Consider the following 47,178-nt stretch of genomic DNA (forward strand, 5'->3'; position numbering starts at 1 on the left):
GCCCCGGGCCCCGACCTCAGGTGCGGCGGCGGGCCCGCAGCACCGAGTCGTGCAGGACGGCCCGGCGCCCGCCCCGGTCGACCTCGCGGCTGCGGGACTCGCTCACCAGCACCTCCCACTGCGCGGGGTCCAGCCCTTCGGCGACCTCGGCGGCGCCCACCCGTGAGTGCTCCAGCGAACCGTCGTGCCCGTGGGAGTGCCCGTGGCCGTGGCCCTCGGCGTGGTCGTGGCCGACGATGAACAGCGTGCCGCCCGGGGCCACCGCCCCGGCCAGCCGGTCGAAGAACGCCCGGTACCCGCCGGTGGGGTGCGCGTAGTGGCTGCACACCAGGTCGAACCCGGTGCCGGGGATCTCCTCGGTCAGGTCCGCGCGCACCCACGCGATGCGTTCGGCCGCCGCCGCATCCAGCGCGCCGGCGCGTTCGCGGGCGGCGTCCAGGGCGGCCTGGGAGATGTCCACGGCCGTCACCCGCCACCCCTGTCCGGCCAGCCACCGGGCCTCGGCCCCGGTGCCCGCCCCCGCGTCCAGCGCCCGGCCCGGGGCCAGGTCGGACACCTCGGCCACCAGCTGCGGGTTGGGCGGTGCGCCGTGCCCGTGCCCGTGGCCGCCCCGGTAGCGGTCCTCCCAGTAGGCCCGGTCGAACTCCTGCGCCATGGATCCCCCTTCGTCGTACGTGTGCGTCACAGGTCGGCCGCGGCTGCGGCGGCGGACGGCCGCTGCGCGCGCATCCGCTCGACCGCGCGGTCGGCCTCCTCCATGACCAGGTCGCCGTTGATCTGCGCGCCCGCCATGGTGCCCGCGGCGGCGGCGGCCCCGACCTGGGCCATCAGGTCGGTGACGTTGCCCGCCGCCCACACCCCCGGCACCGCGGTGCGGCCGCCGGCCTCGGTGGGCACGTGCTCGCCCACCCCCATCGGGTGCTCCCGCACCGGCAGGCCCAGCTCGGCCAGGAAGGCGGCGCGCGCCACCATGCGGGTGGCGATCGCCAGCGCGTCGCGCTCCACCACCCGGCCGTCGGCCAGCCGCACCCCGCTCAGCCGGTCGCCGTCGGTCCGCACCGCGGCGACCTCGCCCTCGACCACCTCGATGCCGCGCGCGGCCAGCCGCTCGCGGTCCTCTGCCTCCAGGGGCGGCGCGGTGTGGGCGAAGAACACCACGTCATCGCTCAGCTGCCGCATCAGCAGCACCTGGTGCACCGACATCGGACCGGCGGACAGCACACCGATGCGCTGTCCGCGCACCTCCCAGCCGTGGCAGTAGGGGCAGTGGACGACATCGCGCCCCCACCGCTCCGCCAGCCCCGCCACGCCGGGGAACTCATCGACCAGGCCGGTGGTCACCAGCAGGCGGCGCGAGCGCAGGATCGCGCCGTCGGCCAGCCGCACCGCGAACCCGTCGCCCTCGCGGGCCGCACCCACGACCCGGCCCTCGATCACCTCGCCGCCGTAGCCGCGCAGCTCCTCGCGGCCCCGGGCCACCAGCTCGCGGGGGGCGATGCCCTCCCGGCCCAGCAGCACGTGCACACCCTCGGCGGGGGCGTTGCGGGGCTCGCCCGCGTCCACCACCGCCACCGAGCGGCGCGACCGGGCCAGGGACACCGCCCCGCTCAGCCCGGCCGCACCGCCGCCGATCACCACCACGTCGTAGTCGTAGGCGCCGTTCTCCGTCACCTCGATCACCTCCGCGACCAGGATGCGACCCCACCCGCAAAAACCACAAAAATCTTTGCCACAACGGCAAAAACGCGGATGGTGGGGCCGATCACAGGTCCGGGACCAGCACGCTCAGGCAGGTCACGCACGCCTCCAGCTTCTCGAACTCGGAGATGTCCACCGGCAGCACCCGCCACCCCTGGCCCGCCAGCTCGTGCACCGTGCCGCGCGCCGCCGCGCTGATCAGCACGTCCCGCCCGCCCAGCGGCAGCACGTGCGCCCCGGGCTCCTCCGCCGGGCGGCGGATCGGCCCCAGTACGGAGGCGTCCACCAGCTCCTCCAGCCCGATCACGGTCCCGTCCGCCAGCGCCGTCACCGCCGACTTCAGGTGCAGGACATCGCCCAGCGGCACCCGCCGCACCTCCCGGCCCAGCGGCTTGAGCAGCCGCTCCAGCTGGGCCGCGCCCGCCTCGTCGGTGCGCCCGCCCAGACCCACGTACACGGTGGCGCCCACCTGGAGCACGTCGCCGCCGTCCATCGTCCCCGGGGCCTCGATCCGCGCCACCCGCAGCCCCAGCCGCCGCACCGCCGCCTCCACCCCGTCGACCTCACCGCGCCGCTCCGGCGCCCCCGACCGGGTCAGCACGGCCAGGTCGCCGCACACCACCACCGGGTCCTCCACGAACACCGAGTCCGGGTGCTCGGGCGCCGGGTCCACCTCGAACACCCGCCACCCCGCCGAGGCCAGCACCTCCTGGTAGATCGTGTACTGGCGGGCCGCCAGCACCGGGTCGACCTCCACCCGGTCGATGTGGGTGACGATGCCCTGCGCCAGGTTCGGGCCGGGACGGCGCATCAGGGCGACGCCGGGGGAGTACGCGTTCACGGGGTCCTACCTCCAGGGATGGGGTGCGCTCCTCAACTCAGAGCGCACAACTTATCGCCGCTCCCTACCCAGGGCCCGGATGCGGCACGCGGGTCTTTCGGCTTGTTCACACCGACCTCGCACGGCAGGGTGGGGTCCATGGACGTGATCGTGGTCGGCGGCGGCATCGTGGGCACCAGCGCGGCGTTCCACCTGGCCGGGAAGGGCGTGTCCACCGTGCTGGTGGACTCCTCCCACACCGGGCAGGCCACCGCCGCCGGACAGGGCGTCGTCTTCCCCTGGCCCCTCCCCTGGGAGGACCCCGGGGTGCGGGCCTTCAAACTGGGCGCCGCCGCCCACCTGCCCGGGCTCATCGCCGAACTCGCCGACGACGGCCAGGCCACCGGGTACGAGCGCGTCGGCGGCATGTCCGTGGACCTGGAGGGCGACGACGCCGGGTACGACCTGGTCTCCACCCTGGCCGCCATGCCCGGCTACGAGGGCATGGGCCGGGTGGAGCGCCTGACCCCGGGTGAGCCGAGCGAGCGCTTCCCCCTGCTGGACGCCGCCTACCGGGGCGTGTACGTCGAGGGCATGGCCCGCGTCCACGGCCGGGTGCTGCGCGACGCCCTGTTCAACGCCGCCGAGGAGCGCGGCCTGCACTACCGCAAGGGCGACGCCCACCTCGTGTGGAACGGCCACCGGGTCACCGGGGTGCGGGTGGGCGGGGAGGACCTGGAGGCGCCGACGGTGATCGTGGCGGCCGGGGCCTGGTCCGGGCGCCTGCTGGAGGTGGCCGGGGTGGAACTGCCGGTGTTCCCGGTGCGCGGCCAGATGACCCATTTCGCGCTGCCCGGAACCGACACCCGGCCCTGGCCGGTGGTGCGCTTCGGTGAACGCGAGAGTCACACCGTCGCGTTCGGCCCCGACCGCGTCGTCACCGGCGGCACCCGCGAACCCGAGGCCGGGTTCGACCGCCGCGTCACCGCCAGGGGCCTGGCCGAGAACCTCACCGCCGCCCTGGAGCTGATGCCCGGCCTGGCCGACGCCACCGTGGTGGAGACCCGGGTGGGGTTCCGCCCCGGCACCCGCGACGGGCTGCCGCTGCTGGGCACCCTGGAACGGCTGCCCGGGGTGGTCGTGGCCACCGGCCTGGGCGGGGAGGGCCTGTCCCTGGGCGCCTACCAGGGCGTGGTCGCCGCCCGCCTGGCGATGGGCCGCGAGGCGGAGGAGGACCTGGCGGCGCTGCGCCCGGACCGGCCCGTCGGCCCGGCCTGACCTCGCAGCTCACCGGCCGGGCGGAACTGAGTAGGGCTACTCAGGCGCACCCCCGCATCCCCCGGGGACCATGGGGTGTATGAACCCGTTCGCCCCCGCCCCCCGGTCCACCGCCCAGTTCTACCTCCAGTCCGTGATCTCCTTCGCCGCCGCCTCGGTCGGACTCGGCGTCGGGGTGGTCTTCCTGCCCGTCGACCTGTGGATCCGCGCCTTCCTGGGCATGGGCCTGCTCTACGTCATCACCGCGACCTTCACCCTGGCCAAGTGCGTGCGCGACCGCCAGGAGGACCAGGCCGCCGCCGCGGCCGCCCAGCACTACCAGGAGTGGAACGGCGCCGAGCAGGTACCCCAGGCGCGCTGACCGCACCGCCGTTCCCACCGCCGCGGGTGCCGGTCGCGGCGGCGGGAACGGCGCGGTCGCGTCGCGGGTCAGGCGTTGGGCGGAAGAGCGGTTCCGGCGCCCCGGCGGCGCGGCCGCAGCAGGTCGTGGCGCTCACCCGGCAGGGTGGGCTCACCGGCCCCCTGAACCTCGAACCCCGCGTCGGCGATCATCTCCAGGTCGGCCTTGCCGGCCTGCCCCTCGCTGGTGAGGTAGTCGCCCAGGAACAGCGAGTTGACGATGTGCAGCGCCAGCGGCTGCAACGAGCGCAGATGGATCTCCCGGCCGCCCGCCAGGCGCACCTCCACGTCCGGGAACACGAACCGGGCCGCCGCCAGGATGCGCAGGCACCGCTGCGGGGTCAGCTCCCAGGTGCCCTCCAGCGGGGTCCCCTCGAACGGCATGAGGAAGTTGACCGGTACCGAGTCCGGCCCCAACTCCCGCAGCGCGAACAGGGCGTCGATGAGGTCGTCGTCGCCCTCGCGCATCCCCGCGATCAGCCCCGAACACGGCGAGAGCCCCGCGTGCTTGGCCTTCTCCACCGTCTCCACCCGGTCCGCGAACTCGTGGGTGGTGCAGATGTCGGAGTAGCGTTCCTCGGAGGTGTTGAGGTTGTGGTTGTAGGCGTCCACCCCCGCCTCGCGCAGCCGCTCGGCCTGCCCCTGCGACAGCAGCCCCAGGCAGGCGCACACCTCCACCCCCGGGTGCTCCTGCTTGATGCCCTCGATGGTGGGGGCCAGCCGGTCCACGTCGCGGTCGGTGGGGCCGCGCCCCGACGCCACCAGGCACACCCGCGTGGCACCGGCCCGCACCCCCTGCTCGACGACCTCGCGGGTCTCGTCGGGCTTGAGCCAGGTGTACTTGACGATCTCGGCCTGCGAGCCGAGCCGCTGCGAGCAGTAGAAGCAGTCCTCCGGGCACAGGCCGCTCTTCATGTTGACGAGGTAGTTGAGCTTGACCCGGCGGCCGAAGTAGCGCAGCCGCACCCGGAAGGCGGCGGCCACCAGGGCCATCAGATCGTCGTCATCCGAGCCCAGGACGGCGCGCAGTTCGTCGCGGGAGGGCAGTTCACGGCGCAGGGCCTTGTCGGCCAGGTTCTCGTAGGTCGTCACAGAACACGATCCTGAAGGGGCGGCCCCGCGCGGCGCACCCCCCGAACACGCCAAAAACCCCGGCCGGATTCTTGTAAGGACATGACCGTTGCCCTCCGGTGTCCGATGGTGTGCGCACCGTCGCGCGCCGCCGCTCGCCGGGTCCCGCCCCGGGTCCCCGCTCCGTGCCGCCGTGGCCGCCCGCCCGGCCCGCGCCGACCACGGACGTCCCCCGAACAGCCCAAACATCGGCCATCGTTGTGTCTACAGCACGTATCGCCCACGTGACGTACCGTGGGGGCGGGGTCCACCCTGGAGAAGTCGGCCGTCAGGGAGGGGAACGCGTGGCAAGCGTCAACGGGGGAACGGGCGAGGACGCCAACATCGTCCACGTGACCATGATCGCCGCCGCGGCGGCGATGGGCGGGTTCCTGTTCGGCTACGACAGTGCCGTGATCAACGGCGCCGTCGACGCCATCCAGGCCAAGTTCGAGGTCAACTCGGCGGTCCTGGGCTTCACCATCGCCTCGGCACTGCTGGGCTGCGTGCTGGGCGCCACCACCGCGGGCACCATGGCCGACCGCTACGGGCGCATCCGGGTCATGCAGGTCGCCGGCGTGCTCTTCGCCATCAGCGCGATCGGGTCGGCACTGCCGTTCAACGTCTGGGACCTGACCGCCTGGCGCGTCCTGGGCGGCATCGCCATCGGCATGGCCTCGGTCATCGCCCCCACCTACATCGCCGAGGTCTCCCCGGCCGCCTACCGCGGCCGCCTGGGCTCCCTGCAACAGCTCGCCATCGTGCTGGGCATCGCCTGCTCCCAGCTGGTCAACTACGGCATCGCCCAGATCGCCGACGGCAGCGCCCACAACATGATCGGCCCCATCCAGGCCTGGCAGTGGATGCTGGGCGTGGAGGTCCTGCCCGCCCTGCTCTACCTGCTGCTCAGCCTGCTCATCCCCGAATCGCCCCGCTACCTGGTGCGGATCGGGAACGTGGACAAGGCCCGCACCATCCTGGCCGAGGTCGAGGGCGGCGGCACCGAGCGGGTCGAGCGCCGCATCGGGGAGATCCGCCAGGCGCTGGGCTCGGAGGTGCGGCCCAAGCTGAGCGACCTGCGCGGCCCCTACCTGCTGCTGCCCATCGTGTGGATCGGCATGGCCCTGTCGGCGTTCCAGCAGCTGGTCGGCATCAACGTCATCTTCTACTACTCCTCGTCGCTGTGGCAGTCGGTGGGCATCGCCGAGTCCGACTCGCTGCTGCTGAGCCTGTTCACCTCCGTCGTCAACATCGTCGGCACGGTCATCGCGATCTCGCTGGTGGACCGGATCGGCCGCAAACCCCTGCTGCTGGTGGGGTCGGTGGGGATGACGATCGCGCTGGCCACCGCCTCCTACGCGTTCGGGCACGCGGTGGTGGAGGGCGAGGAGGTGACGCTGCCGTTCGTGTGGGCGGCCGTGGCGCTGGCGGCGGCCAGCTCGTTCGTGCTGTTCTTCGCCCTGTCCTGGGGTGTGGTGGTGTGGGTGCTGCTGGGGGAGATGTTCCCGCTGCGGATCCGCGCCGCCGCGATGGGCGTGGCCACCGCCACCCAGTGGCTCACCAACTGGCTCATCACCGTCAGCTTCCCGACCCTGCGCGACTGGAACCTGAGCGGGTCCTACCTGATCTACGCCGGGTTCGCGCTGCTGTCGCTGCTGTTCGTGTGGCGGTTCGTCAAGGAGACCAAGGGCAAGACGCTGGAGGAGATGACCGGCTGAGCGGGCGGTCCGGCGCCCGGCCGGGCCGGCCGACCGTTCGATCGTCTGCCCGGCCGGTCGGTTGACCGGCCGGGCCGGTGTCGGCCCGCTCTGTTAGCGTCGAAGTCATGGTCGAAGGCACGATCGAGCCGGAGCGGGCCTGGGAGTTCGCCCCCGCCCCCGCACAGGCCGCCCCCGGGGTGCTGTCGATGCTCGGCTACCGGACACCGGCACTGCCCGAGGCGGTCCACCTGGGCCTGCCCTCGGCGACGGTCACCTTCATCGTCGGCCTGGACGAGGGGGTGCGCGCCGCACCCGACGCCGCCTCGCTGGCCGCCGCCCGCCCCGCCCCCGTCATCCTGGGCGGGCTGCACCTGGCGGCCTCCCACGTGCGCCAGCGGCCCGGCCAGGCCGGGGTGCAGCTGGCATTGCACCCGCTGGCCGTGCGCTCCCTGTTCGGTATCCCCTGCGCCGAACTGGGCGTGGACGACTACGACGGGCTGGCCCTGGTCGGCCCGCGCGGGCGGGAGCTGCACGAGCGCCTGGCCGACACCGCCGCCCCGTGGCCGGAGGCGTTCGCGCTCATCGGCGCCCACCTGCGCGAACGCCACCGTGACCCGCGGCTGCGCTCCGAACTCGTCCGCGCCTGGCACCTGCTGGCGGCCTCCCGCGGCCGGGCCCGGGTGGAGCAGGTGGCCCACCGGGTGGGTCTGAGCCCCCGCCACCTGGGCACCCTGTTCCGCCGCGAGGTGGGCCGCTCGCCCAAGACCGTGGCCTGCCTGATGCGGTTCGACCACGCCCGCGCCCGCATCGCCGCGGCGGTGCGCCGCAGCGGGCGCGCCGACCTGGCCGGGGTGGCCGCCGCGGCCGGGTACACCGACCAGGCGCACCTGAGCCGGGAGTTCCGCCGCTTCGCCGGGGTGCCGCCCGCCGCCTGGGCCGCCCGGGAGTTCCGGAACGTACAAGACACCCCGCCGGTGGGCGGGGGAGCCTGGGGGCATGAGCACACAGAACAGCACGAACCAGAACAGCACCGCCGCCGCCGTCCGGCCGCGCCTGTGGGCGACCCTGCAAGCGCGTGAGGCCGCAGCACTCATCGACCACTACACCCGGGTGTTCGGGTTCACCGTCACCGCCCGCACCGACGGCCCCGACGGGCGGGTGGCCCACGCCGAACTCCTGTGGCCCGAGGGCGCCGGCGGGATCATGCTCGGCGACCACACCCCGGGCCGGGCGTGGTCGCGCGAGCCCGGCACGGCCGGGGTCTACGTGGTGGCCGCCGACCCCGACGCCCTGTACGCGCACGTCACCGGCCAGGGCGCCGACATCGTGCGGCCGTTGCAGACCACCGACTACGGGGCGCGGGAGTTCACCGTCCGCGACCCCGAGGGCAACCTGTGGTCCTTCGGCGACTACCCCGGCGAATGAGCGCGGGCCTCCCGCCGGGTGTGCCCCGCCGCGGATACCGCGGCGGGGCACACGGGCTCACTCCAGGGACTCGCCCGCCAGCAGGGCGCGCACCCCCTCGGCGGTGGTCTCCACCAGCTCCTCGCCCACGAACAGCCACCGGGTGATCCCGACCGACTCCAGGAACGGCAGATCGTGGCTGGCCACCACCAGCGCCCCCTCGTAGGCCTCCAGCGCCCCCGTCAGCTGCCGGACGCTGGACACGTCCAGGTTGTTGGTGGGCTCGTCCAGCAGCAGCAGCTGCGGTGCCGGCGAGGCCAGCAGCAGGGCCGCCAGCGCCGCCCGGAACCGCTCACCGCCCGACAGCGTCCCCGCGAGCTGGGCCGAGCGCGCACCCCGGAACAGGAACCGGGCCAGCTGGGCGCGGACGCGCTGGTCCTCCACGTCCGGCGCCAGCCGCTCCACGTTCTCGGCCACCGTCAGGGCGTCGTCCAGCACGTCCAGCCGCTGGGGCAGGAACCGGGCCGGGACGAACACCCGCGCCGCCCCCTCCCGGGGAGGGAGTTCCCCGAGGAGGGTGCGCAGCAGGGTGGTCTTGCCCGCCCCGTTGCGGCCCACCAGGGCGATCCGCTCGGGGCCGCGCACCCACAGGTCCGCGTTGGACAGCGCCCCGTGCACCGGGGTCAGCCCCTCGGCCCTGAGCACCTCGCGTCCGGAGGGCACCGCGGTCTCGGGCAGCTCCACCTTGATCTCGGCGTCGCCGCGCACCGCCTCGGCGGCCTCCTCCCGGCGCTCGCGCGCCTCCTGCATCCGGTCCTCGTGGACGCCCTTGAGCTTGGCCGAGGACTCCTGGGACCAGCGCTTGAGGTTGCCGGCGGCGATCTTGGGGATGCCGCCCTGGGCCTGCACCCTGCGGTTCTGCTTCAGGCGGCGGGCCAGTTTGACCTGGGTCTCCTCCAGTTCCCGCTTTTGGCGTTTCATGTCGGCGTCGGCGGCGCGCAGGGTGCGCTCGGCGGCCTCCTGCTGCACCGCCAGCGCCTCCTGGTAGTCCGACCAGCCGCCCCCGTACCAGGTGACCGACCCCGAGCGCAGCTCGGCGATGCGGTCGACCCGCTCCAGCAGGTCGGTGTCGTGGCTGACCACGATCAGGGTCCCGGTGCGCCAGGAGTCCACGGCGTCGTAGAGCCGCTTGCGGGCGAACAGGTCGAGGTTGTTGGTGGGCTCGTCCAGCAGCAGGACGTCGGGGCGCTCCAGCAGCAGGGCGGCCAGGCGCAGCAGGATGGCCTCGCCGCCGGAGATCTCCCCGACGGTGCGGTCCAGGTCGATGCCGTCCAGGCCGAGTTCGCCCAGGGTGGCCAGGGCGCGCTCCTCGACGTCCCAGTCGTCGCCGACCGCCTCGAAGTGCTCCTCGGACACCTCGCCCGTCTCGATGGCGGCCAGCGCCGCACGGGTGTCGGCGATGCCCAGCGCCTGGTCGACGCGCAGGCCGGTGTCCAGGGTGATGTTCTGCGGCAGGTAGGCCAGGCGCCCGTGAACGGTGACCGACCCGGACGCGGGACGCAGGGCCCCTGCCAAAAGGCGCAGCAGGGTGGACTTGCCCGAGCCGTTGGTGCCGACCAGACCGGTGCGGCCGCGGCCCACGGTCAGGGACAGGTCATCGAAGACGGGCGTGCCGTCGGCCCAGGCGAAGCCCAGGGCGGAAACGGCCACGGAGGCACCGGCGACAGTGGGTTGGGACATGGTTCTCTCGCAATACGGAAGCGAAGTGACAAGGGGCTTCGTATGCGAGCACCACGCGGCCGGGGCCGACAGGAGAAGGTGAGAGGTCCCGTTGAGGAGACGGCTCGTGCACCGAGGTTCCATCCACGCGGTTCCACCGACGGCCCGGGGCCGTGGCGGGCGGCCGACAAAGGGCCGTGCCGCGTGATGATCGCGAACCTCAGATGCGCAACGTCCACCTCATTCGTAGACAACAGGACGGCCGTCACTGTACACGCTCCGCCGCCCGCTGCCAACGGTGAAACCCACACCGCCTCCGGGAATCACCCGCCCGGGGCGGGGCGCGGGCGCTCATTCGAGGTCGATCTTGCGCTGGAGGTACTCCTCGCGCCCGATCTCCCCGCGCGCGTATCTCAGCCGCAGCTCCTCCTGGGCCCGGTCGACCACGGGGTGGGGCCGGTCGGGGGTGATCCTCTTGGTGTCGGCCACGGCCGAGACCGTGACCACCAGGTAGACGCCCAGCGCCACCAGGACCATGACCACGACCGTGAAAAGGAAAGCGGTCACCGCGAACTCCCTTCCGTGCGGGGAAGCCGGTGAGGGCAAAAGCCCTCACCTCCTGTCTACCCGGGCCGCCCCGCCCGCACCAGGGGCCGCCGCCACCTGTGGAGAACCCCGGACCCGGGCGGGCGCCGTATCCTGGAATGTCGCCATCCACATCACGAAGGGGCGGGATGCGCGTTCTGCTCGTGGACAACCACGACTCCTACACCGAGAAGCGTTTTCGGCCTCTCGCAGGTCCGCGGCAGTCTCTCGGGGGCTTCTGAAACCGCTGGTAGTGACCGCTTCTAGGCCACCATACCCCGACGGGATGTCAAGCGTCGAGAGCCTGGATCTGGAGTGGATCTGGAGTGGGCGTCCAAAAGGGCGTTGACCAGCGGCACCGGCGACTCGAAATTCATGGCGGCACGCTGCGCCAGCGCCTTCTCCCACCGCTCCTGGAGGCCGTCCACGAGGTCACGGCGCATCGACGGCGTCACATGCGAGTACCGGGCCGACGTCGACTGGTCCACATGCCCCATCCGGTCGTCCATCAACACCTTCGGGGTGCCCAGCTCCTCCAGGACGACCTTGTGCGAGTGCCGCAGCCCGTGCGGCTTCATGCCCTCACGGACCGGCTCCCACTTCCCGGCCGGATCGGTGGGCTGGCGGACGCCCTTGCCGGTGGGCACGATCGACCACGGGTCGTCGGCATCGGAGTAGTAGACGGGGAACTCCTGCGACTGGCCGGCGTAGTACAGGCCCTGTGCGGCGGGGCCGAACAGGTAGGAGCGGAACGGGTTCGCGCGCTGGTGGACCTCGTCCACGCCCGTGAACAGGTGGATGCCGGTCTCGTGCCGGTACTCCTGGGGCAGGCCCTCTCCGCACGGGCACAGCCGCCCTGTGGCCTCCTGACGGGCGCCGTCGCGGGCCTGCCGGTCCAGGAGGTCGACCAGGAACGGCGGAACGTCCAGCATCCGCTCGGACCCGGCTTTGGGCTCCTTCCAGTAGAACCGCTTGCGGGTGTGCTCGTAGAGCTGCTTGCGCAGGTGGAAGCTGGTGTTTACCGATTCAGCGGTGAGTCCGATCGTCTCCCCCCAGCGCAGCCCCAGCCAGTACTTCGCGGTGAGGAGGATGAACTCGTCGGGCCGCCCGGACAGGAACGCGGCCCGCTCCGCGACGAGGAGCGCCCCGACGGGGTCGGTGATCTCCTCGTAGCGGGTTTCGCGTTGGCGTTTCCGCTTGGGTGCGATCTTGCCGCGGCGTCGCTTCGCGAGGGCGGGGTTGCGGTGGATGATGCCCTGGTCGACGGCGTCTCCGAGGATGGTGACGAGCTTGCCCATGATGCCGTTGACGGTGCCGTCGGCGTAGGAGCCGAGGAGTTCGTTCTTCCAGGTGGCGATGGCGGCGTCGGCGTGAGCCAGGTCGGCCATCTTCCAGTCGCCCCACTGGCGGAGGAGGTGGTTGGTCAGGACCGACCGGTAGTTGCGCATGGTGGCGGGTTCGAGGTGGATGCCGGAGAACCACTCTTCGGCCCAGGCGCGGAAGTTGATTTGGTGGGCGTCGCCGCGGGTTCCGCGCTGGCGGGCGAGGACTTCCTGTTCGGCGGCGTAGTCTTCAGCGGCCTTCTTGGTGGGGAACCCGGATTCCTTGACGGCGTTTTTGCGGCCGGGCACGTACCAGCAGGCACGCCAGGACTTCACCAGCTTCTCTGCGTAGGCCATCGGTCTCCTCGGGGGTGGATGCCTCCATCATGCACTGCTGGTGGGACGTGGGGGAGGGGGAATGCGAGAGCCCCGGTTGCGGGTGGCCGGGGCTGTTCTCGTAGTGGGGGTTGCCCCGGTGGATGGGTCCGGGTAGCGGGGGTGAGCGGTGGTGTCGGCCCCGGGGGAAGGCGGGGCCGGGGTCACCGGATTCGGATGGGTCCGCTGCTCGGGTCGGTGAGCAGTTCGGACAGGCGGTCCCTCAGGCACGCGGGCGTGTGGGGGATGCGCCGGGTGATCTCCTGTGCGGCCCGGTCCGGGTCGGTACCGGGGTGGATGGTGGCCACCGTCCACATGTCACAGCCTGTGATCAGTACGGGGTCGGCGTCGGGGTAGGGGATTTCTCCCTTTCTGAGGACTATGGGACCTGTGGCCTGATTGGTTTGTAGCGTGGTCAAAACGGACTTTCCCCCCTCCTGCCTCAGGAATCCCCCTCCGTTGCGGGCTTCCCGGGCGGACTCCTGACTTTAGGTACGGGGTTTCGTCATGCCTAGGCCCGTGGATGCCCGCAAATAGTAAAATCGCCCTAGGTAGTTACCTAGGGCGATAATCGTAGCCGCATTGGTTACCCTCCGTCATTCAGGGGGGCGCATGCTCTGGGCCAGCACCTGCGTCGCCTTCGCCATGCTCTGCATCAGCTCCCAGCGCAACTCCGGGACCACACGCTCCCACGGGGCATCGGCCGGCACGCGCTTCTCGGCCCACACCCCGCGCACGGAGAACTCGACTTTCCGCAGCCCGTCACCCGCGTGCCGCCAGCGCAGTTCCTCGCCCTCCCGCAGGGGCGGGTGGGGGCCGCGTAGCTCCTCGTCCCAGGCGGGCTCCGGGGAGGCTGTCGCCGCGGGGGGTTCGCCGAGGGGGATGGGGTCGGCGCCGTCGATGATGAGCTGTATCGACCCGGTCTCCCACCGGTAGGCGGCTTCGACTTTGGTCAGCCAGCTCAGCTTGTAGTTGTCGCGGCGGCCTGTCTCCAGGTCGGACAGCGACCGGTAGCTCAGCCCGTTGTCGCGGGCGAACACTGTCCTGTCTGCCCATTCGGGCCGGAGTCCGGCCCTGCGTTTGGCGAGCTCGCGGGCGAGTCGCTGCCATGCCTGGGTGTCCATGTCTCCTCTTCCGAACCACGTCTATAGGCAACGTTAGGCAAGTTTAGGGCTGCCTCACAGGGTTGCCTAGTAGCAAGATCGGAAAAAGTTGCCCACAGTGGCACTATGCCACTCTATGTGCACGTGCATAGGCGTTGAGCCTGCGACAATGAAGTTACTCGCCAGTTCGTGTTGACATGGATCGGCAACGATAGGCAAACTGGCGACATGCCACCGACCGAAACCCTCCCGGCCAACGGGCCCCGCATCAGGGAACTCCGCCGGCTGCGGGCGTGGACGCTGGACCACCTCGCGAAACGCGCCGAGATCACCACCCCTTACCTGTCCCGCATCGAGCGCGGGCGGAGGCCGAAAGCCTCCGAGCGGGTGCTCATCCGAATCGCTCGCGAGCTGGGTGTGGCCACAGACGAAATCGTCGCTCACAACACCAGTGAGGAGGGCGCCGCATGACGCACCGGGTGCTCACTCTCGATCAGGTCGCCGAGCAGCTTCAGATCAAGCCGTCGTGGCTGCGGGCCCGTTGCGAGGGCCGCGAGGTGCCGTTCACGATGCTCGGCGGCTCGTACCGGTTCACCGACGAGCACGTCACCGAGATCATCCGCAAGTTCGAGGAGGTCCCGGCGGTGAAGCGCCGGAGCCCTCGTGTGGTGGCGCCGCGCAATGTGACCCCTCTGGAACCGAAGATCCCGGCTCGCCTGCGCAAGAAGCAGCAGGCCTGACACGAAAGCGCCCCCGCCCGGCTGTGACCCGGACGAGGGCATTGGCACCGACCTCAACGAAAGGAAGAAGTGCCGTGACCAATCGTATCCCGACCGAGCAGAGGGTGGTCCTCCCGCTCTCCGCTGACGTGGACATGCGTGTCCGCGATGGTCTCCCCGCCCTGGTGGTGACCGCCCCCGACGGCGGAACCATCACCCTCGCGTTCCCTCCCGGTCACCCCGGTGACGTGGCCGCGACCCTGTCGGCCATGGCCGGCGCGGTCCGTGACGCGGAGCAGGAGTACATGACCCGGGAGCTCCAGTACCTGTGGGAGCAGGAGCAGGAGGTTGTCCGATGACCGCCGCCGGTCTGCACCACCTGCCCGATGACGGTGGCGCGCGCGTCCGCGCCCTGATCGACACCCTGCGGGGCCTCGGCGTGACCGTGTCCGACTCCCAGATTGCGAAGCTCAACGCCGCTGACGGGTTCGGGCTGCTGTTCCCCGAGCGCGGCGACGGGCTGGCCCGGCTGATGGTCGACGCGTCGCCCGCGGCCCGTGCGAATGCCGCCCGCCAGCAGACCCGCCGCTACCGGGATGCCGCTGACGCTGAGCGCCGCTATCACGCGTCGCAGCCCCACCCCAACGAGGACCGCCTGTGGGTGCCGGACGCCGACGGGCTCGGGTTCACCTGCCGGCGTGGCCACCACGAGGGGCCGTTCATCGACTCGCGGCAGACCACTGAGGCCGCCGTCGCCCACCACAAGCAGTGCCAGGGAGGTGACCGCAGTGCTGAGCGATGAGGCCCGCCCGATGGGGTTCCCCGAGTACATGCAGATACTCCGCCGCGCCGTCGATGACGCCGAGTTGGCGTACCAGTCGGTCGTGGAAGGCGCTGACGCCCGTGAGGACATGCTGGCGGCGTTCGGTGACGCCGGCATCGCGGTCGCGTTGGCGTCCTCGAAGGGCCTGGCCGACGCCTTGACCCTGGAGCGTGCCGCCCGCGGCGAGTTCGACACGGACCGGCTGTCGGACGCGGATCTGATGGCGGCGATCGCCGCTGACGTGGACGCGGGCCTGTCGGACATGGGCGCTGACCCGGTGGCTGAGCCGGACCGGGACGCGCACTGCATGCGGGATGTGGCCGCTGCTTACGGCGATCTGTTGATGTCGCCTCCGGAGGCCGACTCGGTGTGGCCCGAGGCGCACGACCTGCTGCTGCCCAACCGCGACGACTACCAGCCGAAGTTCCCCATCGACCCCGACGAGGAGGTGGGCTGGTGAACCCCACGAAGGTCCACGCCCTGTGCCCCTACTGCGGGTCCACCATCCAGGTCCGCGCCGACGACACGATCCGCTACCACCGTGGCCCGAACCCCGCGTGCCCGCAGGCGACCTACTGCCGCAAGGGCGTCGGCACGGACACCACCGAGTGGCCCGAGCACACCGACGAGCAGGGGCGGGTCGTCCGCACCCACCCGGGCGAGTTCAAACCGGGCCGTCTGGTGACCTCAGCTGAGCTGTGGGAGCTGATCTACAGCCCGGAGTGGATCACCGCCAACCCGCACGAGCAGCGCAAGCGTCTGGACCGGTTCGAGGTCCGCGTGAAGGGAGCCGACCAGTGACCGCCATCAACACCCCGACCGGGCGCCTGTTGGGTTCGTGGGAGCCCGGCTCCCCGGAATGGCACGCCGCCCGCGCCTCCCGCCTCGGCGGGTCCGACATGGCCGCTGTGCTCGGACGGTCCCCGTGGACGTCCCCGTACCGGCTCTGGCACCTCAAGGCCGGGCTCGTGTCCGACGGAGAGACCACGGACGCGCAGGCCCGGGGCCACTACCTGGAGGACGGCATCCGCCGCTGGTGGGCCGACCAGAACCCCGAGTACACGGTGGTCACAGGTGGCACCTACACGCACCGGGAGCGCGACTACCAGCTCGCGAACCCCGACGGGCTCCTCCTCCAGGACGGCAAGCCGGTCGGGATCCTGGAGATCAAGACCGACGGCCAGGACGACTCCGACACCTGGGGTCACTCCGGCACCGACGAAATCCCCCTGTACTACCGGACGCAGATCCAGTGGTACATGGACACTTTGGGTCTCCCGGTCGCGCACGTCGCCGTGCTGACCGCCCGCCTGGAGTTCCGGTCCTACGTGGTCCACCACGACCCCGAAGCCGCCGCGATCCTGCGCTTCAAAGCGGAGGAGTTCATCGACTCGCTGATGTTCAACGCCCCGCCGACCTTTGACGGTGCGGAGTCCACGTACCAGACGGTGCGGCAGTTGCACCCGCAGATCCAGCCCGTGGACGTGGAGCTCAGCTATGAGGAGGCCGCCGCGTACTGCTCGGCGAAGAACGCGCTGAAGGCGGCAGAGGAGCGCGAGCTCTACGAGCGGTCCGTGCTCGCGGACCGGATGGGTGACGCCAAGCGCGCCCGCTACCTCGGGATGACGATCGCGAACCGGCAGTCCATCCGAGGCGGCACCCCGTTCGTGAAGGCCGGGACGAAGCTCCCGGACATGCCCGCCCCCGCCCGCACCGACCAGGAAGAAGAGGCCGCGTGATGACCGCTACGACCGAGATCGCCGTCACCAACACCGGTGTGCTGGCGTTGGACCCGCACCAGACCGAGTGGACCCAGCCGCAGAAGGCCGCGCTCGCGCAGATCGGTATCGCCGATGCCCCGCAGGGCGACCAGCTGGTGTTCCTGCACTACGCCCAGAGGACTGGCCTCGACCCGTTCGCTCGTCAGATCTACATGATCGGCCGTAAGGAGTGGAACCCGCGCACCCGCGAGGAGAGCTGGAAGTACACGATCCAGGCAGGGATCGATGGGCTGCGGGTCATCGCGGAGCGCACCGGCCGGTACGAGGGCCGCACCCCCATCTCCTGGTGCGGTGAGGACGGTGTCTGGCGTGACGTGTGGCTGGACAAGAAGCGCCCCCCGGTCGCCGCCCGCTGTGGCGTGTACAAGCAGGGGTTCCGTGAGCCGACCGTCGCGGTGGCGGTGTTCGAGGAGTACGCCGCTCGCAAGAAGGGCGGCGATCTGATGGCGCTGTGGGCGTCCAAGCCCTCCCACATGATCGGGAAGGTCGCCGAGGCCCTGGCGTTGAAGGCGGCGTTCTCGCAGGACCTGGCCGGGATCTACACCCCGGAGGAGATGGAGAAGCACACCCCGACCGAGGAGCCGACGGTGGGGCAGGCGGGGGAGACGATCCAGACCGCAGCCGCCGCGCAGGTCGGCATGTACACCCCGACGTCGGAGCCGATGATCCGCAAGGACCAGACCGACGAGATGTTCGGCCGGTTCCGGGACCTGGGTCTCGGCAAGGACGCCGCTTTGGCGGTGTGCTCGGAGGTCGCGGGCCGGGAGATCCCGGTGACGCGGCTGTTGACGGCCGCTGAGGCGGACGCGGTCATCGACCGGCTCGCGGACATGGCGCGAACGGACGAGCCCATCGCGAAGCCGGGGGAGGCTCCGGCGGAGGTCGATGAGTCGGGCTTGGTGGATGCCGAGATCGTCGAGGACGACCCGTGGGGTGTGGAGCAGCCGCACGGTGTGACCCCGGACGAGCAGCAGGCCACGTTCGACGAGTACGCCGAGGAGGTGGCGTCGTGACCCTGCTCGATGTCCTCCAGATGGATGTGGCCGCCCGGCTAGTGGTGGCTGTGGTCCTGGTGGCGTGGTGGCTGAACAGGGCTGTGGGCCGTGACGCTGACGAGCTGATCGCCAAGAAGCTCCGCCAGGACCGGTGGGACCGGGAGGTGCCCCGGTGAGCCCCCTGTCCTGGTTCCCCCGGTCTCGCCGTGTGGCAGGGCCGGTGGGCCCCACCCCCGAGGAGCGGGCCGCTGAGATCGACCGTCGCACTGTGCAGGTCGTCCCAGATGACCCGCCGCCTCCCGTCCCGACCCCTCTGCCGACCGCGCCGTGTGGTGCCTGCGACGTGCCCCGTGAGGGCCACGGGGTCCGGTACGCGCACGAGGTCGGTCACCACGAGTGGATCCGCACTGAGAAGGTCCGCATCCCGAAGCCGATGGGAGACCCCCGATGAGTGAGACCACCCACACCCCGTACCCCCGCCGTGACCTCCAGGTGTCCACCGACTCGGACGGGCACATCCTCGTCTCTGCCGCCACACCCGACGGGCCCCACGGAATCACCACCCCCGCTGACGCGTGGGAGGTGTCCGCTGAGGACGCCGCGACGGCTGGCCGTGACCTGGTGGCCGCTGCCGCCCGCGCGGGCGGGAAGGTCGCCCGTCTGGCCGGGCGGCGGATCCGCGCGTACCCGCTCCGCTCCGGGTTCGTCGAGATCAGCGTGGACCCCGTGGACGGCGACGGGCTGACGACTCCGCCGGATGTCGCGTGGGAGGTGCCCACGGAGGAGATCGCGGCGGTGATCCGGGTGCTGTCCGGGGTGATCGACCAGGACGCTCTCGACGTGGCGACGACGATCGCCGAGCTGAAGCACGAGGTCCACGTCGCGACGTGGAAGCTCCGCGAGACCGAGAAGGCGCGCGAGGCCGACGTCGCCGCCGCGTACCAGCGAGGCATCGAGGACATGCGCAGCGCCACCCTGCGCCTCGTCGAGTCCATCAGCTACGCGGGCCGGACCACGAATGAGAAGGCCGCGTTCGAGGCCCCGTCCGACTGACCAACCCCCAGGGCGGCCCCTGTTGCGGGGGCACGGGGGCCGCCCCCCACACGCAGGAGAAACACATGGACCGCAAGCCCCGAGTCATCGGCCTAGACCTCAGTCTCACCTCACCCGCGATCGCCCTGCCCAACGGCGACACCCACACCCTCAAGCCCACCTCCAAGGGCGACCTGCGACTCACCGAGATCCGCGACAGCATCTCCGACCTGATCGTCCAGGCCGCAGAGGTCAACCCGTTCATCCTCAGCGACGAGGTCAACCTCGCCGTCATCGAGGACCTGCCCACCCACGCCAAGTCCGCAGGGATCACCGGCATGGTCCACGGGATCGTGCGCGGCCTGCTCATCGACCACGCCATCCCGTTCGCGCTGATCGCTCCCGCCACGTTGAAGGCGTTCGCGACCGGCAAGGGCAGCGGCGACAAGACCCCCATGGCGATCGCAGCGCTCAAACGGGCAGGCCGCGAGTTCGAGGACGACAAGGGCGGCGACCAGTGCGACGCCTGGTGGCTGCGCGCCGCCGGACTCCAGTGGCTCGGACACCCCATCGTGGACCTGCCCGCCGCGCAGGTGGCCCGCCTGGACAAGGCCAAGTGGCCGGAACTGGCGGTGCCCCGGTGATCCGTACCGCCCCGGTTCTCCCCGCCGACCACGGCCGCACGGGCCGGACCGACCACCACGCGCTCGCCGCCGCCATGCGCGACACCGACGAGTGGGTGCGCGTCGCCGCCTACGCCACCCGCAAGGCCGCCCACAACATCGCCTACCAGATCCGCAGCGGCGTCTACCCGGCCTACGCGTCCCGCCGCTACGACGCACAGGCCATCACGACCGCCGATGGTGTCCACGAGGTGTGGGGCCGCTACGCCGGAGAGAGGACCCCCCGATGAGGTTCTACCGGGCCGCTGGCGCCCGCGACCAGCGCACCACCGCGCCCGCTACGGACTGGCGTGACCGGGCGGCATGCCGCGACCAGGACACCGACCTGTTCTTCGACGACACCGGAGTCGGGACCGAGCGGGCCAAGCGCACTTGTGCCGGCTGCCCCGCCCTCGTGCCCTGTCGCGAATGGGCGCTCGCCGCCCCGGAGCGGTACGGGGTGTGGGGCGGCATGGACGCCGAGGAACGCAAGGCCGAACGCCGCAACCGGCAACGCCGGGTCGCACCCACCCCTGGTCCCGCCGAGAAGAAGCCCGCCGTACCCCGTGTGCCCGCCGCCGGAACCCGGCGACGCCTCCAAGCGCTCGCCCTCGCCGGACACGGCACCACCCGGGTGTGCACCGCCATCGGCATGGGCCGGGCCGGTCACCTGCACATGATCCGCGAGGGGGACGCGAAGACCGTGCCCGCCGATCTGGCGGACGCGGTGCGGCGCATCCTGCCGGTCCTGCTGGGCACGCCGCCGTCGGTGAAGGCGGCCCGGGGTGACACGCGGGCTGCTGCTGTCGCTGCCGGGTGGTTGCCCGCTGAGGCGTGGGACGGGGTGGATATCGACGACCCGGACGCCCGACCCCGACAGACCACCGCCGCCTAAGACCCCCGCCGTGGCTGCTGGCCTGAGCCCGGCCACGGCGGGCACCACACACCCCCAGGAGGGGACATGCAGCCCTACTACTCCGATTCGATGACCGCCCTCTACCTCGGCGATTCCCGCGAGATCCTGCCCGCCCTGAGACTCACTGCGGACTGCGTGATCACCGATCCGCCCTACGGCGCCGAAACCTCCCTCGCCTGGGACATCTGGCCCGACGGATGGCTCGAAGTCGCCGCCACCATCGCGCCCGCCCTGTGGTGCTTCGGGTCCTGGCGGGTCTTCGGACCCCGCTGGGGAGAGTTCACCGGAGCGGGCTGGAAATTCGGGCAGGACGTGGTGTGGCAGAAGCCCCGCGGGTCCGGGTTCGCTGCCGACCGGTTCCGCCGCGTCCACGAAACCATCACCCACTGGTACCAGGGGGCGTGGGGCGACGTGCACCACGACACCCCACGCATCCCCCGGGTCGGCCCACCGATGCGTCACGGCCACCACGGTCGCAAAAAGCCCGGCCAGAGCCACACGGGTGAGGTCGGCAGTCGCCCCTGGGTTGAGGACGGCACCCGTCTCCAGTGGTCCGTTATCCAGGCACCGCAGGTCCGCGGCGGGCACCCCACCCAGAAGCCGGTGGAGATCCTGAAGCCGCTCATCCACTACAGCGTGCCGCCGGGCGGTCTGGTGGTGGACCCGTTCGCGGGGTCCGGGTCCACGCTCGTGGCCGCCCGGGAGATGGGACGCCGGGCGGTCGGCGTGGAAGCGTCGGAGGAGTACTGCGAGGTGGCGGCGAAGCGCCTGTCCGCGATCGACGCCCAGCCCCACCTGCCGTTCGAGGTGGGGGCGTGATGCACGACTACGACGCGGTGTTCGTCCCGCCCGCCGCCACCGCACAGCACGACCCCGAGCAGGTCCACGACCAGCAGGTCCGCGCAGCGTTTGCCCGCGAGCTCGCGGTCATGTTGGACGAGCACGGCCAGGACTACGCCGCGCACCTTGTCAGGGCGATGCCCACCGATGGGGAGTGGCCGTGACGCACGCCGAAAAGCCCGCACGAGGGCGGGCTGATCAGAGGGGCGGCGCGTCAGGCCTTGCGAGCCTTGACCTGGAGCCGGCGCACGTATTCGCGGGTTTTGCCGACCTCAGCAGCAATGTCCTCCTGAAGAACGTGCTTGCCGTCAACGAGCTTGTTGGTGACGCGGCCGAAGTTGATGCGGGCCTCTTCGACGAGGCGTTTGGCCTCGGCTTCCGCTTCGACGATGGCGTCGTGTGCTGCCTTGGCTTCTGCGAGGGCGGTGTCTTTGTCCATGGCCCCATGATGACACGAAGTTGTAGGCCGATAAATAGTTGGCCTACAACCACTTGCATGCCTACATGATGTTGGCATAGAGTCGAGTCATCAGCACGACGCACCAAGGAGACGAGATGAACCCGCAGGCCCTCACCACGATCCTCAACGTCGCGGCCACCGAAGACACCCCTGTCGAAACCATCCGCGTCTTCTACACCCCGCCGGAGACCCTCGACGACGGCACCACCTGGGGCGACCACTACCAGGCCGTCATCACCGCCCCCACCATGCACCGCATCCTCACCGTCCTGGTCGCCGCCGACGGCACCCACCTCGGCACCAGCATCGACCAGTGCCCCACCCGCCCCGACGCCTGGGAGCGGATGGTCGCCGACACCCTCCGCAGCGCGGCCCGCGACGCCACCGAGATCGACCCCCACACCCCCGACACCGGACAGGCATGGGCCGACAACGCCGCCACCCTCACCGAGGAGGCCGAGGCCGCCAACCGCCTCGCCAACACTCCGCCCGCACGCCACACCTGGTGGCCGAACACCGTCACCTACCTCCGGCGCCAGCGCGCCACCCACACCCTGACCCTCGCCGCCGCCGCACGCACCCACCTGGGAGCCGCCCGATGACCCTCACCCTCGACGAACTCCGCGTCGGCCAGCTCATCGCCCCCACCGACGCACCCGGACAGATCGGCTGGATCACCGAACTCACCCCCACCAGCGACGGCCGCGGAACCCGCATCACCCACCACCTCATCGACCCCCGAGCACCCCGCCGCACCTGCTTCATGCGGGTCTGGCCCGACGACCACGCGGAATTCCGCGAGTACAACCCCGCCGACTACGGCGCCACCCCGCCCACCCCCGAGGAGACGACCCGATGACCGACCCCACACCCGCCAACGACATCCAGACCGAAGACGACGCCCGCGCCTACCTCGAAGCCCTCGGCGTCGAGATCACCGCCCCCGGCCAGATCACCATCCACGACTAGGAGACCCCGATGACCCGCTACTACCGCGACCAGGACGGCACCTACCTCCAGGAAGTCACCCCCGGGCACATCACCGCCGTCGACCACACCGGCGCCCCCATCGGCGACCGGGTCGTGCCCCTCGCCACCTGGGACCGGGTGTGCGGGCCCCTCGTCCCCGTGGACCGTCCCGGCGCCTGACCACACACCGGCGGGCCCCGGATGAAGGAAGCACCCGGGGCCCGCACCACCACCGTACCGACCACAGGAGGACCCCGTGACCCACTGGCCCGTCACCATCACCATGCACGACCAGACCTGGACCGAAACCGTCGACGCCCCCACCCGCGCCGACGCCCGCGGCCGCGCCGCCTACCTCTACCAGGGCGCCACCCGCATCGACGTCGCCGAACAGCCCACCGCCACCCGGATCGTCCACACCGAACCCGACGCCCCCGAGCCGACCATCGACCAGGTGCTCGCCCGTACCGCGTGGGACGCCGTGAACGCACACCCCGACCTGCACATCGGCCGCCACGGCGACGAGACCGACTGCTCGTGGGCGAACCGCACCCCGGGCGGCGACTACATCGAAGGCCGCATCACCTGGCAGGCCGCCGGCGGCCGGTTCGCATGGACGATCACCATCGCCCTGGAACCCGCCGACGGGGGGTTCACCGTCGAGGACGAGACCACCGCCGTCGTGGACCCGCTGGCTCCGCTGGCGTGGCTGGACCTGGCCCGCGTCGTCGCGGAGCTGATGGGACGCCTGCACACCGAAGCGTCCGCGTCCGCCTGACCCGAACCTCCAGGGGCCGCCCAACCGGTCGGCCCCTCCACCCCGAAGGAGAACCGTGAACGCCACCCGACACCAGTCCGACGCCGTCGCCGCCCTCATCTCCGGCGCCCTCGCCAACCCCCACCTGCCCGCCACCCCCACCCCCGACCAGGCCGCCAAGGTCCTGCCGTGGCTGAAGCGGGAGACCGACCACCCCATCACCTGGGAGATCGACACCACCCACCGCACCTCGGTGTTCCTCGGCCGCATCCACGCCACCGACGCCGATGACCGCCGTGACGCCATCACCGCGTGGGCCCGCGTGATCGGGTCCTGGTCCATCGCCGAACGCGCCGGCGAGCTGTCCGCGATCGGCCGCTACCAGGGGTTCTCGGTGGAGATCACCGCGACCGGGGACCGGGCTCCGCTGTCGGAGGGCACCTGCCTGGACACCAACGACTGCCAGTGCGGGCGTTGCCGGGCGCGTCTCGCCGAGTGGCTCGAAGAGGAGGCGGCCAAGTGAGCGACTTCGATTTCGACTACGAGACCGGTGACGGCAAGCGCATCACGTACTCGGCCGACACCCGCACCCTCGTCGTCACCGATTACGACGCCGACGAGCGGGGGGTGGCCCGCGCTTTCCGGGTCGGGGTGACCCTGCCGGATGGATTGGAGGGCGAGCGTCTGGCCGAGCTGATCCGCCCTGTGGGACGGGGTGCGTGATGGGCGACCCAGCCAACCCCTACGACCCGGACCACTGGACCACCCACGAAAACGCCTAGGAGGCACACATGGACCACACGGACGCAGAGACCACGATCCCCACGGGCGAGTACTCGGAGCGCCAGGCGGACCTGATCGCTGCCGCACTGACCGGTGACACCGCCACGATCCGGCGGCGGCTCGACGAGATCGCCAACGACGACGCCTGACACCACGGGACCGGGGCGCCCAATTCGCCCCGGTCCCGGACCAGCAAACCACAAGGAGACCAGCGTGAGCACCCTTCCGTACACCTACACCGACCCCAGCGGCGACTCGATCACCGTCAACGACGAGCTGCGTCGCGGTCTCCAGATCAAGGAGACCCTCGGCGAGACCGCTTTCCGCGCCGCCGTGCATGTCCCCACCGGTCCTGACGCTGTGGCTTTGGCCCGCGCGGTCCTCGCCGCCGCCGGAAACACCGGGTGCGAGGTCGTCGCCGCCGAGGACATGGCCAAAATGCGCCGCGCCGCGATGGAAGCCGCAGCCACAGTCATGCGCGAGCGGGCCGCCGAGGTCTGCGAAGGCGACCCGTGGGCGCACGGCGAGGACACCTCCGACAAGATCCGCGCCCTGCCGCTGCTGCCCGCCCCCGCGCCCCTGACCGACAACACCTAGGAGACAACGTGAGCACCGACAACCGGCCCCACCAGATCGACCTCATCGACTGGGACGGCGACTGCGAAAACGACGGCCACGTCTACGACGGCGACGGCATCTGCGTCCGCTGCGACCGCGAGAAGTAGCACCCAGCCCGACCGGACCCGCAGCAGCACCAGCGGACAGCCGGACACCGCGTGCAAGACGCGGACGGGCGCCAACGACACCAGGACCGACTGACACCAAGGAGGGCACGTGAGCGCACCAAACCACTACTGCGGGACCCCCGTCCCCTCCCATATCCAGACCGCATGGGACCGATGGGAGGGCGCGGCGTGGCGCACCATCCGCCACGCCGAAACACTCATCGACCACCCCGCCGACCAGCGCTTCACGGTCCGCGCCCCCGACGGCATGTGCACCACACACCTCACCCTGTGGCGCGAAGCCCGCGACCACAGCTTCGACCCGCGCACCGGGGACCGCTGGCCCGGCGGCGGCGGTACCCCCTTCACGATCCTCGGGGACGTCGCGCGAGCCCGGGAGGAGCGCCGCCGCGAATGGGACGAGAAGGCGGCAGCGCAAATGCAGCTCATCGAGCAGATCTGCCTGAGGGGGGACTCGCGCCAGTGCGCTCCAAAGCCCGCGTGTGTGGATCTCGTGCAGCTCCCGCTGTTCGACCTGGAGACCGCACCATGACCGCCCTCCCGCCGGAGATCGCCGCGTGGATCGCCGACGCCATGCCCGACGGCACCAACACGCCCTGCACCCACTACGACGCCGCACACGGCCGCACCTGCGGAGCCACACCCACCCGCCACTTCATCCCGGGGCGGCGGTGCTACCAACACGCCCCGAACCGCAGCAACTGACCACTCGAACCAAGCAACGGGGGCGCCTCACATGGCCCGCATCTTCGCGCAGTTCCAGTCCAGGGCATGGACTGACGACCACTTCAAGTCCAACCTCACCATGGACTCCCAGTGGCTCTACTTCGCTCTGCTCTCGCAGCCCAACGTCAACACTGCCGGGGTGCTCCCGCTCCAGGACCGGCGGTGGAAGAAGCTCGCTAAGGACGCCAACGAGGACCGCATCAGCGACGCACTCGCGGAGCTCCAGGCGCACTGGTACGTGCTCGTGGACGAGGACACCGAAGAGGTGTTGATCCGCACGTTCATCCGCAATGACGGCGTGTGGAAGCAACCCAACGTCCTTAAGTCCGCGCTGGCGCACACGAAGAACACGATGTCGGACACCCTCAAGGCCGTCATCTGGCACGAGCTCCAGCGGCTTCCGCTGCACGAGCTGACGGATGAGCGGGCGAAGAAGACCCGAACCCTTATCGAAACCCTTCAGGGAACCCTTCCGGTAACCCTTCCGGAAGGGTTCATGGAGCCCCCGGAGAAGGCTTCCGTCACCCCTTTCGTGGTGCCTGAGCAGGCCAACCATGCGGCGGTCATCCCGATCACTCGCCCCGCTCAGGAGAACTCGCAGGTCAACCCCAACCAGCCCATGCTTCCGTCGCCACTCTGGGAAGGGTTCGGCGAAGGGTTCCAGAAAGGGTTCCCGGAAGGGTCCGTTATAGGTACAGGTACAGGTACGGGTACAGGTGAGTCTTTGGGCAAGGAAGAAATTCCGAAGACTTCGTCTTCGGGCGTGACCGCCCCGAACGCCGGAACGCTCATCGCCGAATGGATCAGCTCCCGCGCCACCCGTCCGCCCGGAGAGATCATCGGCCAGGCCTCCAAAGCCATCAAAAAGCTCCTCGAAGTGGACCGGATCCCCTACGAGACCGTCCGCGCCGGCGTCATCGCCTGGGACCGCAAGCGCAAGCACCCGTCCACGATCCCGAGCTTCGTCAACGAGGTCATGGACGGCGGCCCTCAAGCGCAGCAGATGCGCTCCGCCCCCGTGAACCGGCGCCAGCAGGAGACCGACGACCTGTTCGATGCCGCCCTGGAGCGTGCCCGCGCACGCGAAGCCCAGATGCAGATCGGAGAAGCCCAGTGACACCGACCGAGGCCACCATGCTCGCGCGGATCGCCCGCGCCGCCTGCCCCCAGCAGCACTTCGACAAGTACACGCCCGACACCTGGTTCGACCTCCTCGGCGACCTGGACTTCGAGGACGCACGCGAAGCCCTGCAGGAGGTCGCGAAGCGGCAACCGTTCGTGGCGCCGGCGGAGATCCGCGCCCAGGTCGTCAAGGTGCGCAGGGAGCGGTCCCGCCGCCACGTGATCCCAGCGATCCCCGACCCGGATGACGCCGCCGCCTACCGGCAGCGTCTGCTGGACGCGAACCGGGCGGCAGGGGAGCGCCCCTCGGATGCGCTGGCGATCACCTCGGGAGACTCGGATGAGGTGACGGCCCGCCGGGCGGAGCAGTTCCGCACCCACGGCTACAAGCCGTTCCTGTCCGGAGCCGGGGTTGCAGAGGGGCGCGACTCGCACCTGGAAACAGGATTGGAGGCCGCTCGCCGCGCGTGCCAGGCGGCGTCGGCGCGCATCCACGCCCGCGACCCGCAGGACGAGCTGACCGATGTGGAGCGCGCCGCTCGTGAGCGAGCCCGAGCGGAGAAGCCCCGCCCCCGCCGCGGTGACCCCGGTGGTCTGACGGTGGAGGAGATGCGCCGCATGTGGAGGGACCTGCGAGGCCAGCAGGGAGGTGGCGAAGGTGCGTGAGAACCCTGCGGCCCTGTGCCGCACCCGCCCGGCCCTGTTCGAGGACCCGTCCCAGAAGGCCCGCCGCCGCGCGCTGGCGGTCTGCGGCCAGTGCCCCCTCGCTGACGCCTGCTTGGAGGCGGCCCTGTCCGACCCGGACGGCACCCGGTATCGGGTGGCCGGGGGTTGCACTCCGACGCAGCGGGCGCACATCGCCGCCGTCCGGGAGCGTGCCGAGCTTCGGGCGCGCAGCCCGCGGTTGGCGGCGGCGTACCGGGACCTGTGGGAAGGCCGCATCGCCGAGTCCGCCGACCCCGACCGCAAGGCCGCGGCGAGGCACCTGCTTCAGGACCAGCGGGCGGCCCGCTCGCTGGGTGAGCCGCGGATGGTTTCGGAGGCGGCCCGGGTGGCGGGGGAGGAGTTGCGGCTGATGGTGGCCGCAGCGGACCGGGACGGTATCGGCCAGGTGTTGGCGGGGTTGCCGTCGGAGCACCGCGGCGCCCTGCTGGTCGCGTTCGCGGTGCGCATCGTGGACATGGCCGGTACGGGCTGGGGTCGATGAAGACGACGCCCCGCCAGCTCGAACCTGGCGGGGCGCGTCCCCAGCTTATCCGTCCGCCGTGAACGCCCTGGAACCCCCGGACCCTGCCCGGCCTAGGGGGGGCGCCTGAAAACCGCTCAGATTTCTACTCCATCTGTGAAATGAGGCTGTTATGACCCGACCCACCCCGACCGGTTCCCGCGGATGCGTGTGCGCCGCCTGCGAGCGGAGCTTCTCGTCCCCGTCGGCGTTCGACCGCCACCAGCGGTACAGCGCCGACACCGGCACGGTGTGCCTGCACCCCGCCGAGGTCGGACTGGAGGCCCGCGAGAAGGGCGGCACCACCGTGTGGGGCGGCCCCGCGTGGGACCCGTCGAAGAAGGCGATGCCGTGGGGCAGCGCCGCATAGCGATTCCCGCCTGCACCGCTCGCCGCAGGCGGCCGAACACCGCCTGTCGGCAGTCCGCATAAGACTCAGCATTGCTGAGCGCTCAGCGCTCACCTGAAGCCCCAGGAGGGGACATGGCGGACAACGTCAATGCCATCCGCGCATTCGGTACCGACGGCGGCAAGGCCTACGTGGCGGCGCTGGGCAGCACTCTGCCCACCGGTCTCGACCCGTTCGGCGCCCAGTGGTGGGACCTCGGGGCGATCGACCCCACCGGCTTCAACGAGGCCTACGAGGAGGAACGCAACGAGAAGCGGCCCCTCGGCTACAAGTCGCCCGTGCGCACCGACATCATCAGCGTCACGAAGACCATCACCACCCCCCTGTGGGAGACCAACCCCTACACGCAGGCGCTGTACGACGGCGTCGACCTCGCCGACATGACCGAGGAAGACGGGGTGCTGTCCTACCCCGTCTACCGGCCCACCGGGCAGCGCCGCTACATGCTCGCGATCGACACGTTCGACGGCACCAACCACGAGAGGACCGTCGCGGCGATCGCTGAGGTCACCTCGCGCGGCGAGCGGCCCAAGAACGCCGAGAACGTCACCGCCACCAGCCTCACGTGGACGATCTACGAGGCCAGCGACGGCCTCATGTTCAACCGGTACTTCCTGTCCGACGGCATGTGGCTGCCCGTCGAGTCCCTGGCGATCACCGGCACCGCGACCGTCGCCGTGTCCGCGACCACCCAGCTCACCGCGACCGCGAGCTTCTACAACGAGGACACCGAGGACGTCAGCTCGGACGCCGACTGGGACACCAGCGCGCCCACCATCGCGACCGTCGACGGCGACGGCACCGTCACCGGTGTGTCCGCGGGGACCGCGGTGATCACCGCCACCTACCGGGGTGTGTCCGATGACGTCACGGTGACCGTGTCCGCCTGACCAGAGCCGGTGGGCGGGGCCCGGGCAGGTGCCCCGTCCACCTAGTACTTCTTCCTGCCCATCAACCTGCCCTGAGGAGTCACCAATGGCCGCACGCCAGCCCGCGAAGAAGCCCGCACCCGTCGAACGCGCCACCGCGCCGATCAGGGTCGATGACCTGCCCGACAACAAGGCCGCGCAGATCTCGGAGGCGATGGAGTCCGACGCGACGTTCGTCATGTCCTCCGGCGGCGAGTTCACGTTCAAGCCGCTCGCCGAGTGGTCGTACAACGCGAACAGGGCGTTCGTCATCGGTGACGTCCTCGCGTGGGTGCGCGGCGCCCTCGTGGACGGGTCGCAGGCCGACGACTTCCTGGAGCACTCCTCCCGTGAGGTCGGCCGGGTGATCCGCTACTTCGACGACATGGCCGGGGCTACCCGGGGGGAAGGCTCCAGCTCCTCGCCGTCCTAGAGGAGCACCCCCGCGAGGTCGAACTCGACCTCTTGGACCGCCCGAATCCGGTGGACATCTGCGACTTCTACGCGGGCCGGATCACCTTCCGGCGGATGGTGCTGCTGGTCATCCATGACATGGCCCGCATGCCCCGCACGCGGGCGGCCCTTCAGGGGCTCGATCCGGGGCGTCCATGGGGCGAAACCAACTCGCAGCTCGCGTTGCTGGATTCCCGGGTGCAGTACCTCGCCCGCATCCTGTGGGTCGGGTTGCGCCTCAAGGACGAGCCGCCGGCGATGCGCCTCTACCCGGTGCCCACACCGGAAAAGGACAAGGCGGAGCCGGAGCAGCAGACCCGCAAGCCGGACCCGCGCTTGCAGGCGTATCTGGACCGTTTTGCGCCGCCGAAGCGGCACCTGAAGCTCGTGAAGACACCGCCGACCGAGTAGGGGGTGTCCGATGCCCGACGCCGGATCAGTGTGGGTCGACGTCCTCCCCGACCTCAAGCGCTTCGGACCGCGGCTGCGTGCCGAACTCCAGAAGCACGCCAACAAGGGGATGGACGTCCCCGTCGGACTCGACAGCGCGAAGGCCAAAGCGGAGCTCGACGTCTTCAAGCGGCAGCTCGACGAGGTCGGACGTCAGACCGCGACCGCGAAGGTGTCCGCGAACACCCGGTCTGCGCTCACCTCTCTGGTGGGTGTCGAGAAGGCCATCGATCGCATCGACGGCCGCGTGGTCAACGTCCGCGTCAACACCACCGGCGGCAGCGTGTCCGCCCCGGCCGCACCCCGCACTGCCCCGGCCTCCGGCGGCGGTGGCGGGGGCTCTTCGTCGCGCACCGGGCTGGCCGGGTTCGGGCAGGGGCAGCAGCAGTTCTCCGACGTGTCCCCCGCCGGGGTCCTCGCGATCACCACCCTCATCCCGCCGCTGATCCCCGCCGTCGGGGCGCTGGCCGGCGGGCTGGGTGCGGTCGCATCCGGGTTCACCGCCGCTGGCGTGGGTGCGGCGGGTTTCGCCCTGGCCGCGATCCCCGCCATCCAGGAGGCCAACGCCGCGACGGGCGACCTGACGGACGGCCAGGAGGCGTTCAAGGACGCCATGGGCGGCTTGACGGCGTCGTGGCGGCAGTTCCGTGCGGAAACCGACCGGCCCGTCCTGCGGGCGGCGGCGGACGGCATCGGCGTCGCGAACGTCGGCCTGCGGCTACTGACCCCGGCGACACAGCGCACCGCGCACGCCCTGTCCACCCTGTCCGACGAGGCCCGCGAAGCCCTCGGGAACGACCGGTGGCAGTCGTTCTTCGGGTTCGTGGCCCGCCAGGCCACCCCCAGCACGCTCACGTTCGGCCGGTCCATCGGCAACCTCACGTCCGGACTCGCGGGCCTGGTCATGAACATGGAACCGCTGTGGAACGTGGTCGCCCCCGGGCTGGAGAACCTCACCTCCCGATTCGCCGCGTGGGGCCACGAAACCGACAACTTCCAGGGCTTCATCGCGTGGACCATCGAGAACGGGCCCACCTTCGTGGACCTCTTCGGGTCCATCTCGTCGGCCGCCGTGGACGTCGGCGTCGCCCTCGCACCCCTGGGTGTGGTGTACGCCGAAGGCCTCACCGCCCTCGCCGGCGCCCTGTCCGCCGTGGCGGAGAACGCCCCGTGGCTGCTCCAGCTCGCCGTGGCGGCACTCACCGCCCGGTCCGCGATCCAGGTCCTCGGGTACGCGAACCAGGGCATCGTGCAACCCCTCAGGGAGCTTCCCGGGCGGGTGCGCGAGTACGCCACGAACCTCGGCGCGGTCGGCACCGCAGCTGACGGGGCCGCGGCCGGAACCCGGGGCTTCCGGGGCGCCCTGTCCGGAGCCGTGGGCGCCCTTGGCGGCCCATGGGGCATCGCTATCGGCGCGGGCATCGCCGCCCTCGGGCTCTTCGCCGCGGCGAAGGCCAACGCCTCCCAGAAGGTCCGCGAGTATACCGACGCGATCCGCGAGGACTCCGGGGCGCTGGGTGAGAACACCCGGGCGCACGCCATCCAGGCCCTTGAAGAAGAGAAGGTCCTGGAGCGCGCTGAGCGCCTCGGGCTGAACCTGGACCAGGTCACCGACGCGGTTCTGGGGCAGACCAACGCCCAGAAAAGCCTCAATCGGGAGCTGAACGCGCAGCTTGACGCTCTCGGGGAGCGCCTCGCGCAGGGTGAGATCACCCAGGACCAGTACGACAAGGAATACCGGCTCATCGCTCAGGTGCGGGGCGCCATCCAGGGTGAGAACGCGGCGATCAATGAGGCGGCAGGGTCGTATCGGCGCAAGACCGACGCGATGGGTGAGGCCGAGGAGGCGCAGGAGGGCGTCAACCAGGCCATGCTCGATGGGGCGTTCCTGGCCCGTGACCTGAAGACCGCCCTGGACAACCTCACCGGGACCACGGTCGGTGTCACTCAGGCGGAGTCGGATTTCCAGGCCGCGATCGACAGCGCAACCGAGGCGGCAACGGAGAACGGCGCCACCCTCGACCTGAACACCGAAGCGGGCCGCGCGAACGAATCCGCGCTGCGGACTCTCCGGGACACGATCAACTCCAACACCGAGGCCGTGAGGCTGAACGACGGCTCCGTCCAGGAGCAGATCGCGACCGCAGCCCGGGGCCGCGAGGAGTTCGTGCGCGTCGCCCGGCAGATGGGGTTGACCGCCGATGAGGCCGAGGACCTCGCGGATGAGTACCTCGGTATCCCCTCGGATGTGCGGACTGCGATCGAGGTGAATTCGCGGGGTGTGTGGTCGACGCAGCCGTTTCAGAATTCATCGCACATGTCGCCCAGCAATGGGCAGTCGCAGTTCTATGCCGAGGGCGGCTCGGTTCACGGGCCGGGAACAGCGACGTCGGACTCCATTCCGGCGTGGCTGTCCGACGGCGAGTTCGTGCAGCCCACCCACGTCGTGGACCATTACGGCGTCGGGTTCATGGAGGCGCTCCGCCACAAGCAGATCCCGAAGAACGCCATCCAGGGGTTCGCTAAGGGCGGGTGGGTCACCCGAGGTCAGGGCGACACGCCGTGGGGCATCATCAACGACCATCGTGTTGACGTGCGGGAGAATTACGCCCGGCTCGTCCGGATGCTCATCGGGTCCATCGGTGACTCCATGGCGGAGGACTTCAAGAACTCCGCGCAGGGTCCGATGGGTGTCGTCCAGCTAGCGGAAGCGTCGCTGGGGAAATACCCCGAGTCGAACGGCAACAACACGAACCACATCACCAGGTGGTTCGGTATGAACGGCGCTCCGTGGTGTTTCGCCGCGGGCACTCTTGTCCAGGCCGCTTCGGGTCTTGTGGAAATCCAAGACATCGCCCCGGGCGACACCGTCCGCGCCCCCTCGGGAGCGGACAAGGTCGTCCGGGCTGTGTACCGGCGCACGAAGCCGCTCCTACGGGTCCGTGTTCTCGGCGCCCCGGACACCCTGGCGACCGCCGACCACCCGTACATGACCGAACGCGGGTGGGTCAAGGCCGGGGAGCTGCGGCGCGGCGACAAGGTCGCCAAGCCCATCCCCGCCACCGGAAACCTTCGAGTGGACGACGACCTCGCCCACCTGGTGGGCCTGTACGTCGCCGAAGGCTACCGGACCCACCGAGACCGGTCCATCACCTTGTGCGTCGCCCGCGGCGAAGCCGAGGACGTGGCGGCGCTGGCCAAGCGCGCCGGGTATGAACCGCACGTCACCCAGCACCGGACGTGCGCTCTGGTCACGATGTACGACCGGGCCCTGTACGAGCTGCTGGCCGCGACTGGTGACGGCGCCCACCGCAAGGAGGTGCCGAGCTTCGTCCTCACCTGGGATGCCCGGGGTCGGGGCCGATTTTTGGAGGGGTACGTGTCCGGCGACGGGCACCGTCCCTCGTCCCGCCCGGGTGTGGTGGCGTGCACGACGGTCAGCAAGCGCCTCACGGTGTCGCTGGCCGGACTGCTGTCCACCCTCGGAGTGTCGGCGGCTATCCGATCGACCCGGCCTGCCCGTGTGGAGGTCATTGAGGGCCGGACGGTGTCGTGCCGGGAGCAGTTCGTCATCGAGTGGCGTGAGCACCCGTCCCGGAAGGCGCAGCACCGGTTTGCCGAGGACGTGCTGTGGGTGCCGGTGCGGTCCGTGGTGGACACGGGTGTCGTGGACACCGTGTACGACATTCAGGTGGACGACGAGCACGCGTTCATCGCGAACGGTGTTCATGTCCACAACTGCGCGATGTTCATTTCCTGGCTGTTCGCGCAAACGGGTGCTAGTAAAGCCCTTGGTGGTGCGGCAAGAACGGCGTGGACCGGGGACTACTACGGCTCTGGAATGGCTCGGACGAATTCCCCGCAGCCGGGCGACGTGGCCGTGTACGGGACGAGGCACGTCAACCTGATCGCGAGCCCAGGGGGCGGCAGGCGGATCGGCGGCAACCAGTCCAACAACGTCACCGCAGCCCCGTACAGCGGGGGTGCGATCTTCCGGCCCATGTGGGACCGGGCGCGCTTCGCGTCCGGTGGTCTGGTGTCCATCGCGGACATCTTCTCCCAGGACCGGGAGGAGGATCACCGGGGCGGCATGTCGCCGCTGGTCAAGACCATTCGGGAGATCAGCGGTTACGCCTCAGGCGGCACCGCATCCGGGTGGGCTGTGGTGGGAGAGGAAGGCCCGGAGCTGGCGCATTTCGCGGACCCGGCGCGCATCTACTCCAACGCCGAGTCCGCGCGGATGCTCGCGACCGCAGCGAAGGTGTCCACCGCCTCGCGTGGCGGGGATGGGGCTTCGGCCCCGCTCGTCGGAGCGATCAACGCCAGCATCAACTCGGCCGACGCGACCGTCCGGGAGATGGTCGACGAGATCACCCACAGCCTGCACACGGTCCGCGTCGGCGGGAGGTTCGTGGATGACTGACCTCCTGCCGAACCAGTACGAGATCGGGGGTGTGGTCTTCGGTGACCACACCCCCATCCAGTCCGATGACATCCGCATCGGGCCGGTGGAGTCCCGCACCAACGACCGCGACAACCCCGCCTCGGATGGGACGAGGATGGGCCGGGATTACCGGGGCGGGCGGGTCATCGGTCTCGACCTGTGGAGCGACGTGCACACGGCGGCGGAGATCGGCCCTGCGTGGGCGGCCCTGGAAGCGGCGTGGGACGCCGACGTCGAACGCGCAACCCCGGGCGCCGTCGTGCCTTTCCGGTTCAGACTGGAAGGCTCTTCGACAGCCGTGGTGTACGGGCGAGGACGCCGGTGGACCCCGGCGACACAGCGCCAACGCGGCACCGGCCTGACGGACGTCGTCGCGGACTTCCAGACCGTGGACAGGCTCTTCTACTCCGATGTGGAACGGCAGGTCACGCTCACCCTCGTGGCTTCCGGGGGTGGCGGCATCACGTGGCCGGTGACGTGGCCGATCACGTGGGCGCCCGGCGGCGCCAGGCAGGACGGCCTGATCAACGCCGGGAACGCGCCCACGTGGCCGGTCATCACGGTCACGGGCCCGGTTGCGCAGCCCAGCGTGGAGCTGGTCGGCACCGGGCGGAGTCTGCGTCTGGACACCACGGTTGGCGCGAACCAGTCGGTGGTCATCGACACCCGGCCGTGGGCGCGGTCCATCCGCCGCTCCGACGGCGCGAACCTGCGCCGGGCCGCGATCGGCGTCAGCCTCTCCGACTTCCGCCTCCCGGTCGGGCAGACCATCCTCCGCTACTCCGGCACCGACATGTCCGGCCAGTCCTCATGCACCATCACGTGGCGCGACGCCACCAAGAGCCCCTAGGAGGTCAGCGTGGCGTTGGAACTCGACTCATGGGCGGTGGCCGGCGCGCAGTCCTCGGCGCGGATCGCCCGCCTCCAGCTCCAGTCCGGGACCCGCTCCGGAAACGGCGTCGTCGAGAGTGGCGACCTGCGGGTCCGTGAACTCGCCGTCCCCGGTACATCGGTGCGGGTCGCCTCAGGTGCCGCGGTCATCCTCGGCAAGGAGCAGAGCTTCCAGGGCAGCTACTACGCCCACAACGTCGGCGACGCGGAAGTCCCCATCGCCGCGAACGCCACCGGGTCGACCCGCTACGACCTGGTGATCCTCCGAGTCGAGGACCCGGGCATCGACGGCACCCCGTGGACGTGGGACCCATCGGTGGACCCGGTCTACTACTTCCGGGTCATCGAAGGCGTGTCGTCCACTGCTTCGCAGGTCCCGTCCGGGACGACCGGTATCCCTCTGGCCCGGATCGCGATCCCCGCGTCCACGGCCACCATCGAGAACGACCACATCACCGACCTGCGGCAGATGATGTCGCCCCGCATCCACACCGAGGTGCGGGTGCAGAAGGGGCAGGGCCTCGAAGACGGGCGGATGGACTACGCCGACTACAAACCCGACTTTGAGCGGTGGCCTCAGCACGACTGGACGGTGACGATCCCGGCGTGGGCCACGCAGGTGCAGGTGCAGGCGAACTGGTCGAACGTGTTCTATCCGGCGCCCGGGTCCACGACGAACAAGGATGCCCGGGGCCGAGTGCGGGTCGGTCTGATCGGCACGGGCGGCAACAACCTGTACACCCACACGAGCGCCTACAACTTCAACCCGTTCACTGCCGGTAACGGGTACAGATGCTCGATCGGCCTCGCGGCTCAGATGAACATCCCCTCCGCGATGCGCGGCATGCAGTGCGACCTGCGCATGTACGCCATGTCCGAAGAGGATCTCACCCAGTACCTCCTTGCGGACGGGTGGGCCAATTTTGACGTCACCCTCACTTTCCGTGAGATCGCCGCTCCCGGCGCGACCCTGTAGGAGACCCCATGGCCGTACAGCAGGCCGCCCACAACAGGGCCGCCGACGGCGTCGCCACCACCGTGACACACCTGTCCCTGCACACCACCGACGGATCCACCACCGGCAGCGGGGAGGCGACCGGCGGTAGCTACGCGCGGAAGGCGCCGACTTACACCGCGGCAACGTCCGGCGTCGCCGACCTTGACGACCCGGTCGTGTTCGACGGCCCCGGGACGCTGTCGACCGTCTCCCACCTCGGGTTCTGGGACGACACGGTGTGGCTCGGGTCGGTGGAATTGGACGAGCCCCGCGACGTCGGGCCCGGCGACACCCTGACGATCAGCTCGGCCCCGATCGACGGCACCCCCGTCTGAGAGGTGGGTGTCCGTGCCCTCCATCCGCGCGACGTCCACCGCCGGCACCTGGCAGGATGCCACCAGCGTTTCCGTGCCGTTCGGCACCCAGGACGGCGACCTGATGCTGACCTGGCTGTCCGCGAACTTCCAGCACGCTCTCACCCCGCCTGCTGGGTGGGCGCTGGTCACCTCCGTGGTGGAGGGCGACCTCGGTACCGGCACGGCGGTGTACCTGTACTCCCGGGTCGCCGACTCCGAATCGTCGCCCTACACGTGGACATGGTCCGGGGAGCACTGGCACTTCGCGCTCTGCGTGTCCGTCCAGGACACGGCCGGGATCCGGGACGCCGCCTCGGTCGGGTCCGAGGGCGAGTCGTCCGACATCGACGAGATCCTGCTGCCCTCGGTGGACGCCGTCGCCGGGGATTTGCTGTTGGCGTTCGGCTACCACTGGGGCACGGACCCCGGGTCGGAACCGACGTTCGATGACCTGGAGGAGGTCGTCACTTCGGGGTCACTGCTGGTGGCCGCGTTGGAGGACATCACCTCTACGGGGCCGACGGAGCAGTTCCCGCTGACCAGTGCGGCGCTGGGCCGGATGGCGGCGGCTGCGGTGGCTCTGGCTCCGGTGTCGTCCGGTGAGGAGGCGGACGCCGACCCGTTCGTTGTCGGGGCGTCGTTCGGTATTCCGGTGGATGCGCTGGCCGCAGTGGCGGGCGCTGGGGCGTTCCCTGCCGCGGCCCGGTTCGGCGCCCCCGCGGTGGCGATGGCCCTGGGCGCGACGGCGGCCCCGTTCCGCGTGGGCGCTACGTTCGGCGTTCCCGTGGTGGGGGTGCCGACTCCGCCGGGCGAGTGGCAACCGATCCCGGAACGCCAGCCTCTGCCACCCGCTTCCGAGTGGCGGTACCGGGCCTTCAACGTCCTCACGGGCGCCTCTGTTGACCCGGACCTGCCCTTGGAGGACGTGAAGATCACCCTCGCTCTGTCCGGGCCGTGTGGCATCACCGCGACCATCGACCCCGAGCACCCCGAACTGTACGACGACAGCGGGGCGCTGGTCTTCGTGGAGTGGCAGACACTCCTCGTCGCCGAGGCCGCCGGGCAGATTCGCGGCGCCGGGCTGGTCACGAACGTTGACGATGCCGGGCAGAAGCTCAGCATCACGGCGACCGGGGTGTCCGGCTACCCGGAAGGGCAGCCGATCCGCACCACCCTGACATGGGGCGGCAAGACGGATGGCCTCACGGGCGCGGGCGTGGACCCGCTGGATGTGGTGCGGTCCATCTGGACGCAGCTCCAGGACCAACCCGACGGCGACCTCGGCGTGGTCGTGGACGAGATCGGCACCCCGTACCGGCTGGGGGAGTGGCGCGGCGGCATCCGCAAGCGCAACGAAGACGGGTCGCTAGGCCCAGCGAAGGAAGTCGACGGCCAGCCCGTACCGATCGACAAGATCTGGGACCCCAAGACGGACCGTAAGCCGGTCGCCGCGACAGGCAAGTCCGTGTACTGGCAGTACCAGATCCCCTGGTGGGACGACGTGGACGCCGGGCAGAAAATCACCCAGCTCGGCACGCAGGCGCAGTTCGAGTACGCCGAGGAGTACCGGTGGTCGAACGCCGACAGGACGGCGCTCACCAAGCGGATCCGCCTCGGATACCCGCGGTTGGGGAAGCGTTCGGATCGGGCGTTCGTGGAGGACGAGAACATCGTCGACCTGGTCGTGGTCCGCAGGGACGGAGACGACTACGCCAACTCGGTGACCGTCAACGGCGCCGGTGAAGGGTCGAAGAAGGTCCGCGGGTCGGCGTCCACGAGGGACGGTCGGGCCCGCCGCTCGAAGACCCTGGACCGCCCCGACCTCACCACCGCCGCGGCGTGCAAGGCGGCGGCGGAGGAGGAGCTGCGGAAGTGGTCCCGGCTGGTGGACATCACCAGCTTCGTGGTCATCGACCACCCCAACGCCCCGCTGGGCAGTTTCGCCCCCGGTGATGACGTGCTGGTGGAAACCACCGGTCGCCGCTGGCTTCCGACCCGGCTGTGGGTGCGGATCACGGACATGACCATCACCCCCGGCAGCGATGAGATCGCCGTGACCTGCCGCAGGAGTGACCGTTTCAGCTACCCGGGGGGTGTGTGATGGCCTTGGATCCGCAGACGCAGGCCGCGATCAAGGCAATGGGCCGGGAGATGGCGAAGCTCCGGGCGGAGATCGACACCCTCAAGCGCGGCGGCCGGGGCGGGCAGCTCGCGAACTCCTCCCTGGAGGACGGCCAGGCGGTAGAGGTCCGCGACGACACGGGGGCCCTGCGGGGCCGCTTCGGGTGGGTGGACGGCGCCGTCGCCATCGTCACCGAGGGCGGCGACCCCGTGACCGCCCCGACCGCTCCGACGGTGGTTCCGATGCCGTCCGGTTTGCGGGTGTCGTGGGACGGTGCCCTTGCGGACGATTCGGTGCTGCCCAGCGACTTCGACCACGTCAACGTGCACGTCAGCACCACCGACGGATTCACCCCGTCGGATGAGACGTTCGTCGTCACCATCCCCCGCTCCGCAGGAGCCGTGCCCATCGCCCCGCTCACCGTGGGCACCACCTACTACGTGCGACTCGTCCCGGTCACCACGGGCGGCATCACGGGCGAGGCGTCCGCACAGGCCTCCGGCGTCCCCGCGGCGGTCACGGACATCGCCCCCGGGGCGATCACGGAAACCCACATCGCGAACGACAGCATCAGCACCCCGAAGCTCCAGGCGGAAGCCGTGACCGCGCTGAAGATCGCCGCCGAAGCCATCGAAGCCGGGCACATCAAGGCGGCGGCGGTGACGGCGGCGAAGCTCGAAGCGGAACTGGTGCTGGGGACGCGGATCATCGCGGGCACCCCGTCCGGCGCCCGCGTAGAGCTGGACAGCGACGGCATCCGCGGCTACAACGCGGCGGATGAGCTGGTGTTCGTCATCGACGACGACGGCAACGCCATCTTCGGAGCGGAGATCTCCGGGTCCCGTTTCACCCTCGCCTCCGGATCCGGGGCCTCCAGCGTGATCGAAGAAGCATCCGGCGTCGTGCGCGCCCGGGTGACATCCGCCAACAGCGCCCGAGCACAACTCGCCGCCACCGCCGGGCAGGCCGAGTTCTCCGTCTACGGGGACGTCACCTCATCTACCACCCCGGCCGGGGGCATGATCGCGATCCCCACCGCATGCCAGCTCAGCCTGTACTCGGACATCTCAGACCTGGTGACGTCCCCGGTGGTGTCACTGACCGCCCAGGCGGGAGAGACCCGGGTGTCCGCACGGTCGGGGACCGGCGCCGAGGTGCGAGTAGTGTCCCAGTCCGGGTGGGCGGGAATCCTGACCACTCCGGAGGCGTCCACGGTGGGGCAGCCCGCTGCGGACCCGGGCGCGGTGTACGCGTTCCGGCGTGCGTCGACGGATGCGCCGACCCTGTCGCTCCAGTCACCGGTGTCGCAGTCGGGTGCGGGCGCGGGCCGCAGGTCGATCGTCCATGTGGAGGGCGCGAACACGACCCGGGCGTACACGATCATCAACAGCGCTGCCCGACGGTTCTACTTCCAGGGTGAGCTGGTGTCGGGGTCCACGGACACGTCCACGGACGGTGTCGTGGAATTCGCGGACACGCACAGCCTCCTCGCCACGCGGCACGCCCCTGTGCGCACCGACATGGTGACCGCACCCAGCGGGACATTCACACCCGGCGGCAACGGCGGCGTGTGGACGGCGTTCTCCAACACCGACTACCCCGCGATCACCTTCAAAACAGGCTGGTCGGGGCGAGTGCGTATCACGATCACCGCAGCAGCGGGCAACACCACCACGGGAACCAGCACGGTCCACTTCGGGTTCGCCCTGTCCGGTGCGTCCTCGGTGTCCGCGGCTGTGGCGCGCGCGTGGTCGGTACGTGGCGTCCTCATGCAGTGCTGCTCCCGCACCGTCTATCTGAACCTGACCGGGAACGGCTCCTACACGCTGACCCCGTCCTTCAACATCTCTTCGGGCACCGTCGGCTCGGGGATCACCTTCTACACCACGTTCGAGCACTCCATCGTTGTCGAACCCCTCCCTTAGGAGCTGTGATGTCCGAGGCCCTGTCGCCCGAGGAGCCACCCGAGATCGATCCGCCGCCGGTCGTGGTGCCTGAGCCTGATGAGCCGCCCCCGCCGGACCCGGGATCGCCACCCCCGACCCCGCCCGGGGTGGGCGACGAGTACCCACCGGACCCGCCCGACATCGACGGCTGAGGAGGTGTGGGTGCTCCCTCTCGCCGAGCTGGCCCCGTGGATGGAAATCGGCGCCGGAGGGCTCGTCACCGCCGGGGTGGTCATGATCCTCACCGGCCGCCTCGTCCCCTCCGGGACGGTCGAGAAGCTCCTCGCGGCCCGGGACGAGCGCATCGCCGAGCTGAAAGCGGTGCTCGCCTCCGAGCAGGACCGGAACTGCCGCCAAGCGGACCAGATCACCGCCCTGCTGGAGTCCGGCAGGACGACGGCGCACGCCTTCGAGGAGATTCGCAGGGTCGCCGCACACGGGCCGGAGGAGCGTGAGGATACGTGAGCTGGCTTCGTAGGCTCCGCCGCGAGTACGACCCGCCGCCGATCACCGACGAGGAGATCACCGCCGCCCGGGACCGCGCCGAGGAGGGTGTCCGTCAGGCCCGCGCGTTGGATGCGGAGGTGCGCGAGGTCGTGGCGCGGCTTCGACGCCAGCGCGAGGAGAACCATTTCGGCCCGTTGATCTGGGCCGCTCTGAGGGGGGAGTCGGATGTATGAGGCCGGAACCGTGATGGCCACCGCCGCCGCCCTGCTGATGTGGGTGTTCGCGTTCGACTACTCGCGTGTCCGCTGGTGGGACAACCCTGGCGGGCGCCTGGTGATGACCACTTTGGTGTCTTTGGCGCTGGTGCTCAGCCTGGTGGCCGCGAGGAACTGGTTCGGGCCGTTCCCCGGACACGAGTTGGCGCGGCTGTTGGTGTTCACGACGGCGTTCGTCGCGATCGGGTGGGCGTGGCTGCTGCACCGCCGTGTCCGCCGCCCGAAGCACCGCGCCCCGCGCTGAGCCCGATTTCTCCATATCTGCCCCTTCGTGGGGCTTTTTTCATGCCCAGGAGGGCGCATGCACCCCAAACCCGTCCCCGCCTACGACCCCGTCGAGCACATCAACGTCACCCCCGTGGGCGACGAAGACCAGCCCGTCGTCGACCCCGGCGCCGACCCGGACGACACCTACACCGAAGGAGGCGACGATGCAGCTTGAGCGCCGCAGCGTGTTCGGATGGGGCGCCACCGGTGCTGCGTCCGCACCCTGCAACCTCGGGATCGTCATCCACTACGACGGCTCGAACCAGAACCTCGCGGGGAAGAGCCACACCGCGTGCCGGGACTACTGGAAGCGCACCCGCAGCTTCCATGTCGGCCCGTCCCGGCGGTGGGCGGACATCGGGTACAGCTTCGGCGTGTGCCCGCACGGCATCGTCCTGGAGGGCCGGGGCGCCCGAAGGGCGCAGGCCGCGCAGCCGGGCGGCAACACCACGTGGACGTCGGTGACGCTGATGGGCGGCCCCTCGGACGCGGTCACGTCGGCGCAGATCGAGGGTGTGCGCGAGCTGCGGGCGTGGCTGCGCAAGAACCACGGACTCGGCACGGGCGTGCGCGGGCACCGCGACTTCCTGTCCACGTCGTGCCCGGGGGGCATCGCGTATGTGCTGGTGAAGAACGGGACGTTCGGGAAGGCTCCGTCCGGTTCGTCGTCTCCGTCGCCGGGCCCTGGTGCGTCGAAGCCAGTCCCCGAGGTGAAGGCGCCCGCGTTCCCGCTCGCCAAGGGCCACTGGTTCGGGCCGCAGTCTTCCAACCCGCGCAACCACTCCGGGTTCTACGCGGCGGCGCGTCCGGGCATCCGGCAGATCCGCGACCGGTTGCGTGAGCGTGGCTGGTCGGTGCCCCGGGGCGACCGGTACGACCTGGCGCTCGCGAACACCATCAAGGCGTTCCAGCGGGAGAAGAAGATCAAGGTCGACGGTCTGACCGGTGCGCAGACGTGGCGTGCCCTGTGGGAGGCCCCGGTCACATGAGCAAGCCCGGCTGGTCCTGGTTCTAACCCGAGAGAAGGAAGCATGTCCCGTCCCCTGACCGTCTTCGGCCGCGAACCGGTCGAGATCCTGTCCATCGTGCAGGCCGCGCTGCTCGTCGGTGTCGCCCTGTCCGTCCCGCACTTGACCGAGGCTGCCGTCCCGTTGATCGTGGCGTTCCTCGGTGCGGTGTTCGGCGCTGTGCAGGCGGTGCTGGTGCGTCCGGTGACTCCGGCGGCGTTAACGGCGGTGGTGACCACGGTCGCGCCGTTGCTGACGTTCTACGGGCTCGAACTGGATGCGGCGCTGGTGGCGTCGATCAATGCGCTGATCGTGGCCCTGCTGGCGCATCCGACGCGGTCGCAGGTGTCGCCGGTGCCGCGTCACGATCTCGCGGCCTGACCACGCGCTCCTGGCCCCGTCCTCCTTGGGAGGGCGGGGCCTTTTTGCGCGCCCGGGGGTCAGTCGGCTGTTTTGCTCCACACCCTGACCCGGTCGTCCCAGGTGGTCTGGGTGGTGTACCCGGCGGCTTCCAGGGTGGCCGCGTAGGCGTCGGAGGGGAGGGGCTCGTCGGCGGCGTCGGCTGTGAGGTGGACGACCTCGACTTCAATGGTGTTGACCTGCCGGGTCTTGTACCCGGTGTGCAGGACGTGCTCCCAGGACCGGCCTGGGGCGGGGTCCCAGTCGGGGCCGACCTGTGCGGGGGTGTGGGCGGAGGCGAGCACGGCGTTGATTCGGCGGGTGGTTGCGGGGGCGGTCATGGTGTGCTCCGTTCTGGGGGTTCGGGTCCGCCGTGCGACGGCATCCCCGCGCGGGCGGGGAGTAGAACAGGTCAGGTGTTGTCGTGCTCAGCGACGATCGCCCAGAAGTCCACCGCGTCGATCGCGGCGGCCAGGACGTCGGCGTTCCACTCGGGGCGGCCCTCGACCGGTCCGTAGAAGATGCGGCCGTTGAGGGTGACCCCCTCGGGGAGCTGCTCGTTCAGGGCCTCGCGGAAGTCGGTGGTGACGTCGTCGATGTCGACCTCGACCTGTCCGGCGATCGCGTTGCGGACGTAGTCCTCGACATGGGTGGTGCGGCCGGTGACGACCCCGTAGGACCCCCACTCGCCGTATTCGGTGGTGACGTTGTTCTCGTAGCGCTTGCGGGCGTCGGCGGCGGCGACGGCCTTCTCGGAGTCGTTGACGTTGGTCTGGTCGGGCATGGTGTTCTCCAGGGGTGCGATGCGGGCGATGGGGGTGCGACTGTTGCCTCGGGTGAGGGTGATCGGCTGGCCGGTGCGTTGGACTTCGAGGACGAGGTCTCCGAGGATCTTGCGGGCCTGCTCGATGCCGTAGTGCTTGCTGCTCATGAGTATGACCTTAAGGACCTTAAGGCGGACTGTCAAGCAGGACCTTAAGATCTCTCCCGATCATCATCGCTTCCGTGTACTGGCCTGTTCCGGAAACGCGAAAACCCCCGCCACCTGTGAGGGTGGCGGGGGCCGGGTCCGACACTGCTTCCCCTCGGACCCTCCCCAGGCGGACCTGGGGTCTCCCCGCGCTATCCCCTTGGCGGGGAGAGGGTGCGCGGAAGCCTAGTGAGCCGCAGGCCTCCAGCCGGCGGCCCACCGGGGGATGCACCCACAGGCGGACGGGTGCCCTGGTCTAGCTGCCGAAGTCGTATCCTTCGCCCCTTCGCTGCCCGGGCTCTCCGAGCAGGGGGACGCCGGCGGCGCGTGCGGCGTCGATGCGCTCGCCCTGGCGGCGCACCGCGTCCTTCTCCTCCGGGGTGAGGTCGTCCGGGATGGGGTCCTCGGACGGGTCGGTGTGGCGTCGGCGCGGACTCATGGGTGTGCCTCCCTGGGGAACGGGGCCCCGTACCGGGGGCCCGGATTCGACAGCTTCCGAGAGAGGGCGTGCGCGGTGTCCTCCATGAGCGTGGGCGTCACGTTGTCGACCACCGCGGTGGCCATCCAGTACCGCTCGGTCCGCCACACCCTGTAGACACCGCTGTGCTCGGCCTGGAGGCGGGACAGCTCGTGGTCTTCAAGGCGCACCAGCAGCCCGGCCGCGGTGGGCGCCGTGAGCTCTACACGGCCCTGCCGGGCCACCCACGCGTCAGGACGGGACGCGCGGGCCTCACGGGAGATCTCCCACGCCGGGTACAGGTCGGTGATCGTGTCCATCAGGGGCGGAGGCGGGGGTAGCGCTCGGTCGATCGTGTCGGCGGCCTCCCCGAGTAACGCCGCCATCTGCTCGCTGGTCATGACCTCAGCGTGCGTCGGGTGATGGCGGGTGCGACAGGCGCGACATGTGGGGCTAGGCGCGCACACAGGGCGGGGGAGTGCACACGGGGAGTGCGCACACGCGACCTGCCCCTACAGGTCCGGGGCGCGTGCCACACTGCCGTCAGGACCCCCGGAGGAGGAGCTGTGCCGCGCACCCCCAAACAGCCCAACACGCAGTTGTCGGAGCTTCTGGACGAGGCGGAGATGCCCGCCAAGGGGCTCGCGCGCAGGGTCGTCGCGCGCGGGGACCAGCAGGGCCTCAGCCTCGCCTACGACCACAACTCGGTGCGCCGTTGGCTCGACGGGGAACGCCCCCAACAGCCCGCCCCCGCGCTGATCGCCGCGGTCCTGTCCGAAGCGCTAGGCCGCACCGTTACCCCGGACGACTGCGGGCTACCCACGGGCGAGGACACGTCCATGGAGTTCGCGCTCTCATGGCAACACGGCATCCCCGCCGCCGGACAGCTCTACCGCGCCGACGCCGAACGCCGCCGCACCCTCACCGCCGGGTACTCCGCCGCCGCCTACCCTGCCGCCGCCACACGCTGGCTCACCCAACCCGCCGGCGTGGAGCCCGCACACCAGGGCCGGGTACGGGTGGGGCGGCCGGAGATCGCCGCGATCAGGCAGATGACCCGGGCGTTCTACGACCTGGACAACCGTGTCGGGGGCGGCAGGATCCGGTCCACGGTGGTGCAGTACCTCGACTCCAACGTCGCCCCCCTGCTCCGCGGCACGTACACCGCCGAGGTCGGACGGGAGTTGTTCTCCGCTGCTGCTGAACTCACCAAGGCCGTGGGGTGGATGGCCTACGACAGCGAGGACCACGGGCTCGCACAGCGGTACCTGGTGCAGGCGCTGCGGATGGCACAGACCGCAGGCGACCACGGGCTGTGCGCAGAGATTTTGGCCGCCATGGGACACCAGGCCACCTACATCGGCCGCTCCGGCGAAGCGGTGGACCTGGCGCGGGCGGCGCAGTCCGCCGCCGTCCGGGCGGGGCATCCGGCGCTGGTCGCGGAATGCCACCTGATCGAAGCACACGGGCACGCCGGGTTGGCGGACTCCAGGGCGACCGCGGGCGCGTTGCGGGCGGGGGAGCGGGCGTTCGAACGCGACGACCCGGCGCCGCCGGCGTGGCTGGCCTACTTCGACGGCGCCTACCTCGCAGCGAAAGTCGCGCACTGCTTCCTCGCCCTGGGGTCGGATGCGCAGACCGCCGTGTACGCGGAGCGGTCCCTGGAGATGAACGAGGGCTACGTCAGGGGCAGGGTGTTCAACTTGCTGATGTTGGCGACCGCGCACGCCCCCGCCGAACCGGAGGAGGCGGTGCGCGTCGGTACCGTCGCCCTGGACCTGGTGGAGGGACTCCAGTCGCGGCGGGCCCTGTCGTACCTGCGGCGCCTCCAGCACCGCCTCAAGCCCCACGCGGGTCGCCCGGAGGTTCAGGGGTTCCATGCGCGTGCTGGGGCGCTCACGTCAGGCTGAGCGCCCTATAGACGGCGACGACGGTGGACGCCCCGACGATCTCCCCGCGGGCGATCATGGCCACCGCTTCCGTGAGCGGCCACCACCGGATCTCCTGGGCTTCGTTGATGTCCGGGACGGTGTCGGTGGCGTCGGCGCCGCGGGCGAGGTAGATGATCTGCGGCTGGTCCACGGACCCGATGGCGGGTTGGAACGTCACCAGGTGCTCCATGGACTTCGGTCGCCACCCGGTTTCCTCTTCGACCTCGCGGGCGGCTGCGAGGGCAGTGTCCTCAGCGGTGTCGACGTACCCGCCGGGGAGTTCCCACACCCACTGGTCGATGATGAACCGGTGCCTGCGCATGAGCAGGATCTCCCGCTGGTCGTTGACGACGAGCGTCATCGCCGCTGGGGGCATTTTC

The 47,178-nt window shown here is 70.6% G+C and carries 66 protein-coding genes and 1 pseudogene; 51 read left to right on the forward strand and 16 right to left on the reverse strand.

Features of this window, described 5'->3' with window-relative positions; translation table 11 throughout:
* Window positions 1-16 precede the first annotated feature (16 nt).
* The 3 genes from ACJOT3_RS03625 to ddaH all read right to left on the reverse strand — a co-directional run bounded on the left by ACJOT3_RS03625 (window position 17) and on the right by ddaH (window position 2,509).
* Entirely contained in the window at window positions 17-655 is a 639-nt protein-coding gene (locus tag ACJOT3_RS03625) for a class I SAM-dependent methyltransferase (protein WP_406968722.1), read from the reverse strand.
* A gap of 26 nt (window positions 656-681) precedes the next feature.
* A complete protein-coding gene (locus tag ACJOT3_RS03630) occupies window positions 682-1,680 on the reverse strand; it encodes an NAD(P)/FAD-dependent oxidoreductase (RefSeq protein ID WP_406968724.1) in 999 nt (332 codons plus the stop codon).
* An 82-nt stretch (window positions 1,681-1,762) separates the two neighbouring features.
* Window positions 1,763-2,509: a dimethylargininase gene (gene ddaH, locus ACJOT3_RS03635; protein WP_406968852.1), complete on the reverse strand. Its 747-nt coding sequence runs from the start codon at window positions 2,507-2,509 to the stop codon at window positions 1,763-1,765.
* Between the two features lie 168 nt (window positions 2,510-2,677).
* Here ddaH and ACJOT3_RS03640 point away from each other — a divergent pair, with 168 nt between their 5' ends.
* Together ACJOT3_RS03640 and ACJOT3_RS03645 are read left to right on the forward strand one after the other, a co-directional pair.
* On the forward strand, window positions 2,678-3,796 hold the full coding sequence (locus tag ACJOT3_RS03640) for an NAD(P)/FAD-dependent oxidoreductase (protein WP_406968726.1): 1,119 nt from the start codon (window positions 2,678-2,680) through the stop codon (window positions 3,794-3,796).
* Window positions 3,797-3,875: 79 nt separating this feature from the next.
* Window positions 3,876-4,157, forward strand: a complete 282-nt coding sequence (locus ACJOT3_RS03645) for a YiaA/YiaB family inner membrane protein (RefSeq protein WP_406968728.1) — start codon at window positions 3,876-3,878, stop codon at window positions 4,155-4,157.
* 68 nt (window positions 4,158-4,225) lie between these two features.
* Here ACJOT3_RS03645 and bioB read toward each other — a convergent pair whose 3' ends face one another.
* Window positions 4,226-5,287 (reverse strand): biotin synthase BioB, encoded by a 1,062-nt coding sequence (gene bioB, locus ACJOT3_RS03650; protein ID WP_406968730.1) that lies wholly within the window; start codon window positions 5,285-5,287, stop codon window positions 4,226-4,228.
* A 323-nt stretch (window positions 5,288-5,610) separates the two neighbouring features.
* On the opposite strand from bioB, the gene ACJOT3_RS03655 reads away from it, so the two are divergent.
* From ACJOT3_RS03655 to ACJOT3_RS03665, 3 genes are all read left to right on the forward strand, one after another.
* Complete coding sequence (locus tag ACJOT3_RS03655) at window positions 5,611-7,023, forward strand: sugar porter family MFS transporter (protein WP_406968732.1); 1,413 nt, start codon at window positions 5,611-5,613, stop codon at window positions 7,021-7,023.
* A 107-nt stretch (window positions 7,024-7,130) separates the two neighbouring features.
* A complete protein-coding gene (locus ACJOT3_RS03660; RefSeq protein ID WP_406968734.1) occupies window positions 7,131-8,084 on the forward strand; it encodes a helix-turn-helix domain-containing protein in 954 nt (317 codons plus the stop codon).
* Window positions 8,002-8,430: a VOC family protein gene (locus tag ACJOT3_RS03665; protein WP_406968736.1), complete on the forward strand. Its 429-nt coding sequence runs from the start codon at window positions 8,002-8,004 to the stop codon at window positions 8,428-8,430. Before ACJOT3_RS03660 ends, ACJOT3_RS03665 begins: the two co-directional genes overlap by 83 nt.
* 57 nt (window positions 8,431-8,487) lie before the next feature.
* Here the strand turns inward: ACJOT3_RS03665 and ACJOT3_RS34815 are convergent, their stop codons facing one another.
* The 6 genes and pseudogenes from ACJOT3_RS34815 to ACJOT3_RS03690 all read right to left on the reverse strand — a co-directional run bounded on the left by ACJOT3_RS34815 (window position 8,488) and on the right by ACJOT3_RS03690 (window position 13,534).
* Window positions 8,488-9,390 (reverse strand): ATP-binding cassette domain-containing protein, encoded by a 903-nt coding sequence (locus ACJOT3_RS34815; protein WP_431652318.1) that lies wholly within the window; start codon window positions 9,388-9,390, stop codon window positions 8,488-8,490.
* A 147-nt stretch (window positions 9,391-9,537) separates the two neighbouring features.
* Window positions 9,538-10,272, reverse strand: a pseudogene (locus tag ACJOT3_RS34820) (ATP-binding cassette domain-containing protein); the annotation flags it as partial.
* A 207-nt stretch (window positions 10,273-10,479) separates the two neighbouring features.
* A complete protein-coding gene (locus tag ACJOT3_RS03675; RefSeq protein WP_406968740.1) occupies window positions 10,480-10,695 on the reverse strand; it encodes an SHOCT domain-containing protein in 216 nt (71 codons plus the stop codon).
* Window positions 10,696-10,976: 281 nt separating this feature from the next.
* Window positions 10,977-12,392 (reverse strand): tyrosine-type recombinase/integrase, encoded by a 1,416-nt coding sequence (locus tag ACJOT3_RS03680; RefSeq protein ID WP_406968742.1) that lies wholly within the window; start codon window positions 12,390-12,392, stop codon window positions 10,977-10,979.
* A 182-nt stretch (window positions 12,393-12,574) separates the two neighbouring features.
* On the reverse strand, window positions 12,575-12,718 hold the full coding sequence (locus ACJOT3_RS03685) for a hypothetical protein (protein WP_406968744.1): 144 nt from the start codon (window positions 12,716-12,718) through the stop codon (window positions 12,575-12,577).
* A gap of 288 nt (window positions 12,719-13,006) precedes the next feature.
* On the reverse strand, window positions 13,007-13,534 hold the full coding sequence (locus ACJOT3_RS03690) for a hypothetical protein (RefSeq protein WP_406968746.1): 528 nt from the start codon (window positions 13,532-13,534) through the stop codon (window positions 13,007-13,009).
* 207 nt (window positions 13,535-13,741) lie between these two features.
* Here ACJOT3_RS03690 and ACJOT3_RS03695 point away from each other — a divergent pair, with 207 nt between their 5' ends.
* The 15 genes from ACJOT3_RS03695 (at window position 13,742) to ACJOT3_RS03765 (ending at window position 21,445) form a co-directional block, all read left to right on the forward strand.
* Window positions 13,742-13,984 carry a helix-turn-helix domain-containing protein gene (locus tag ACJOT3_RS03695; RefSeq protein ID WP_406968748.1) on the forward strand — a complete coding sequence of 81 codons (243 nt, stop codon included), beginning with the start codon at window positions 13,742-13,744 and terminating at the stop codon, window positions 13,982-13,984.
* The gene (locus ACJOT3_RS03700; RefSeq protein ID WP_406968750.1) at window positions 13,981-14,253 is read left to right on the forward strand and encodes a helix-turn-helix domain-containing protein; all 273 of its coding nucleotides are present in this window, start codon (window positions 13,981-13,983) and stop codon (window positions 14,251-14,253) included. The genes ACJOT3_RS03695 and ACJOT3_RS03700 overlap by 4 nt, the downstream gene beginning before the upstream one ends.
* A 74-nt stretch (window positions 14,254-14,327) precedes the next feature.
* On the forward strand, window positions 14,328-14,591 hold the full coding sequence (locus tag ACJOT3_RS03705; RefSeq protein ID WP_406968752.1) for a hypothetical protein: 264 nt from the start codon (window positions 14,328-14,330) through the stop codon (window positions 14,589-14,591).
* A complete protein-coding gene (locus ACJOT3_RS03710; RefSeq protein WP_406968754.1) occupies window positions 14,588-15,034 on the forward strand; it encodes a hypothetical protein in 447 nt (148 codons plus the stop codon). The genes ACJOT3_RS03705 and ACJOT3_RS03710 overlap by 4 nt, the downstream gene beginning before the upstream one ends.
* Window positions 15,012-15,515 (forward strand): hypothetical protein, encoded by a 504-nt coding sequence (locus ACJOT3_RS03715; protein WP_406968756.1) that lies wholly within the window; start codon window positions 15,012-15,014, stop codon window positions 15,513-15,515. Before ACJOT3_RS03710 ends, ACJOT3_RS03715 begins: the two co-directional genes overlap by 23 nt.
* Window positions 15,512-15,856 carry a hypothetical protein gene (locus tag ACJOT3_RS03720; protein WP_406968758.1) on the forward strand — a complete coding sequence of 115 codons (345 nt, stop codon included), beginning with the start codon at window positions 15,512-15,514 and terminating at the stop codon, window positions 15,854-15,856. The genes ACJOT3_RS03715 and ACJOT3_RS03720 overlap by 4 nt, the downstream gene beginning before the upstream one ends.
* The gene (locus ACJOT3_RS03725) at window positions 15,853-16,794 is read left to right on the forward strand and encodes a YqaJ viral recombinase family nuclease (RefSeq protein ID WP_406968760.1); all 942 of its coding nucleotides are present in this window, start codon (window positions 15,853-15,855) and stop codon (window positions 16,792-16,794) included. Before ACJOT3_RS03720 ends, ACJOT3_RS03725 begins: the two co-directional genes overlap by 4 nt.
* Window positions 16,794-17,849, forward strand: coding sequence for a phage recombination protein Bet (gene bet, locus ACJOT3_RS03730; protein WP_406968762.1), 1,056 nt, complete (start codon window positions 16,794-16,796; stop codon window positions 17,847-17,849). The genes ACJOT3_RS03725 and bet overlap by 1 nt, the downstream gene beginning before the upstream one ends.
* A complete protein-coding gene (locus ACJOT3_RS03735) occupies window positions 17,846-18,007 on the forward strand; it encodes a hypothetical protein (RefSeq protein WP_406968764.1) in 162 nt (53 codons plus the stop codon). Before bet ends, ACJOT3_RS03735 begins: the two co-directional genes overlap by 4 nt.
* A 271-nt stretch (window positions 18,008-18,278) precedes the next feature.
* A complete protein-coding gene (locus tag ACJOT3_RS03740; RefSeq protein ID WP_406968766.1) occupies window positions 18,279-18,884 on the forward strand; it encodes a hypothetical protein in 606 nt (201 codons plus the stop codon).
* 65 nt (window positions 18,885-18,949) lie between these two features.
* Entirely contained in the window at window positions 18,950-19,507 is a 558-nt protein-coding gene (locus ACJOT3_RS03745) for a RuvC family protein (protein ID WP_406968768.1), read from the forward strand.
* A complete protein-coding gene (locus ACJOT3_RS03750; RefSeq protein ID WP_406968770.1) occupies window positions 19,504-19,776 on the forward strand; it encodes a hypothetical protein in 273 nt (90 codons plus the stop codon). The genes ACJOT3_RS03745 and ACJOT3_RS03750 overlap by 4 nt, the downstream gene beginning before the upstream one ends.
* Entirely contained in the window at window positions 19,773-20,420 is a 648-nt protein-coding gene (locus tag ACJOT3_RS03755) for a WhiB family transcriptional regulator (RefSeq protein WP_406968772.1), read from the forward strand. Before ACJOT3_RS03750 ends, ACJOT3_RS03755 begins: the two co-directional genes overlap by 4 nt.
* Window positions 20,421-20,486: 66 nt before the next feature.
* Complete coding sequence (locus tag ACJOT3_RS03760) at window positions 20,487-21,260, forward strand: DNA-methyltransferase (RefSeq protein WP_406968774.1); 774 nt, start codon at window positions 20,487-20,489, stop codon at window positions 21,258-21,260.
* On the forward strand, window positions 21,260-21,445 hold the full coding sequence (locus tag ACJOT3_RS03765) for a hypothetical protein (protein ID WP_406968776.1): 186 nt from the start codon (window positions 21,260-21,262) through the stop codon (window positions 21,443-21,445). Before ACJOT3_RS03760 ends, ACJOT3_RS03765 begins: the two co-directional genes overlap by 1 nt.
* A gap of 50 nt (window positions 21,446-21,495) precedes the next feature.
* Here the strand turns inward: ACJOT3_RS03765 and ACJOT3_RS03770 are convergent, their stop codons facing one another.
* Entirely contained in the window at window positions 21,496-21,720 is a 225-nt protein-coding gene (locus ACJOT3_RS03770; protein WP_406968778.1) for a hypothetical protein, read from the reverse strand.
* A gap of 116 nt (window positions 21,721-21,836) precedes the next feature.
* Here ACJOT3_RS03770 and ACJOT3_RS03775 point away from each other — a divergent pair, with 116 nt between their 5' ends.
* The 30 genes from ACJOT3_RS03775 (at window position 21,837) to ACJOT3_RS03920 (ending at window position 43,422) form a co-directional block, all read left to right on the forward strand.
* On the forward strand, window positions 21,837-22,343 hold the full coding sequence (locus tag ACJOT3_RS03775; RefSeq protein WP_406968780.1) for a hypothetical protein: 507 nt from the start codon (window positions 21,837-21,839) through the stop codon (window positions 22,341-22,343).
* On the forward strand, window positions 22,340-22,600 hold the full coding sequence (locus tag ACJOT3_RS03780) for a hypothetical protein (RefSeq protein WP_406968782.1): 261 nt from the start codon (window positions 22,340-22,342) through the stop codon (window positions 22,598-22,600). The genes ACJOT3_RS03775 and ACJOT3_RS03780 overlap by 4 nt, the downstream gene beginning before the upstream one ends.
* A gap of 119 nt (window positions 22,601-22,719) precedes the next feature.
* The gene (locus ACJOT3_RS03785) at window positions 22,720-22,890 is read left to right on the forward strand and encodes a hypothetical protein (RefSeq protein ID WP_406968784.1); all 171 of its coding nucleotides are present in this window, start codon (window positions 22,720-22,722) and stop codon (window positions 22,888-22,890) included.
* 76 nt (window positions 22,891-22,966) lie between these two features.
* A complete protein-coding gene (locus ACJOT3_RS03790) occupies window positions 22,967-23,488 on the forward strand; it encodes a hypothetical protein (RefSeq protein ID WP_406968786.1) in 522 nt (173 codons plus the stop codon).
* 55 nt (window positions 23,489-23,543) lie between these two features.
* A complete protein-coding gene (locus ACJOT3_RS03795; protein ID WP_406968788.1) occupies window positions 23,544-23,990 on the forward strand; it encodes a hypothetical protein in 447 nt (148 codons plus the stop codon).
* Window positions 23,987-24,190, forward strand: coding sequence for a hypothetical protein (locus tag ACJOT3_RS03800; protein WP_406968790.1), 204 nt, complete (start codon window positions 23,987-23,989; stop codon window positions 24,188-24,190). Before ACJOT3_RS03795 ends, ACJOT3_RS03800 begins: the two co-directional genes overlap by 4 nt.
* 68 nt (window positions 24,191-24,258) lie before the next feature.
* Window positions 24,259-24,399, forward strand: a complete 141-nt coding sequence (locus ACJOT3_RS03805) for a hypothetical protein (protein WP_406968792.1) — start codon at window positions 24,259-24,261, stop codon at window positions 24,397-24,399.
* A gap of 64 nt (window positions 24,400-24,463) precedes the next feature.
* Window positions 24,464-24,847 (forward strand): hypothetical protein, encoded by a 384-nt coding sequence (locus tag ACJOT3_RS03810; RefSeq protein WP_406968794.1) that lies wholly within the window; start codon window positions 24,464-24,466, stop codon window positions 24,845-24,847.
* Between the two features lie 237 nt (window positions 24,848-25,084).
* Complete coding sequence (locus tag ACJOT3_RS03815) at window positions 25,085-25,528, forward strand: hypothetical protein (RefSeq protein WP_406968796.1); 444 nt, start codon at window positions 25,085-25,087, stop codon at window positions 25,526-25,528.
* A complete protein-coding gene (locus tag ACJOT3_RS03820; protein WP_406968798.1) occupies window positions 25,525-25,701 on the forward strand; it encodes a hypothetical protein in 177 nt (58 codons plus the stop codon). Before ACJOT3_RS03815 ends, ACJOT3_RS03820 begins: the two co-directional genes overlap by 4 nt.
* A gap of 31 nt (window positions 25,702-25,732) precedes the next feature.
* Window positions 25,733-26,839: a hypothetical protein gene (locus tag ACJOT3_RS03825; RefSeq protein WP_406968800.1), complete on the forward strand. Its 1,107-nt coding sequence runs from the start codon at window positions 25,733-25,735 to the stop codon at window positions 26,837-26,839.
* Window positions 26,836-27,510 (forward strand): hypothetical protein, encoded by a 675-nt coding sequence (locus tag ACJOT3_RS03830; RefSeq protein WP_406968802.1) that lies wholly within the window; start codon window positions 26,836-26,838, stop codon window positions 27,508-27,510. The genes ACJOT3_RS03825 and ACJOT3_RS03830 overlap by 4 nt, the downstream gene beginning before the upstream one ends.
* Complete coding sequence (locus tag ACJOT3_RS03835) at window positions 27,503-28,051, forward strand: WhiB family transcriptional regulator (protein WP_406968804.1); 549 nt, start codon at window positions 27,503-27,505, stop codon at window positions 28,049-28,051. The genes ACJOT3_RS03830 and ACJOT3_RS03835 overlap by 8 nt, the downstream gene beginning before the upstream one ends.
* A gap of 151 nt (window positions 28,052-28,202) precedes the next feature.
* Window positions 28,203-28,439 (forward strand): FDXHR family putative zinc-binding protein, encoded by a 237-nt coding sequence (locus ACJOT3_RS03840; protein WP_406968806.1) that lies wholly within the window; start codon window positions 28,203-28,205, stop codon window positions 28,437-28,439.
* Between the two features lie 113 nt (window positions 28,440-28,552).
* Entirely contained in the window at window positions 28,553-29,368 is an 816-nt protein-coding gene (locus ACJOT3_RS03845) for an Ig-like domain-containing protein (protein ID WP_406968808.1), read from the forward strand.
* Window positions 29,369-29,453: 85 nt separating this feature from the next.
* Entirely contained in the window at window positions 29,454-29,819 is a 366-nt protein-coding gene (locus ACJOT3_RS03850; RefSeq protein ID WP_406968810.1) for a hypothetical protein, read from the forward strand.
* Window positions 29,820-29,851: 32 nt separating this feature from the next.
* Entirely contained in the window at window positions 29,852-30,250 is a 399-nt protein-coding gene (locus ACJOT3_RS03855; RefSeq protein WP_406968812.1) for a hypothetical protein, read from the forward strand.
* A 10-nt stretch (window positions 30,251-30,260) separates the two neighbouring features.
* Window positions 30,261-34,712 carry an LAGLIDADG family homing endonuclease gene (locus ACJOT3_RS03860; RefSeq protein ID WP_406968814.1) on the forward strand — a complete coding sequence of 1,484 codons (4,452 nt, stop codon included), beginning with the start codon at window positions 30,261-30,263 and terminating at the stop codon, window positions 34,710-34,712.
* A complete protein-coding gene (locus ACJOT3_RS03865; RefSeq protein ID WP_406968816.1) occupies window positions 34,705-35,583 on the forward strand; it encodes a phage distal tail protein in 879 nt (292 codons plus the stop codon). The genes ACJOT3_RS03860 and ACJOT3_RS03865 overlap by 8 nt, the downstream gene beginning before the upstream one ends.
* A 9-nt stretch (window positions 35,584-35,592) precedes the next feature.
* Window positions 35,593-36,600, forward strand: coding sequence for a hypothetical protein (locus ACJOT3_RS03870; protein ID WP_406968818.1), 1,008 nt, complete (start codon window positions 35,593-35,595; stop codon window positions 36,598-36,600).
* An 8-nt stretch (window positions 36,601-36,608) separates the two neighbouring features.
* Complete coding sequence (locus ACJOT3_RS03875; protein WP_406968820.1) at window positions 36,609-36,956, forward strand: phage tail fiber protein; 348 nt, start codon at window positions 36,609-36,611, stop codon at window positions 36,954-36,956.
* 13 nt (window positions 36,957-36,969) lie between these two features.
* A complete protein-coding gene (locus ACJOT3_RS03880; RefSeq protein ID WP_406968822.1) occupies window positions 36,970-39,078 on the forward strand; it encodes a hypothetical protein in 2,109 nt (702 codons plus the stop codon).
* The gene (locus ACJOT3_RS03885; protein ID WP_406968824.1) at window positions 39,078-41,024 is read left to right on the forward strand and encodes a phage tail protein; all 1,947 of its coding nucleotides are present in this window, start codon (window positions 39,078-39,080) and stop codon (window positions 41,022-41,024) included. The genes ACJOT3_RS03880 and ACJOT3_RS03885 overlap by 1 nt, the downstream gene beginning before the upstream one ends.
* An 8-nt stretch (window positions 41,025-41,032) precedes the next feature.
* The gene (locus ACJOT3_RS03890; protein ID WP_406968826.1) at window positions 41,033-41,197 is read left to right on the forward strand and encodes a hypothetical protein; all 165 of its coding nucleotides are present in this window, start codon (window positions 41,033-41,035) and stop codon (window positions 41,195-41,197) included.
* Between the two features lie 10 nt (window positions 41,198-41,207).
* Complete coding sequence (locus tag ACJOT3_RS03895) at window positions 41,208-41,510, forward strand: hypothetical protein (protein ID WP_406968828.1); 303 nt, start codon at window positions 41,208-41,210, stop codon at window positions 41,508-41,510.
* Window positions 41,507-41,725 carry a DUF7620 family protein gene (locus ACJOT3_RS03900; protein WP_406968830.1) on the forward strand — a complete coding sequence of 73 codons (219 nt, stop codon included), beginning with the start codon at window positions 41,507-41,509 and terminating at the stop codon, window positions 41,723-41,725. Before ACJOT3_RS03895 ends, ACJOT3_RS03900 begins: the two co-directional genes overlap by 4 nt.
* On the forward strand, window positions 41,718-42,011 hold the full coding sequence (locus tag ACJOT3_RS03905) for a putative phage holin (protein ID WP_406968832.1): 294 nt from the start codon (window positions 41,718-41,720) through the stop codon (window positions 42,009-42,011). The genes ACJOT3_RS03900 and ACJOT3_RS03905 overlap by 8 nt, the downstream gene beginning before the upstream one ends.
* A 57-nt stretch (window positions 42,012-42,068) precedes the next feature.
* Window positions 42,069-42,209, forward strand: a complete 141-nt coding sequence (locus ACJOT3_RS03910) for a hypothetical protein (protein ID WP_406968834.1) — start codon at window positions 42,069-42,071, stop codon at window positions 42,207-42,209.
* Entirely contained in the window at window positions 42,199-43,023 is an 825-nt protein-coding gene (locus ACJOT3_RS03915; protein ID WP_406968836.1) for a peptidoglycan recognition protein family protein, read from the forward strand. Before ACJOT3_RS03910 ends, ACJOT3_RS03915 begins: the two co-directional genes overlap by 11 nt.
* A 42-nt stretch (window positions 43,024-43,065) precedes the next feature.
* Window positions 43,066-43,422, forward strand: coding sequence for a hypothetical protein (locus tag ACJOT3_RS03920; RefSeq protein ID WP_406968838.1), 357 nt, complete (start codon window positions 43,066-43,068; stop codon window positions 43,420-43,422).
* 59 nt (window positions 43,423-43,481) lie between these two features.
* Here the strand turns inward: ACJOT3_RS03920 and ACJOT3_RS03925 are convergent, their stop codons facing one another.
* From ACJOT3_RS03925 to ACJOT3_RS03940, 4 genes are all read right to left on the reverse strand, one after another.
* The gene (locus tag ACJOT3_RS03925) at window positions 43,482-43,781 is read right to left on the reverse strand and encodes a hypothetical protein (protein WP_406968840.1); all 300 of its coding nucleotides are present in this window, start codon (window positions 43,779-43,781) and stop codon (window positions 43,482-43,484) included.
* Window positions 43,782-43,852: 71 nt separating this feature from the next.
* Window positions 43,853-44,371 (reverse strand): hypothetical protein, encoded by a 519-nt coding sequence (locus ACJOT3_RS03930; RefSeq protein ID WP_406968842.1) that lies wholly within the window; start codon window positions 44,369-44,371, stop codon window positions 43,853-43,855.
* A gap of 295 nt (window positions 44,372-44,666) precedes the next feature.
* Window positions 44,667-44,849 carry a hypothetical protein gene (locus ACJOT3_RS03935; RefSeq protein WP_406968844.1) on the reverse strand — a complete coding sequence of 61 codons (183 nt, stop codon included), beginning with the start codon at window positions 44,847-44,849 and terminating at the stop codon, window positions 44,667-44,669.
* Window positions 44,846-45,268, reverse strand: a complete 423-nt coding sequence (locus ACJOT3_RS03940) for a hypothetical protein (protein WP_406968846.1) — start codon at window positions 45,266-45,268, stop codon at window positions 44,846-44,848. The genes ACJOT3_RS03935 and ACJOT3_RS03940 overlap by 4 nt, the downstream gene beginning before the upstream one ends.
* A gap of 165 nt (window positions 45,269-45,433) precedes the next feature.
* Here ACJOT3_RS03940 and ACJOT3_RS03945 point away from each other — a divergent pair, with 165 nt between their 5' ends.
* Window positions 45,434-46,777 carry an NsdA family TPR-like regulatory protein gene (locus ACJOT3_RS03945; RefSeq protein ID WP_406968848.1) on the forward strand — a complete coding sequence of 448 codons (1,344 nt, stop codon included), beginning with the start codon at window positions 45,434-45,436 and terminating at the stop codon, window positions 46,775-46,777.
* Here ACJOT3_RS03945 and ACJOT3_RS03950 read toward each other — a convergent pair.
* A partial coding sequence (locus ACJOT3_RS03950) for an NUDIX hydrolase (RefSeq protein ID WP_406968850.1) occupies window positions 46,764-47,178 on the reverse strand: 415 nt, incomplete at its 5' end. The genes ACJOT3_RS03945 and ACJOT3_RS03950 overlap by 14 nt on opposite strands.

Origin of the sequence: Nocardiopsis protaetiae (assembly GCF_045446735.1) — a bacterium.
GTDB classification, from domain to species: domain Bacteria; phylum Actinomycetota; class Actinomycetes; order Streptosporangiales; family Streptosporangiaceae; genus Nocardiopsis; species Nocardiopsis protaetiae.

Bases quoted from the DNA above. Each gene is read 5' to 3' on its own strand.
- ACJOT3_RS03625 (WP_406968722.1), bottom strand. From the start codon at position 655: ATGGCGCAGGAGTTCGACCGGGCCTACTGGGAGGACCGCTACCGGGGC.
- ACJOT3_RS03740 (WP_406968766.1), top strand. From the start codon at position 18,279: ATGAGTGAGACCACCCACACCCCGTACCCCCGCCGTGACCTCCAGGTG.
- ACJOT3_RS03695 (WP_406968748.1), top strand. From the start codon at position 13,742: ATGCCACCGACCGAAACCCTCCCGGCCAACGGGCCCCGCATCAGGGAA.
- ACJOT3_RS03875 (WP_406968820.1), top strand. From the start codon at position 36,609: ATGGCCGTACAGCAGGCCGCCCACAACAGGGCCGCCGACGGCGTCGCC.
- ACJOT3_RS03865 (WP_406968816.1), top strand. From the start codon at position 34,705: ATGACTGACCTCCTGCCGAACCAGTACGAGATCGGGGGTGTGGTCTTC.
- ACJOT3_RS03640 (WP_406968726.1), top strand. From the start codon at position 2,678: ATGGACGTGATCGTGGTCGGCGGCGGCATCGTGGGCACCAGCGCGGCG.
- ACJOT3_RS03785 (WP_406968784.1), top strand. From the start codon at position 22,720: ATGACCCGCTACTACCGCGACCAGGACGGCACCTACCTCCAGGAAGTC.
- ACJOT3_RS03850 (WP_406968810.1), top strand. From the start codon at position 29,454: ATGGCCGCACGCCAGCCCGCGAAGAAGCCCGCACCCGTCGAACGCGCC.
- ACJOT3_RS03925 (WP_406968840.1), bottom strand. From the start codon at position 43,781: ATGACCGCCCCCGCAACCACCCGCCGAATCAACGCCGTGCTCGCCTCC.
- ACJOT3_RS03940 (WP_406968846.1), bottom strand. From the start codon at position 45,268: ATGACCAGCGAGCAGATGGCGGCGTTACTCGGGGAGGCCGCCGACACG.
- ACJOT3_RS03805 (WP_406968792.1), top strand. From the start codon at position 24,259: ATGGACCACACGGACGCAGAGACCACGATCCCCACGGGCGAGTACTCG.
- ACJOT3_RS03845 (WP_406968808.1), top strand. From the start codon at position 28,553: ATGGCGGACAACGTCAATGCCATCCGCGCATTCGGTACCGACGGCGGC.
- ACJOT3_RS03825 (WP_406968800.1), top strand. From the start codon at position 25,733: ATGGCCCGCATCTTCGCGCAGTTCCAGTCCAGGGCATGGACTGACGAC.
- ACJOT3_RS03930 (WP_406968842.1), bottom strand. From the start codon at position 44,371: ATGAGCAGCAAGCACTACGGCATCGAGCAGGCCCGCAAGATCCTCGGA.
- ACJOT3_RS03775 (WP_406968780.1), top strand. From the start codon at position 21,837: ATGAACCCGCAGGCCCTCACCACGATCCTCAACGTCGCGGCCACCGAA.
- ACJOT3_RS03820 (WP_406968798.1), top strand. From the start codon at position 25,525: ATGACCGCCCTCCCGCCGGAGATCGCCGCGTGGATCGCCGACGCCATG.
- ACJOT3_RS03645 (WP_406968728.1), top strand. From the start codon at position 3,876: ATGAACCCGTTCGCCCCCGCCCCCCGGTCCACCGCCCAGTTCTACCTC.
- ACJOT3_RS03860 (WP_406968814.1), top strand. From the start codon at position 30,261: ATGCCCGACGCCGGATCAGTGTGGGTCGACGTCCTCCCCGACCTCAAG.
- ACJOT3_RS03905 (WP_406968832.1), top strand. From the start codon at position 41,718: ATGTATGAGGCCGGAACCGTGATGGCCACCGCCGCCGCCCTGCTGATG.
- ACJOT3_RS03660 (WP_406968734.1), top strand. From the start codon at position 7,131: ATGGTCGAAGGCACGATCGAGCCGGAGCGGGCCTGGGAGTTCGCCCCC.
- ACJOT3_RS03665 (WP_406968736.1), top strand. From the start codon at position 8,002: ATGAGCACACAGAACAGCACGAACCAGAACAGCACCGCCGCCGCCGTC.
- ACJOT3_RS03755 (WP_406968772.1), top strand. From the start codon at position 19,773: ATGAGGTTCTACCGGGCCGCTGGCGCCCGCGACCAGCGCACCACCGCG.
- ACJOT3_RS03760 (WP_406968774.1), top strand. From the start codon at position 20,487: ATGCAGCCCTACTACTCCGATTCGATGACCGCCCTCTACCTCGGCGAT.
- ACJOT3_RS03910 (WP_406968834.1), top strand. From the start codon at position 42,069: ATGCACCCCAAACCCGTCCCCGCCTACGACCCCGTCGAGCACATCAAC.
- ACJOT3_RS03885 (WP_406968824.1), top strand. From the start codon at position 39,078: ATGGCCTTGGATCCGCAGACGCAGGCCGCGATCAAGGCAATGGGCCGG.
- ACJOT3_RS03935 (WP_406968844.1), bottom strand. From the start codon at position 44,849: ATGAGTCCGCGCCGACGCCACACCGACCCGTCCGAGGACCCCATCCCG.
- ACJOT3_RS03690 (WP_406968746.1), bottom strand. From the start codon at position 13,534: ATGGACACCCAGGCATGGCAGCGACTCGCCCGCGAGCTCGCCAAACGC.
- ddaH (WP_406968852.1), bottom strand. From the start codon at position 2,509: ATGCGCCGTCCCGGCCCGAACCTGGCGCAGGGCATCGTCACCCACATC.
- bet (WP_406968762.1), top strand. From the start codon at position 16,794: ATGACCGCTACGACCGAGATCGCCGTCACCAACACCGGTGTGCTGGCG.
- ACJOT3_RS03770 (WP_406968778.1), bottom strand. From the start codon at position 21,720: ATGGACAAAGACACCGCCCTCGCAGAAGCCAAGGCAGCACACGACGCC.
- ACJOT3_RS03840 (WP_406968806.1), top strand. From the start codon at position 28,203: ATGACCCGACCCACCCCGACCGGTTCCCGCGGATGCGTGTGCGCCGCC.
- ACJOT3_RS34815 (WP_431652318.1), bottom strand. From the start codon at position 9,390: ATGAAACGCCAAAAGCGGGAACTGGAGGAGACCCAGGTCAAACTGGCC.
- ACJOT3_RS03680 (WP_406968742.1), bottom strand. From the start codon at position 12,392: ATGGCCTACGCAGAGAAGCTGGTGAAGTCCTGGCGTGCCTGCTGGTAC.
- ACJOT3_RS03890 (WP_406968826.1), top strand. From the start codon at position 41,033: ATGTCCGAGGCCCTGTCGCCCGAGGAGCCACCCGAGATCGATCCGCCG.
- ACJOT3_RS03745 (WP_406968768.1), top strand. From the start codon at position 18,950: ATGGACCGCAAGCCCCGAGTCATCGGCCTAGACCTCAGTCTCACCTCA.
- ACJOT3_RS03700 (WP_406968750.1), top strand. From the start codon at position 13,981: ATGACGCACCGGGTGCTCACTCTCGATCAGGTCGCCGAGCAGCTTCAG.
- ACJOT3_RS03915 (WP_406968836.1), top strand. From the start codon at position 42,199: ATGCAGCTTGAGCGCCGCAGCGTGTTCGGATGGGGCGCCACCGGTGCT.
- ACJOT3_RS03920 (WP_406968838.1), top strand. From the start codon at position 43,066: ATGTCCCGTCCCCTGACCGTCTTCGGCCGCGAACCGGTCGAGATCCTG.
- ACJOT3_RS03710 (WP_406968754.1), top strand. From the start codon at position 14,588: ATGACCGCCGCCGGTCTGCACCACCTGCCCGATGACGGTGGCGCGCGC.
- ACJOT3_RS03780 (WP_406968782.1), top strand. From the start codon at position 22,340: ATGACCCTCACCCTCGACGAACTCCGCGTCGGCCAGCTCATCGCCCCC.
- ACJOT3_RS03765 (WP_406968776.1), top strand. From the start codon at position 21,260: ATGCACGACTACGACGCGGTGTTCGTCCCGCCCGCCGCCACCGCACAG.